37 protein-coding genes and 1 riboswitch (2 of these 38 cut by a window edge) are annotated in these 57,671 nt (G+C 65.5%); of the genes, 12 read left to right on the forward strand and 25 right to left on the reverse strand.

The window, feature by feature from the left end; all coding sequences use genetic code 11:
• Window positions 1-567, forward strand: partial view of a sigma-54 dependent transcriptional regulator gene (locus ASF61_RS03425; RefSeq protein ID WP_056151059.1) — the final stretch only. Its footprint begins 819 nt before the window's first position; 567 of the gene's 1,386 nt are visible here — the last part of the coding sequence; its start codon lies beyond the left edge, outside the window; it ends in the stop codon at window positions 565-567.
• 99 nt (window positions 568-666) lie between these two features.
• On the opposite strand, the gene ASF61_RS24510 is transcribed toward ASF61_RS03425, so the two are convergent.
• On the reverse strand, window positions 667-741 hold the full coding sequence (locus ASF61_RS24510) for a pentapeptide repeat-containing protein (protein WP_373994524.1): 75 nt from the start codon (window positions 739-741) through the stop codon (window positions 667-669).
• Between the two features lie 2 nt (window positions 742-743).
• On the opposite strand from ASF61_RS24510, the gene ASF61_RS23870 reads away from it, so the two are divergent.
• The 4 genes from ASF61_RS23870 (at window position 744) to ASF61_RS03445 (ending at window position 6,857) form a co-directional block, all read left to right on the forward strand.
• Window positions 744-2,468: an ATP-binding protein gene (locus tag ASF61_RS23870; protein WP_229205688.1), complete on the forward strand. Its 1,725-nt coding sequence runs from the start codon at window positions 744-746 to the stop codon at window positions 2,466-2,468.
• A gap of 248 nt (window positions 2,469-2,716) precedes the next feature.
• On the forward strand, window positions 2,717-3,247 hold the full coding sequence (locus tag ASF61_RS03435; RefSeq protein WP_056151062.1) for an FxDxF family PEP-CTERM protein: 531 nt from the start codon (window positions 2,717-2,719) through the stop codon (window positions 3,245-3,247).
• 77 nt (window positions 3,248-3,324) lie between these two features.
• Window positions 3,325-4,098, forward strand: coding sequence for a spermidine synthase (locus ASF61_RS03440; protein ID WP_056151065.1), 774 nt, complete (start codon window positions 3,325-3,327; stop codon window positions 4,096-4,098).
• 251 nt (window positions 4,099-4,349) lie between these two features.
• A complete protein-coding gene (locus tag ASF61_RS03445) occupies window positions 4,350-6,857 on the forward strand; it encodes a TonB-dependent siderophore receptor (RefSeq protein WP_229205689.1) in 2,508 nt (835 codons plus the stop codon).
• Window positions 6,858-6,943: 86 nt separating this feature from the next.
• Here ASF61_RS03445 and ASF61_RS03450 read toward each other — a convergent pair whose 3' ends face one another.
• Window positions 6,944-8,572: a PLP-dependent aminotransferase family protein gene (locus ASF61_RS03450; RefSeq protein ID WP_056151067.1), complete on the reverse strand. Its 1,629-nt coding sequence runs from the start codon at window positions 8,570-8,572 to the stop codon at window positions 6,944-6,946.
• An 88-nt stretch (window positions 8,573-8,660) separates the two neighbouring features.
• On the opposite strand from ASF61_RS03450, the gene ASF61_RS03455 reads away from it, so the two are divergent.
• Window positions 8,661-9,311 carry a pyridoxamine 5'-phosphate oxidase family protein gene (locus ASF61_RS03455; protein WP_056151070.1) on the forward strand — a complete coding sequence of 217 codons (651 nt, stop codon included), beginning with the start codon at window positions 8,661-8,663 and terminating at the stop codon, window positions 9,309-9,311.
• Between the two features lie 4 nt (window positions 9,312-9,315).
• Here the strand turns inward: ASF61_RS03455 and ASF61_RS23680 are convergent, their stop codons facing one another.
• The 10 genes from ASF61_RS23680 to ASF61_RS03505 are packed head-to-tail and all read right to left on the reverse strand — an operon-like array spanning window position 9,316 to window position 23,834.
• Window positions 9,316-11,700 carry a hypothetical protein gene (locus tag ASF61_RS23680; RefSeq protein ID WP_056151072.1) on the reverse strand — a complete coding sequence of 795 codons (2,385 nt, stop codon included), beginning with the start codon at window positions 11,698-11,700 and terminating at the stop codon, window positions 9,316-9,318.
• Window positions 11,697-14,099, reverse strand: a complete 2,403-nt coding sequence (locus tag ASF61_RS03465; RefSeq protein WP_229205690.1) for a DUF4175 domain-containing protein — start codon at window positions 14,097-14,099, stop codon at window positions 11,697-11,699. The genes ASF61_RS23680 and ASF61_RS03465 overlap by 4 nt, the downstream gene beginning before the upstream one ends.
• Window positions 14,083-15,261, reverse strand: coding sequence for a BatA domain-containing protein (locus tag ASF61_RS03470; RefSeq protein WP_056151074.1), 1,179 nt, complete (start codon window positions 15,259-15,261; stop codon window positions 14,083-14,085). Before ASF61_RS03470 ends, ASF61_RS03465 begins: the two co-directional genes overlap by 17 nt.
• Window positions 15,258-16,178, reverse strand: a complete 921-nt coding sequence (locus ASF61_RS03475) for a DUF58 domain-containing protein (RefSeq protein WP_056151076.1) — start codon at window positions 16,176-16,178, stop codon at window positions 15,258-15,260. The genes ASF61_RS03470 and ASF61_RS03475 overlap by 4 nt, the downstream gene beginning before the upstream one ends.
• A gap of 11 nt (window positions 16,179-16,189) precedes the next feature.
• Window positions 16,190-17,197: a MoxR family ATPase gene (locus ASF61_RS03480; protein WP_056151079.1), complete on the reverse strand. Its 1,008-nt coding sequence runs from the start codon at window positions 17,195-17,197 to the stop codon at window positions 16,190-16,192.
• The gene (locus tag ASF61_RS03485; RefSeq protein ID WP_056151081.1) at window positions 17,198-17,815 is read right to left on the reverse strand and encodes a DUF4159 domain-containing protein; all 618 of its coding nucleotides are present in this window, start codon (window positions 17,813-17,815) and stop codon (window positions 17,198-17,200) included.
• An 18-nt stretch (window positions 17,816-17,833) separates the two neighbouring features.
• Entirely contained in the window at window positions 17,834-19,171 is a 1,338-nt protein-coding gene (locus tag ASF61_RS03490) for a TldD/PmbA family protein (protein WP_056151082.1), read from the reverse strand.
• Window positions 19,172-19,173: 2 nt separating this feature from the next.
• The gene (locus tag ASF61_RS03495; RefSeq protein WP_056151084.1) at window positions 19,174-20,811 is read right to left on the reverse strand and encodes a TldD/PmbA family protein; all 1,638 of its coding nucleotides are present in this window, start codon (window positions 20,809-20,811) and stop codon (window positions 19,174-19,176) included.
• A gap of 31 nt (window positions 20,812-20,842) precedes the next feature.
• A complete protein-coding gene (locus tag ASF61_RS03500) occupies window positions 20,843-22,180 on the reverse strand; it encodes a TldD/PmbA family protein (RefSeq protein ID WP_056151086.1) in 1,338 nt (445 codons plus the stop codon).
• A 16-nt stretch (window positions 22,181-22,196) separates the two neighbouring features.
• A complete protein-coding gene (locus tag ASF61_RS03505) occupies window positions 22,197-23,834 on the reverse strand; it encodes a TldD/PmbA family protein (RefSeq protein ID WP_056151088.1) in 1,638 nt (545 codons plus the stop codon).
• Window positions 23,835-24,118: 284 nt separating this feature from the next.
• Here ASF61_RS03505 and ASF61_RS03510 point away from each other — a divergent pair, with 284 nt between their 5' ends.
• Window positions 24,119-24,937, forward strand: a complete 819-nt coding sequence (locus ASF61_RS03510) for a class I SAM-dependent methyltransferase (RefSeq protein ID WP_056151090.1) — start codon at window positions 24,119-24,121, stop codon at window positions 24,935-24,937.
• A 43-nt stretch (window positions 24,938-24,980) separates the two neighbouring features.
• Here the strand turns inward: ASF61_RS03510 and ASF61_RS03515 are convergent, their stop codons facing one another.
• Complete coding sequence (locus tag ASF61_RS03515) at window positions 24,981-26,087, reverse strand: chemotaxis response regulator protein-glutamate methylesterase (RefSeq protein WP_056151092.1); 1,107 nt, start codon at window positions 26,085-26,087, stop codon at window positions 24,981-24,983.
• Window positions 26,088-26,347: 260 nt separating this feature from the next.
• Between ASF61_RS03515 and ASF61_RS03520 the strand changes: the two genes are divergently transcribed.
• The gene (locus ASF61_RS03520) at window positions 26,348-26,896 is read left to right on the forward strand and encodes a Crp/Fnr family transcriptional regulator (protein WP_056151094.1); all 549 of its coding nucleotides are present in this window, start codon (window positions 26,348-26,350) and stop codon (window positions 26,894-26,896) included.
• Window positions 26,897-26,899: 3 nt separating this feature from the next.
• On the opposite strand, the gene ASF61_RS03525 is transcribed toward ASF61_RS03520, so the two are convergent.
• Together ASF61_RS03525 and ASF61_RS03530 are read right to left on the reverse strand one after the other, a co-directional pair.
• Window positions 26,900-28,525, reverse strand: a complete 1,626-nt coding sequence (locus tag ASF61_RS03525; RefSeq protein ID WP_056151097.1) for a serine hydrolase — start codon at window positions 28,523-28,525, stop codon at window positions 26,900-26,902.
• Window positions 28,526-28,529: 4 nt separating this feature from the next.
• Window positions 28,530-30,380, reverse strand: a complete 1,851-nt coding sequence (locus ASF61_RS03530; protein WP_056151098.1) for a M1 family metallopeptidase — start codon at window positions 30,378-30,380, stop codon at window positions 28,530-28,532.
• Between the two features lie 115 nt (window positions 30,381-30,495).
• Window positions 30,496-30,680: riboswitch (yybP-ykoY riboswitch) on the forward strand.
• Window positions 30,681-30,692: 12 nt separating this feature from the next.
• Between ASF61_RS03530 and ASF61_RS03535 the strand changes: the two genes are divergently transcribed.
• Window positions 30,693-31,268, forward strand: coding sequence for a TMEM165/GDT1 family protein (locus tag ASF61_RS03535; RefSeq protein ID WP_056151100.1), 576 nt, complete (start codon window positions 30,693-30,695; stop codon window positions 31,266-31,268).
• Window positions 31,269-31,320: 52 nt separating this feature from the next.
• Here ASF61_RS03535 and ASF61_RS03540 read toward each other — a convergent pair whose 3' ends face one another.
• Entirely contained in the window at window positions 31,321-40,176 is an 8,856-nt protein-coding gene (locus ASF61_RS03540; RefSeq protein ID WP_056151102.1) for a GH36-type glycosyl hydrolase domain-containing protein, read from the reverse strand.
• A gap of 213 nt (window positions 40,177-40,389) precedes the next feature.
• Window positions 40,390-42,462, reverse strand: a complete 2,073-nt coding sequence (locus ASF61_RS03545) for an aminotransferase class V-fold PLP-dependent enzyme (RefSeq protein ID WP_056151104.1) — start codon at window positions 42,460-42,462, stop codon at window positions 40,390-40,392.
• A 159-nt stretch (window positions 42,463-42,621) separates the two neighbouring features.
• On the opposite strand from ASF61_RS03545, the gene ASF61_RS03550 reads away from it, so the two are divergent.
• The 3 genes from ASF61_RS03550 to ASF61_RS03560 all read left to right on the forward strand — a co-directional run bounded on the left by ASF61_RS03550 (window position 42,622) and on the right by ASF61_RS03560 (window position 46,296).
• On the forward strand, window positions 42,622-43,092 hold the full coding sequence (locus ASF61_RS03550) for an Lrp/AsnC family transcriptional regulator (protein ID WP_056151106.1): 471 nt from the start codon (window positions 42,622-42,624) through the stop codon (window positions 43,090-43,092).
• A 79-nt stretch (window positions 43,093-43,171) separates the two neighbouring features.
• Window positions 43,172-44,338 (forward strand): HPP family protein, encoded by a 1,167-nt coding sequence (locus ASF61_RS03555; protein ID WP_056151108.1) that lies wholly within the window; start codon window positions 43,172-43,174, stop codon window positions 44,336-44,338.
• A 128-nt stretch (window positions 44,339-44,466) separates the two neighbouring features.
• Window positions 44,467-46,296, forward strand: a complete 1,830-nt coding sequence (locus tag ASF61_RS03560) for a DUF885 family protein (protein ID WP_056151110.1) — start codon at window positions 44,467-44,469, stop codon at window positions 46,294-46,296.
• A gap of 57 nt (window positions 46,297-46,353) precedes the next feature.
• On the opposite strand, the gene ASF61_RS24305 is transcribed toward ASF61_RS03560, so the two are convergent.
• From ASF61_RS24305 to rplA, 8 genes are all read right to left on the reverse strand, one after another.
• Entirely contained in the window at window positions 46,354-46,488 is a 135-nt protein-coding gene (locus ASF61_RS24305) for a hypothetical protein (protein WP_255354537.1), read from the reverse strand.
• A gap of 67 nt (window positions 46,489-46,555) precedes the next feature.
• The gene (locus tag ASF61_RS03565; RefSeq protein ID WP_056151112.1) at window positions 46,556-46,897 is read right to left on the reverse strand and encodes a hypothetical protein; all 342 of its coding nucleotides are present in this window, start codon (window positions 46,895-46,897) and stop codon (window positions 46,556-46,558) included.
• A gap of 52 nt (window positions 46,898-46,949) precedes the next feature.
• The gene (locus ASF61_RS03570) at window positions 46,950-47,558 is read right to left on the reverse strand and encodes a hypothetical protein (RefSeq protein WP_056151114.1); all 609 of its coding nucleotides are present in this window, start codon (window positions 47,556-47,558) and stop codon (window positions 46,950-46,952) included.
• A gap of 108 nt (window positions 47,559-47,666) precedes the next feature.
• Window positions 47,667-51,899, reverse strand: coding sequence for a DNA-directed RNA polymerase subunit beta' (rpoC, locus tag ASF61_RS03575; RefSeq protein WP_056151116.1), 4,233 nt, complete (start codon window positions 51,897-51,899; stop codon window positions 47,667-47,669).
• A 131-nt stretch (window positions 51,900-52,030) separates the two neighbouring features.
• A complete protein-coding gene (gene rpoB / locus ASF61_RS03580) occupies window positions 52,031-56,140 on the reverse strand; it encodes a DNA-directed RNA polymerase subunit beta (RefSeq protein ID WP_056151118.1) in 4,110 nt (1,369 codons plus the stop codon).
• A 270-nt stretch (window positions 56,141-56,410) separates the two neighbouring features.
• On the reverse strand, window positions 56,411-56,788 hold the full coding sequence (rplL, locus tag ASF61_RS03585; protein WP_056151120.1) for a 50S ribosomal protein L7/L12: 378 nt from the start codon (window positions 56,786-56,788) through the stop codon (window positions 56,411-56,413).
• An 89-nt stretch (window positions 56,789-56,877) separates the two neighbouring features.
• Window positions 56,878-57,411, reverse strand: coding sequence for a 50S ribosomal protein L10 (gene rplJ / locus ASF61_RS03590; protein WP_056151277.1), 534 nt, complete (start codon window positions 57,409-57,411; stop codon window positions 56,878-56,880).
• A gap of 254 nt (window positions 57,412-57,665) precedes the next feature.
• Window positions 57,666-57,671: the end of a 50S ribosomal protein L1 gene (gene rplA, locus ASF61_RS03595; protein ID WP_056151122.1), read on the reverse strand. The gene runs 690 nt beyond the window's last position; only the last 6 of its 696 coding nucleotides appear in the window; the start codon falls outside the window, past its right edge — the gene reads right to left on this strand; it ends in the stop codon at window positions 57,666-57,668.

The following is a 57,671-nucleotide window of genomic DNA, read 5'->3' on the forward strand; positions in this document are numbered from 1 at the left end:
CGCTTCGAGCGCCTCGGCGCCAACCGCGAGCGCCAGGTCAAGGTGCGCGTGATCAGCGCCACCAATGCCGACCTGCCGGCCATGATACGCGCCGGCACCTTCCGCGAAGACTTGTTCTACCGCCTCAACGTGATCGAACTGCGGGTGCCGCCGCTGGCCGCGCGCCCGGCCGACATCGTGCCGCTGGCACGTCACTTCCTCGGCGCCGGCAGGCAGCTGCACCCGGACGCCGAAGCCGCGCTGCGGGCCCACGGCTGGCCCGGCAATGTGCGCGAACTGAAAAACGTCATGCTGCGCGCAGGCCTGCTGGCGCGCGGCGACCTGATCATGACCGCCGACCTGGGTCTGCCTGCCCCCGCACCGATGGCGCCGCTGGCGCAGACGCCGGCGACGGCGCGGCCCGGTGCGACAGCGCCGGACGACGCCAGCCGCGAACCGGACCGCGACGCCATCGGCCTGGCGCTGGCGCGCGCCGGCGGCGTGGTGGCGCAGGCTGCGGCCGAACTGGGCCTGTCGCGCCAGGCGCTGTACCGGCGCATGGAACGTCTCGGCATCGTCCGCCCCTGATGTCCGCGCCAATGACGCCACCACCGGAGCCGTCCCCGGACGCGGTGCCGACCGGTGCTGAACCGGCCGCCACACCGCCGACCGGCGCCGGGCCGACAGTCACGCGCCCTGCAGGCATGCACCCGACAGGCTTGCACCCCACAGGCTTGCACCCCACAGGCTTGCGCCCGACAGGCTTGCGCCTGTCGCTCCTGACCCGCTGGACCGCGCTGGTCGCCACCCTGGTCACGGTCGGCATCGTGATCGCCCAGGGCTTGAGTTACCTGCTGCCAGGGCGGCTGGTGCTGGTGCTGGCGCTGTGCCTGCTGTGCGTGCTGCCGCTGGCCATCATCACCATCCGCGCCCAGCTCCAGCACATGTTGTCGCTGTTCCGCGCCCTGACCGGCACCGTCACCAGCTACCAGGACGGCGATTTTTCGTTTTCGCTGCACTGGCCGCAGAACGACGAGCTGAGCGACCTGGTCGCTGCCCACAATGCCCTGGGCGACGTGCTGCGCCAGCAACGCCTGGCGCTGGTGCAACGCGAGTTACTGCTCGACACCATGGTACAAAACACGCCGGTGGCGATGCTGCTGATCAGCCAGGCCCGCGCCGGCAGTGATCGCGATCATGGCCCAGCGAGCCCGGCCGGCGACAAGGCAGCGGGCGCCGATGCCAGCAGCAAAGGAACGGGCGCTGGCACCAGCGGCGAGGGAACGGGTGGCGATGCCCATGGCAAGGAAACGGGCGACGGTACCAGCGGTAAAGGAGCAGGCGCCGATACCAGCGGTAAGGGCGCGGGTGCCGGTACCAGCGGCGAGAGAGCACGTGCCGATGCCAGCGGCAAGGGAACAGGCGACGAAACCAGCGGCAAAGGCGCAGGCAACGATACCAGCGGTGGGGGAGCAGGCGCCGATACCAGCGGTGGGGAAGCAGGCGCCGATACCAGCGGTGGGGAAGCAGGCGCCGATACCAGCGGTGGGGAAGCAGGCGCCGATACCAGCGGTGGGGAAGCAGGCGCCGCCGCCAGCGGCGCGGTGGTGTACGCCAATGTGGCCGCCCGCCAGCTGCTGAACCAGGGCCGCAAGCTCGAAGGCCAGCGCCTCGATACCATCCTGGCGCGGGTGTCGCCGGCGCTGGCCGAAGCGCTGGCGCGCGGCGGCGACGGCCTGTTTACCACGGGAGCGGCCGGCGACGAGGAAGATGTGTACCACCTGGCGCGGCGCAGCTTCCAGCTCAACGGGCGCCGCCACGAACTGCTGCTGCTGCGCCAGCTGACCATGGAACTGCGGCGCCAGGAAGTGCAGACCTGGAAAAAAGTCATCCGCGTGATCAGCCACGAGCTGAACAATTCGCTGGCGCCGCTGACCTCGCTGGCCCACTCCGGGGCCGAGCTGGTACGGCGCGGCCAGACCGAGCGCCTGCCGCACATCCTCGCTACCATCGAAGAACGCACGCGTCATCTCGAGACCTTCATCCTCGGTTATGCGCGCTTTGCCAAGCTGCCCGCGCCGCGCCTTGCAATGCAGCATTGGGCGCCGTTTCTGGCAGCGCTGGGCGAGCAAATCGCGTTTCGCGTGCTGGCGCCGCTACCATCGGAACCGTGCGCTTTCGATCCGGCCCAGCTCGAACAAGCGCTGCTCAACCTGATCCGGAATGCCCATGAATCCGGTTCACCGGCGGACCAAGTGACGCTCGAAGTGCGGCGCCAGCAGAACGTGGTGCGCATCGACGTGCGCGACCGCGGCCCCGGCATGAGCGACACGGTGCTCACCAATGCGCTGGTGCCCTTCTATTCGACCAAGCGCAGCGGCACCGGACTGGGGCTGGCGCTGGCGCGCGAAATCATCGAAGCGCACGGCGGACGCATTACATTGAGCAATCGCGAGGGGGGTGGACTGATGGTTACCCTGATGCTCTAGTGTCTGTTACACGCAACATGGTAGAAACGAACCCAACAATAAAATTTTAAAATTTGCGCAACGGAAATTAATAAATAGTAATTTTTGTGCACTGCGCCCGGGACGATAAAAAAAAGCTATCAAAGTAAAGAAATGCATACTTAAATATAAAATTGACATGCAACAGAGCGCATCGTAAGTTGACGTGTAGTTTGCGTTTTCTTAAATTTTTCCTCGGGTCCTTACGACGTTACTAAGCGGAGTCATATATGAAATTAAAATTTATCGCCCTGGCAGCCATGCTGGCCGGTTCCATCGCGACTGGCGCCCACGCCGGTACGATTAACGGCGTCACCACGCCTGATATCGAGCTGAAGCAAAACAGCAGTAATCCAAACTACTGGACTGCCAGCTTCGGCAACGTGCCGGTCAACGGCGCCGAAGGCAACTTCAGCGACGTGTTCACCTTCACCCCTGTCCTGACCAGCCCATCGATGGCCAGCGGCGCATTCGTCAACTTCAAGCTGTTCGGCTTCGGCGACCTGAACTCGGTGACCGCCACGCTCAACGGCAAGTCGTTCACCGCTTCGGCCTCGCAGCCTTACCTGTTCACGCTCGATCCAGTCATGCTGGGCGCAGGTCCGCTGACGCTGACCATCAGCGGCATCGTGTCGTCGGCTGGCGGTTCGTACGGCGGCAACCTGAACGTGCTGGCTGTGCCGGAACCAGAAACCTACGGCATGATGCTCGGTGGCCTGGGTCTGCTGGGCTTCATGGCCCGTCGCCGCAAGAAAAACTAAGACTCCGCGCACCACACCCGAAAAGACGCTCCGGCGTCTTTTTTTTTGGCCGCCGCCTGCCGCCCGCTGCCGGTACAATGTCGGCCATGTCCTCTTCGCCCACCCGCTTCGACCTGCCCGGCCACCCGCCCGCCACCATCACCGAATACCAGGGCGTACGCAGCCTGCACCTGGGCACCTCGTGGGTGCAGGGCGCGATGCGCATCGCCAAGCCCGATAACATCGAGCTCGAGTACGTGCAGATGATGATGATGTGGCTGCTCTTCATCGACCAGCCGCGCCACATCGTGCAACTGGGGCTGGGCAGCGCTGCGCTGACCAAGTTCAGCTACCGGCGCTTTCCGAAGGCGCGCGTGACGGTGGCCGAACTGAACCCCAACGTGATCGCCATGTGCCGCGCACAGTTCGGCTTGCCGTCCAACGACGCGCGCCTCGACGTGCGCGAAATGAATGCGCTGGATTTCGTGCTCGATGCCGCCAACCACGGCACGGTCGATGTGCTGCAGGTGGACCTGTACGACGAGCAAGCGCGCGGACCGGTGCTGGACACGCCCGAGTTCTACCAGGGCTGTTACGACACGCTGGCCGACGGCGGCGTGATGACCACCAATGTGTTCGGCGACTTTTCGAACTACGACAAGAACCTGCAGGCCATGGAACTGGTGTTCGACGCGGTGGTCTGGCTGCCCGAAGTGCACGACGCCAATATCGTCGTGATCGCCTTCAAGCAGGCGCCGGTGATCGATTTTTCGGTGCTGTACGAGCGCGCGGGCCACATCAAAAAAACCCTGAACTTGCCGGCCAAGACCTGGGTCAACGGCTTGAAGGGCTGGATGCTGGACCAGCAGTAGCGTCCGCCAGCGATGCGGACACGCCACACTTCGCAGCGCCCGCCGCTGCACGCATGACTGGCGCCAGCCCAGCTTACGGCACATTGGGCGACTAGGCACGCAATATCGGCATGCCGAGGTGATAAGTATTTATTCTGCAACGTTGTCAGCCTTCTGCGTAGAAAGCCCGATTGCTGTCGGGCGTGCCTCCGACTAGTATTTTTCGACCGGCCGGCACCCTCGGTCCACGATAAAAATACTGGAAAGAGACCATGACAAGCGCACCCCAGTTCAACCGCTTCAGCCCCTGCAGCCCCCTCACCCCCTTCAACCACTTCAATAATCTGACGCGCCAGCGTTCTGCCCGATTCCTGCTCAAGGTCATCCCCGCCGCCCTCGCCCTGCTCGCTGCCGGCGCCGCCGGCGCCCAGTCGGCTGCCGAAGAGCAGGCCAACAAGGAACAAACCGTGGTCGTGCTGGGTTCGCGATCGGTGGCCAAGACCGCGCTCGACACCTCGTCCCCGGTCGGCCTGATCAGCCTGAAAGACATGCAGACCGCCGGCCCGCTGGAACTGGGCAAGCTGCTGCAGACGCTGGACCCGTCGTTCAACTTTTCCAGCACCTTCATCAGCGACGGCACCGACAGCATCCGTCCGGCCACCCTGCGCTCGCTGGGACCGGACCAGGTGCTGGTGCTGGTCAACGGCAAGCGCCGCCACCAGCAGGCGCTGGTCAACGTCCAGCAAAGCGTGGGGCGCGGTTCGGCCGGTACCGACATCAACGCCATTCCGCTGGCGGCCATCCACCACATCGAGGTGCTGCGCGACGGCGCTGCCGCCCAATACGGTTCCGATGCGATTGCCGGCGTGATCAACATCGTGCTCAAGTCGCAGGTCAAGGAGACCTCGCTGAGCGGCACCTACGGCACCACGTCCGAGGGCGACGGCGACCTGTACTCGGCCAGCGCCAACACCGGCGTGGCGCTGGGCCAGGACGGCGGTTACCTGAACCTGACGGCCGAAGCCCGCAAGCGCGGCGAGACCAACCGCGCCGGCGTGGACAGCCTGCGCGTCGATCCGCCGCGCGTCACGCAGCACATCGGCGACAGCAATACGCGCGACCTGTACTTCTGGTGGAATGCCGCGCTGCCGGTGGACAAGGTCAGCGAGTTCTATGCGTTCGGCGGCGTCTCCAAGCGCAAGGGCGATTCGTTCGGCTTCTTCCGCTCGGCCGGCGACGACCGCACCGTGCCGGCCGTGTCGCCGGACGGCTTCCTGCCCGCCATCCATACCGACATCAAGGACGCCTCGTTCGCCTTCGGCTACCGGCGCGAGCTGGGCAACGACTGGAAGGCCGACATCAGCATCAACCACGGCGCCAGCGAACTGGCCTTCCACGAATCGGACAGCATCAACACCAGCTATTGGTACGAACCGAAACCGGGCGGTGGCATCTATGCCGAATCGCCGCGCGAGGCCGACACCGGCACCCTGAAGTTCAACCAGACCACCTTCAACGCCGACATCAAGGGACCGCTCAGGCTGGGCGAGACCAGCGTGTTCGTGGCCACCGGCTTCGAGTACCGCCGCGACAACTACCAGATCATCGCCGGCGACCCGGTCTCGTACCAGTACGGCCGCACCAACAACCCGGCCATTCCCATCGTTGGCCAGAACGGCAACACGGCTGCCTCGGGCATCCAGGGCTTCCCCGGCTACACCCCGGCCACCGCGGTCGACGACGGCCGCCACAACATCGCGCTGTTCCTCGACGTCGAGCACAAGCCGGCCGACAACGTGACCCTGGCCGGCGCCGTGCGCTACGAAAAATACTCGGACTTCGGCAATACCGTGACCGGCAAGCTCAGTGCCCGCTGGGACCCGACCAGGACCGTCGGCATCCGCGGCAGCGTCTCGACCGGCTTCCGCGCGCCCAGCGTGCAGCAGGAGTTCTACAGCTCCGTCTCGACCAACCTCAATAACGGCGTGCTGACCGAAACCCTGACCGCGCGCCAGGGCAGCGCCGTGACCCGGGCCTTCGGCATCGCCCCGCTCAAGGAGGAAACCTCGCAAAACGCCAGCGCCGGCCTGGTGCTGCGGCCGGCGCCGAATATGTCGCTGACGGTGGACGCCTACCAGATCAAGATCAAGGACCGCATCGTGTTCTCGAGCGAGATCGCGCCGGAAGCGAACGGCGGCCCGATCGCCGACGTGCTGCGCCCGCTGGGCGTGGGCCAGGCGCAGTTCTTCACCAATGCGGTGGACACCCGCACCCGCGGTCTCGACATCGTGGCCGAGCACACGAGCAAGTTCGGCGCCTCGGCACTGGTGCTGTCGGGCCAGCTGGGTTTCAACAAGACCGCGGCCACCAAGCGCCATTCGACGTCGTCGGTGCTGAGCGGCGAAACCCTGTTCGACCAGGCGCAGGTGACCCTGCTCGAACGCGGCCAGCCACGCAAGCACCACGTGGTGGCGGCCGATTTCAGCAACGGCCCCTGGAACCTCAACGCCCGCGCCAACTACTACGGCGAAGTGCAGGCGCAAAGCTTCAGCCCCCTGCACACCTGGGACGCAAAATGGCTGGTCGATACGTCGGTGCGCTACGCGTTCAGCAAGCGCACTTTCCTCAGCCTGGGCGTCAACAACCTGTTCGACCAGCTGCCATCGGAATGGACCAACGGCGGCGACTTCCCGAAACTGGGCTTTACGCGCTGCTGGGAGACGTGCCCGTTCGGCGTCAACGGCCGGTCGATGTACGTGCGCGCCGATACGGCCTTCTAGGAAGTTTCGAGAAAGGCTACCGCGCGTCGCAGCCTGGCGCAGCGTACCGGCGTACGCATGCGCCAGGCGAGTCGATCCCGGTTGCGCTACGGTTTTCGGGCTTGCTGCGCTGCCTGGCGGCGGGCCGTGTAGGCCGCCAGGTGGATCACCGCCGCCAGCCGCCTGACCAGGTCGTCCATTTCCTGGGCCGGCACCTGTGCGTAGCCGAGCATCAGTCCCTTCCAGCCCGAGCTGCCATGCGTGTCATGGCGGCTCAGCGCATTGACCACCACGCCCTCGGCCAGCGCCTGGGCGCCGATGGCCGCATCGTCGAGCGCCTGGTCGCGCAGCCGCAGCGACAAATGCATGCCGGCCGACGCCCCGTGGACGGTCGCCACCGATCCCAGATGACGCGCCAGCGCCGCCACCAGCGCATCGCGCCGCTGCCGGTACAGCCGTCGCATGCGCCGCACATGCCGCGCAAACTGGCCGCTGCGCAGGAATTCGGCCAGCGCCAGCTGCTCGGCCGTGCGTCCGCCCGCATACGACTGCGCGCGCATGGCGGAAAACGCGGGCGCCAGGGCGTGCGGCACCACCACGAAGCCGATGCGCAGCCCGGGGAACATGGTCTTGCTGAACGTGCCCAGGTACACCACCGGCGCCTCCGGCGTCAGGCCCTGCATGGCCGACAGCGGTGCGCCGTCGTGGCGAAATTCGCTGTCGTAGTCGTCCTCGATGATCAACGCGCCGGCGCTGCGCGCAGCCTCGATCAGCGCCAGGCGCCGGCGCAAACTGAGCACGCTGCCCACCGGGTACTGGTGCGAGGGCGTGGTATAGACCAGGCGCGGAGGCAGCAGCAGCCAGTCGTCGGCCGTGGGGGCGATGCCGTCGTCATCGACGTCGATGCCGGAGACGACCAGACCGGCGCCGCGCGCGGCCGCCAGCGCGCCGCCATAGCCGGGATTCTCGAGCCAGATGGTGTCGCCGGCGTCGGCCAGCGCGCGCAGGCACAGGTCGAGGCCACTCTGGGCGCCATCGGTGATGAAGACCTGGCCGGCCTCGCACACCACGCCGCGCGCGGCGCGCAGGTGGTCGGCAATCGCCGCCCGCAGTTCCGCTGCGCCGCAAGGATCGCCGTAGTTGAGCTGCTGCGGCGTCAGCGTGCGCCACGCGCGATCCACCAGGCGCCGCCACAAGGCCAGCGGAAACTGGTCGAGCGCCGGCACGCCGGGCACGAAGGCGCCCATGCGCTGCGCGGCGCCGTTGAGTTGACGCAGGTTGCGGGCGCGCTGCGACAGGCTGGCGGCGGACTCCATGGCGGGCGACGGTGCGGCAGCCTGGCTGGCGCCGGAACTGCCAGTCGGGCTGGCGATGCCGCCTGCCATCGATGCGGGGCCGGTGCCGGAATCAGTGCCGGTGCCGCTGGCACCGGCCGCGACTGCGCCGGCGGCCGTGCGGGCAGCCGGCGCCGCTGCCATCAGCAGCGCCACCACCGTGCCGCGCCGGTCGCAGGTGACAAAGCCTTCGCTGGCCAGCTGCTCGTACGCGTACAGGACCGTATTGCGCGCCATGTTCAGTTCTTCCGCCAGCGTGCGCGACGCGGGCAGGCGCGTGCCGGCGGCCAGCGTACCGTCGCGGATGGCAGCGCGCAGGCTTTCGTGCAGCAGGCGCTGACGCGGCCAGGCGCAGCGCCCGGCCTGGGTTGCATACGTCGCGAGCAGCCGGGCAAGGTCCATCATGGCTCCAGAAAAAAACACTTATCTGGACCTTAGTTCAGGGCCAGCATCGCATTATAGTCGTCTCTCACCCTACCGGATGGAGAACATGAACGACCCGACCCACGTCCCTGGCGACCGCACCCGCGTGCGCCGTGTCGCCACCAACGCGCACTACGATACCGCCACCCTGCACGCCATCATCGATGCGGCCTACCTGTGCCACGTCGCCTTTGGCGACAGCCTCGGGGTGCACTGCATTCCGACCGCCTGCTGGCGCGCTGGCGACCACCTGTATATCCACGGCTCCAACGGCAGTCGCATGCTCAGGCGCCTGCAGGAAAGCGACGCCTGCGTCACCATCACCCACCTGGATGGCCTGGTGATGGCGCGCTCGGCCTTCAGCCACTCGATGAACTACCGCTCGGCGATGATCTACGGCCGCTTCGAAGTGGTCAGCGACGCAGCGGCGCAGCGCCAGGCGATGGAACAGTTCATGGGCCGGCTGCTGCCAGGGCGCCAGGCCGAAGTAAGACCCGGCTCTTACAAGGAATATGCGGCGACGACCGTCATGCGCATCGCGCTCGACGAAGCGGCCTGCAAGGTACGCAGCGGCGGGCCAAAAGACGACGAGGAAGACCTGTCCTGGCCGGCGTGGGCGGGCGTGCTGCCGCTGGTGCAGACGCGGCTGGCGCCGGTGGCCGATCCCGCCTGCACCGTCCACGCGCCAGCCCACATCGCGGGCTGGCAGCAGGCCTGAGGCCTTATGCGACCACCGGGTCGGCAGCCGACGGCGGTCGCGGGTGGGCGCGGTGGGCGCGCTGCTCGCGCCACCACAGCGCCAGCAGGCACAGCGCGCACAGCATGGCAAACGGCGCAGCCGGCAGCGAGCGACTGCCGGCCAGATGGCTGTCGTCGTTGCTGGCGTTGTTGATGGTGCCTTTGCTGGCTTTGTTGATGGCGCCTTCGCTGACCTCGTTGTTAGCGCCTTTGCTGGCATCGTTGTTAGCGCCTTTGTTAGCGTCGTTGTTGGCGCCTTTGTTAGCGTCGTTGTTGGCGTTATTGTTAGCGTCGTTGTTGGCGTTGTTGATGTTGCCCCTATTGGCGTATTTGCTGGCGACGTTGTTGATGTCGTTGTTGGCGCTGTTAATGGTACCGCGACTGGCGTCGTTGTTGGCGTAGGTAGCAGCTTTGCTGGCGCGCCGCGTCGTGCCTGTGCTGCGTGCCGCATAAATTGCCGTCGCCTCACGCCGTAAGCCGCGCTGCCATGCCGGCCAGTCGCCGGGCGCATAAATGTAGTGGCGCCCGGCAGGCAAGCCGTCGCTGCGGAACGTCAGCCAACCTGCCTGCGGCGCCCACACGGCGGCGCACACGGTGTCGGCCTTGTCGGTGCGCGCCAGCAGGCGGGCGTCGGCCAGCCCGTCGATGTGCAGCACGGCGCCCGGCCTGGCGCCTTGCGCGCAGATCTCGGTGCGCAAGCCGGGCAGCGGCATCGGGTCCGGCAGCACCCAGCCAGCCTTCGCCTCGCCGGCCAGCGCCATCGCATCGAGCGCCGCCTGCCACCACAGCGCAAGCGCGCGTGGCGCACTGATCGCGTAGCGGTGCCAGTCCGCCACGCCCAGCCACACCACGCGGCCCTGGCCCAGCGCACGCTGCCACGCCCAGGGACGCGCCTTGCTGTCGCGCGCCAGCGCGCTCCACGCGCCGCCTGGCGCATCGTCCGGATTGAGCGCCGCCGGCGCCAGGTCCAGTTCCGTGCCGGCCAGCGTGAAGCGACGCACATCCGCCGTCTCGGTGGCAGGCGACTGTGGCCTTACCGGCAGCGCCAGCTCGCGCTGCCACAGCGCGGCATCGGCCGCATTGCCGCCCAGGACCAGCAGCGGCACGCCACTGCGCACCTGCGCCAGCAGTGCAGCGCGTGCCGCCGGCGCCAGCCGTTCGACGTGGGCAGCATCGACCACCAGCGCGTTCGGCGCCGTGATCGGCGTGCGCGCGGTTTCGCTGCGGACCATGGACTTGCCCAGCGCGACCTGCCAGTCGAGCACCGCGCCGCCGTCGGTCAGCACCCGATTGAGCACGCTGGCGTCGAACGACGGCGCGTTGAAGCGGCCGATGATGTGCAGCGGTGCCGGCGCCGTCACCTGAACCGGTACCGGCCCTTCGGCAACGACCTTGCCGCCGGCGTCGAGCACGCGCGCGCGCAATACCATCGCTTCCACTACCGGCGGCAGCCACTGGACGGATTTTTGCGCCGGATTGCCGACGCCAGCACCTGCATCGGGGGAGTCGGCAGAAGCTGCATCGGCCGACCTGCCCGGCTTACTTGCGCTGGCGGTAGCGACCGGCCCGGTCACACTGGCCGCTCGCGCGGAGCTGACCGTTTCAATCGTGCCGGCTGCGCTGGCTGAGCTGACTGATTTGGTCGTGCCGGCTGCGCTGGCTGCGCTGACCGATTCGGTTGCGCTGGCTGCTTTGGCGCTGTGCCTCGGCCCGATCACGCTGGCCGCTTCGGTGGGGCCGACCATGTTGATCGGGCGGGCTGCGCTGGTTGTACTGGCCGGTCCGGTCATGCTGGCCGCCCTGCCGGGGCGGACGTCTTCCATGATGCCGGCCGCACCCGGTACCTGGACGATTTTTTCGGCGCCAGCGGCGGGCGCGGCACGACCTGGGCCGGCAGCACTGGCAGAATCGGCCAGCAGCTGGCCGTTTTCCGCCAGCAGTTGCAGCCGCCAGTCGCCAGCCGGCTGCGGTTGGCGGACGGTCACCGTCAACATGCGGCCCAGTGCGATGGTGCGCGGGAAGTCGAGCGCCAGGGTCGGCTGTCCGGTGGGCGTCCAGCGCAGCGGACGGGCCGGCACATCCTGCCACTGGGCGGCGCGCAGGCCGTCGCCGGCCAGGTCGATGGCAGCGGCATCGGCAATCGCCTGCAGCGGGTCGCCGGCAATCGTGCCGTGGTCGTCGGTGGCGATCGTCACTGCGGCTGCAGGGATCGCCAGCCGGGCATCGGCTAGGGTCGCGGCCAGCGCCAGTCCCGCCAGCAGCACCAGCGCAGCGTTCAGCCACTGGCGCCGCCCGCCGTACAGCGCGGCGCTGACCAGGCCGATTACCAGAGCCGCGCCAGCCGGCGCCAGGTGGGTGACCGTGATCATCGTGGCGACTCCGGCGTGGGTAACGGCTGCGGCAGCGCTGATTGCCGTGGCGATGTCCGAGGTGACGCGGCGGGTGGCTGTGCCGGTTTCGCTTGGACTGGTGGTTGCGCTTGCGCCGGTGGTTGCGCCTGGGCCGGTGGTTGCGCTTGCGCCGCCGCTTTCGCGCGCGACTGCGCATCCGACGGCGTCTGCGCTGGCAGTTGCGCTGGCAGTTGCGCGTCCGGCTGCGTGGCTCCCTGCGCTTTTTCGCTCCCACGCCAGGCTTGTGCGAACGGCGCCTGCACGACCGTGCTTGCCTGCACCAGCACCGGTGCATCGGCCAGCGTGCTGCGCAGCCAGGCGCGTAGCGGAGCGCGGCATGGTATGCAGCCGTCGCGCACATCCTGCAACGCGCGTTGCGCCGCCAGCTTTTGCTCGGGGTCGGCGATGCGCGCGGCGATGGTGTCATGGGCGGCCTTGCTCCACAGTGCCGGCAGTGCGCCGTCCTGCGCCAGCGCCTGCACCAGGTCGCGCACTTCGGCCGGCACCGTGTCGTCCGGCGCACCTTGTTCGCGCTTGTAGCTCATCGCACCCACCATGTCGCCGCTCATGCGCTTCTCCTCCTTGATCGCGGGTGGCACGAAGGCCGTCCGGTGCAGGTACACGCGCTCGGCCGCCTGCAGCTCCTTGATGGCGTCGAGCGCCTTGTACTCGGGACCTAACGCCGCCTTGGGCGAGACGGCGCGCAGCGCCTTTTCCGCATCCCACATGGCGGCCAGCGCGCGTTTTAAAATCGCCTTGGTTTGCGGATCGAAGATGGTGGCGTTGCCTTCCTGGTCGTGGACATGGCCGAAGCGCTGCATGGCATCCACCTCGCTGCTGGCCGACGGTTTGCCGTGCTGTCCGCCGCCATGACCGTGTCCGTGTTCATCTTCATGCCCGCCTGCTTCGTGCCCGTGCTCGTCGCCGAACAGGCTAGATTCCTCTCCCAGAAACTGGCCGTAGCGCAGCCGCAGCGCGGCCTGGTCGGTGGCGATCGCCTCGCTGCGCGCGCGCAGGTCCGCCAGCGCGGGACGCGCCCGCAGGTCGGCCACCAGCTGCTCGGTATCGATGATGACCTGGCGCTGGCTGCGCAGGCTTTCCGGTTTGACCATGGTCGGCAGCGCGGTGGCGTCCACGCCCGCCGTTTCCGGCGCCGGCAGGCGCAAGGTATAGGTGGGCGACTGCACGGTGTGGGGATGCTCGGGATCGTTGTCGGTGGCGCGCACGAAGAAATACAGTTCGTCGCCGGGCTCCATGCCCAGCTCCTGCAGCGTCCATTGCTTGTTCCAGCTGCGCTGCCTGGGATCGGCCGACTTGGGCAACGGTACTTCGCGGTCGGTGAAGCGCACGTTCTCGCCGCTGCCGCGCGCCAGCGTCATGTGCAGGCTGGCGCGCGCGATCGCGTAATCGTCACGCGCCGTGACAGCGATGCGGGCGCTGGTCGCGTCGCCTGCCAGCACGTGGACCGGTTCATTCGGTTCCGTGATGGCGACCTGCGGCGCCTGGTCGGGGATGACGCGGATGTTATAGCGCGTCGCGCCGCCGCTGCCCGCTTGTCGGGCACGCCAGAACAGCGGCTCTTGCACACCGCGCGTGGCGCAGTCCTCGGACTGGGACTTGTCCCCGCTTTCAGTGAGCACCAGCACGGCGCCGTCGCCCAGTTCCACCGCCTGACCGGGTGCAGGACGCGCAGCCATTGCCGTCGACTTGCGCACGCACCACTGCACCCGGGCGTACTGCGGCACCGCGATATCGCGCGCCGCCGTTTCAAAGGCTGCCACGCCGGTATAGGCAGGAGGCGTCACGCGCAGGTAGATCTCGCCGGCGACTGGCGCACTGTTGGCCGTCGCCACGATGCCTGCCGGCGCCACCCCGGGGGCGGATGCTGCCTCGTACCGCCAGGCGGCGCCCGCGAAGGCCAGCGCCAGCACCACCGGCACGACCAGGGACGGCGCAGCCAGCGGCACGCGGTGGCGCGCAATGGCGCGGTAATCCGCAGCCGTCAGCAGTGCGTCCGCACCGCCGTGCAAGCGGGCGTGCGCGCTGCCCGCCAGGCGTGCAAGCAGGCGTTGCTGCTGCAGCCGCGCCAGCGGCGTCTTTGCCTGCCCTGCCAGCAGCGCGCTGCTGTCCTCCAGCGCCGGTATGGCGGCGTCCAGCCATGTGCTCCAGCAGCGTGCGATGCGACGCCGCCAGCGCCAGCCATCGCCCAGCATCCCGAGCGCCCAGGCGACCATCGCTGCCAGCATCCAGGCGCGCCCTGACGGCAGCAGCGCGGCCGCCGCCACCAGCGGCACCAGGGCAGCAAGCCAGCATGGCGCACGACGGCGCAGCACGGCGGCCCACAGCCGCCGGCGCAGGACATCAGACGCGTCGGACATGGGTCATGATCCGTTCCAGTAAAAACAGGCCCATCACGAGCAGGGCAATCCAGTGGGTAGGACCGGCATCGGGCAGCACAGTGGCAACCGGGGCCGCGGCAAACCGGTGCGACGGCGCCGGATAGGCGGGCGCCGGCGCGGGGTCCAGCAGGCGCCAGGCCTCGAACAGCGCGCGCGCCGTGGCGGCATCCTGCGGCGGAAACGCGGGCGACGTCCACAGGCGGCCGCGCGGACTGTCGGCATATCGGAATGCGATGCCGTTGACGGTGATGGCGGCGGCATGCGCCATCTCCGGCCAGCGCTCATCGCTGCCGCCGCCGCTGAAGCCCGCCAGCCACCAGTGCGGCGCGCGCCAGGCGGCGGGCGGCGCCGGTGCCGATGCCGAATCTACCGACGCAGCGCGCGCATCGGGCGCGCTGGCGCCGTCCCAGACGATCAATGCCGTGTCGGGCCGGGGCGCATTGGCGAGCAGGTAGCGTCGCTTGCCGCCGCCGCCCTGGTCGAACGCGGTAAACAACGCGCGCCAGGCCGGTGCCCGCGCGGACGACGCCGCCAGCACGACCGGGTAGGTGGCAGGTATAGCGGTGGGCATAGCAACGGCGCCAGCCGATGCGGCAACGGCAGGATGGGCGGTAGCGGGTAGCGTACCGGCTGCAGGGGCTGCCGCAGCAGGTTCGGCATGTACCCGCAGTTCCACCGCGTGGTCGAACTGCGGCGCCCGCGCCGGCATGGCGATCCGGCCTTCGCGCGCCAAAATCAGCACGCGGGCATGGGCGCGCCAGTCACGTTCGTGGCGGCGCAGCCAGGCCAGTGCATCGGGCGGCAGCGCGATGCGGCGCGCGCCGGTCATGCCGGCATCGGCGATCTGGCGCGTGGTCCACGCCGGATCGGCGTCGGCATCGACCAGCACCGTATCGCCGCGCCACGGGAACACGACGGCAGCCAGCAACGCGATCAGCGCCACCAGCAGCAGGCAGCGCAGCAGCAGTAAGAGGCGGTCGCGCCACTGCCACACGCGCAGTTGTTCGGGCGCGGCAGCGGGCAGAAAGCGCGCGGTGGCCAGCGGCCGGGCATCGATGCGCTGACGTTTCTGACGGTGCCACCAGATCGGCAGCAACAGCACTGGCAGCGCCAGCCACCACCAGGGGTAGAGACTGGTCATCGTGCGCGCGCTCCGGCCCGTTGCAACTGAGGCTGCAGCCAGCGCCGCAGCACATCGGTCAGCGGCTGTTCGATGCAGGCTTCGTGGTGGACGATGTCGTGCTGGCGGCAACTGCCGGCGATCGCCGCGAAGTGCGCGCTGCTGCGCGCCAGGTAGGCCGCACGGTCGGCCTGACCGAAGCGGTGCAGGCCGGCCTGCTGTTCGGGATCGCGGTAGGCCGTGCCGGTGGCAAAGCTGGCCTCGGCCTCGGCATGGGTGCGTACCGTCAGCAGGCGCACGTCGTGGCGCAGCTTGCGCAAGCGCAGCAGCGCCTCGGGGAGCGGCGCCAGCCCGGAGGCTCCGTGCCAGTCCAGGCCATCGGTGACGGCCAGCACCAGCCCGGGCGCACGCGCGAAGTGCAGGCACGATTTGACGCTCTCTGCGCTCGGCAGTACGCCATCGGGGCGCGCCGCTGCCAGTTGCGCCAGCACGCGCTGCAAGTGACGCGGTCCGCGATCTGCCGGCGTCAACGCCACCTTGCCGCCGCTGAAAACGGCCAGGCCGAACGCATCGCCCTGGCGCTGGGCAATGGCGGCCATGCAGGCCAGCGCGGTGCGTGCGAACCACAATTTATCGACACCTTCGAGCTCGCGGCTCGGTTCCGCCATCGAGGCCGTGGCGTCGAGCCACAGCCAGGTGGCAACGTGGCTGTCGCGTTCGGCCTCGCGCACGAAGTAGCGGTCGGCGCGCGCCAGCAGCTTCCAGTCCACGCGCCGCCACTCGTCGCCGGGGGCATAGGCGCGGTACTCGGAAAACTCGACGCCGGCGCCGCGTTCGCGGCCCGCATGGATGCCGTGACCGAGACCGGCCAGCACGTGGCGGATCACCAGCGCGAGGTCGCGCGTGGCGGCCAGCATGGCATTGGGCGACTGATTCATCGAGTGCGCGGTCAGTCGGGACGGATATGCTCGCGCAGCGCCAGCAGGATGTCGGCAATCGCCACACCGTCGGCTTCGGCCTCGAAATTGCGGATCACGCGATGCGCCAGCACCGGCAGCAGCATGGCGCCGATGTCTTCGCGCGTGACGGCCAGCCGGTCGTGCATCAGCGCCCGCGCCTTGGCCGCCAGCACCAGGGCCTGGCCGGCACGCGGACCGGCGCCCCAGCCCACGTGCTGCTTCACGGCCGGCACCGTGGTCAGCGCCGGCCGGGTGGCGCGCACCAGCCGCGTGGCGTACGCCAGCAGGTGGTCGCCGATGTCGATGTCGCGCACCAGTTGCTGCAGGCGCAGCAGCGTGGCCACGTCCAGCACCGGCTCGGCGTCGTGCAGGCCGGCGTTGGTGGTGGCGGCCACCATGCGGATCTCTTCTTCCTCGGTCGGATAGACCACGTCGATGCGCAGCAGGAAGCGGTCGAGCTGCGCCTCGGGCAGCGGATAGGTGCCGGCCTGCTCGATCGGATTTTGCGTGGCCAGCACGAAGAAAGGCTTGGGCAGCGCATGGGTCTGGCCGGCGAAGGTGACGCTACGCTCCTGCATCGCTTCGAGCAGCGCCGACTGGGTTTTCGGCGGCGCACGGTTGATTTCGTCGGCCAGCAGCACCTGGGTGAACACGGGGCCCGGCTGGAAGCGGAACGAGCGCTGGCGCGTGGCCTGGTCTTCTTCGAGGATCTCGGTGCCGACGATATCGGACGGCATCAGGTCGGGCGTGAATTGCACGCGGTGGAACGCCATGTCGGTCGCCTGCGACAGCGACTTGACCAGCAGCGTCTTGCCCAGTCCCGGTACGCCTTCCACCAGCGCGTGGCCGCCGGCCAGCAGGCAGATGATGAGCGAGTCGATCACGTTTTCCTGGCCGATGATCACCTGCGACATGCTGCGCCTGAGCGCGGCCACCGCAGCGCTCAGGGCGCCGATTTCAGTCTCGTTCCAGGCGATAGCGCCTGCCGCATCCTTCATTTAAGCTCCCAACGCGTATTGAATGATATTGACCGCAAAGCGGGTGTTGTCGATGGCCAGAAAACGCTTGTTACGAAAGTCGTAGTCCCACTCGCAGCCGTAGTCCTTGTTGCTGTATAAAAGGCGCACCCGCCCGTTCACTTCCACCGCCTTCAGGTAGTCGTGCACCAGGTCGTCGCCCCAGCCATTGAGCTCGACGCCGGTGGTGGGCGGGCCCTCGAACTTGAAAAAGCTCGAATACAGCGCGTGGTTGTTCGGGATTTTCTGCAAGGCGCGCTTGCCGAAGATGGCGGCGATCTCGGATTCGAACGACTTGGCGAACAGGCCGTCGATGTCGTGGTTGCAGTCGTCCACGAAGACGAAGCCGCCGCCCCTGACATAGCGCTCGAGGTTCTTGCGCTCGGCCGGCGTGAACTGCACCAGCTTGTGACCGGCGAAATAGCAGAACGGCGCCTCCAGCATCTTGGGGTCGGACAGGGCCACGATGCGCTCCACCGGATCGACGCGCAGGGTCGTGTATTCGACCAGCGAATTGAGCACGTTGCTGGGCATGCGCACATCGACATCCCAGTCGCCCGACTCGTAGGTCAGGCGGGTGAAGTAGAAATCCCAGGCCACCCTGTCCGCCTCCCGCCGCTACACCGCGTCCGACAGCGACGTGAAGTTGAAGTCGCGCACCTTCATCGGCGGGATCATCATCTGGAAGCGCACCTCGTCGCCGCCGATCACCACCGGTTTGCCCAGTTCCTCGATATTGTTCAGCATCGATACCGGGCTCTCGTTGAAGCGGAAGTTCTTGATCGGGTGCTTGATCTTGCCGTTCTCGATGTAGAAGGTGCCGTCGCGCGTGAGGCCGGTGAGCAGCAGCGACTGCGGATCGACCATGCGGATGTACCAGGTGCGCGTGACCAGCACACCCTTCTTGGTCGAGGCGATCAGTTCCTCGGTGGACTTGCCGCCGCCGGCCATGATCATGTTGCCGTGGCGGCCGATGGCGCGCTTGCCCTGCTTCCCGGCCCAGTAAGGCGTGTAGTCGAGCGAGGCGATCCTGCCGCCCTTGATCACATCGGTGCGCTCGCGCGCCAGCATCGAGGCATTGTCCCAGCCCAGCACCGGCACATCCGGGTTCCAGGGATCGGCCCACAGGTTGACCTGTTTGTCGAACAGTTTTTCACCGAGGCGGTTGCCGCCGCCTTTTTTTGACAGGAAGCTGCGGCCTTCGTCGGCCTGGCGCGCGTCGAACGCGCCGAACATGCGGCCGATGATTTCGGAGGTGGCGGCCGGCTCCAGGATCACCGTGTAGCGGCCCGGCTCGATGGCCTTGGCATGGACCGAAGTGAGCGCCTTGTCGATGGCGATCTCGGACGCTTCACGCGCGTCGAAGCGGGCCGCGTCGTTGGCCGAGCGGGTCACCCAGCCCGAACCGAGGCCGTCCTCGGTGCGCGTGGTGACCGTAAAACCGAGATTGGTCAGGGTCTGGTAGCCGAACACGCCGTTCGAATTGGCTACCGTCTCGAAGCCGGTGGTGTCGCTGAAAAAGCCGGCGGCGATCAGCCCCTTCTTGCGCGCCAGCCCAATGCTGGTGGCGGCCACCTCGGCGCGGTACTCGGGGTCGATGGCGGCAGTCGCGGCGCTGTACGTGACCGACGCCTTGTATACCTGCCCCTTCACGGCCGGCACGAACTCGGGATTTTCCGGCGCCAGGCGCGCCACTTCCTCGGCGCGGCGCACGGCCTTTTCCAGCGATTTGTCATCGAACTCGTTGACCGACGCCGTTCCCTGGCGCTTGCCGAAGGCCACGCTCACGGTGAGCTGGGTGTTTTGCACCAGGCCGGCGGTGGACACGCTGTTGCGCGCGTAGCGCACGTTGCCGCGCTGGCTGCCGGAAATCTGCACCCGGCACTCGTCCGCTTTCGACAGCGCCATCACCTTGTCGCACACGTGTTTTGCTTCGTCCTGCGTGAGCATCTTCATGTTTATCCTATCTTGCGTGCGGTGTTGATCACATTGATACCGTTGAAGCGCGTGGTGGGCGAACCGTGCGACACCGCGCTGACCTGGCTCGGCTGACCCTTGCCATCGAAGAAGGAGCCGCCCATGCGCCAGTCGCGCGCATCACACAGCGCCGTGCAGGCATTCCAGAATTCCTGGGTATTGGACTGGTAGGCCACGTCCTCGAGCTGCTGGCCGATCTTGCCGTTCTTGATCTCGAAATACAGCTGGCCGCCGAACTGGAAGTTGTAGCGCTGCTGATCGATCGAGAACGAGCCGCGGCCGAGAATGTAGATGCCCTTCTTGACATCCTTGACCATCTCGTCGGGCGTGAGCTGCCTGGTACCGGCCTGCAGCGAGACATTGGGCATGCGCTGGAACTGCACGCTGCTCCAGCTATCCGCGTACGAGCAGCCCTGGGATGCCTTCTCGCCGATCACGTGGGCCTGGTCGCGCGTGGCTTGGTAGTTGACCAGGATGCCGTCCTTGATGATGTCCCAGCGCTTGGCCGGCACACCCTCGTCGTCGTAACCGACGCAGCCCAGCGATGCGGCCGTGGTGCGGTCGGCAACAAAATTGACGATGCTGGACCCGTAGTTGAATCGTTTGCTCTGCCACTTGTCGAGCGTGGCAAAGCTGGTACCGGCGTAGTTGGCCTCGTAGCCGAGCACGCGGTCCAGTTCCGTGGCGTGGCCCACCGACTCGTGGATGGTCAAAAACAGGTGCTCGGGCGAGAGCACCAGGTCGTATTTGCCCGGCTCCACCGACTTGGCGCCGAGTTTTTCGCGCGCCTGGCGGCCCGCAGCGCGGGCGTCCTCGATCAGGTCGTAGGCGCCGTGGTACAAGGTGGTCACGCCGCCGGCCGCCCTGACCTTGTGCTCGGGGCGCGCGTCGAAGAACTCATAGCCCATGGCGACCGGCGACGACAGGCCGTCACGGGTACGGAAGCGGTTGCTGGCCTTGTCCACGGCAGTGGCGGTAAACGGCGACCACAGGCGGTGCATGTCCTGGTCGATGTAGGCGCCGTCGGTGGAGGCAAAATATTTTTGCTGGTTGACCTGGAACAGGTTGGCCTGCATGAAGTTGGCGCCGGCATCGAGCCCGGCCTTGTTGGCGGCAATCAGCAGTTCGGCCTTTTCCCGGATCGGCACGGCGCGCCAGTCCTTTTTGAACGGCGTGGCCCACGCCACCTCGCCCACGCCTTTGACCGGCGCCAGCTCCACCGGCGCCGTTTGCAGTTTGCCGTTGGCGCGGGCGATCGCCACCGCCTGCCGCGCCGCCTCGGCCACCGCATCGGGCGTCATCACATTGGTCGAGCAAAAGCCGTAGGCGCCGCCGGCGATCACGCGCACCCCGACGCCGGACGACTCGGTGTTGACGATGTCTTCGACGTTGAGGTCGCGCGTGGTGATGAACTGGTTCAGGTAACGGCCGATGCGCACGTCGCAGTAACTGGCGCCGGCCCTGGTGGCCGCATCGAGCGCGATATCGGCCAGCGATTTCTTGAACTGCACCGCCATCGGGTTGAGCAGCTCGTCGGCTGCGATCGCGTGTCCGAACACGGGAATCAGCAAGCTGCCGCCGGCGGCAGCGCCTACCTTTAAGAATGAACGTCGTTCCACTGATACTCCGATAAGCTGACGGTCGCCCGCCCTACACCGCGTCCGACAGGGACGTGAAATTGAAGTCGCGCACGCGCATGGCCGGCACCAGCAGCTGGTATGTCGATTCGTCGCCCGACAGGATCTCCGGCCGGCCCAGTTCATCGATATTGTTCAACATCGTCACCGGGCTTTCGTTGAAGCGGAAGTTCTTGATCGGATGCTTGATCTTGCCGTTCTCGATGTAGAAGGTGCCGTCGCGCGTGAGGCCGGTGAGCAGCACCGACTGCGGATCGACCATGCGGATATACCAGGTGCGCGTGACCAGCACGCCCTTCTTGGTATTGGCGATCAGCTCCTGGGTGGACTTGTCGGTACCGGCCATGATGATGTTGCCGGGCGCACCTACGGCGCGCTTGCCCTGCTTCCTGGCCCAGTACTGCGAATAATTGAGCGCGTCGATACGGCCGTTCTTGATCAGGTCCTGGCGCTCCCGCGCCAGCAGCGAACCGCCGTCCCACGGCAGCACGGCCACCTTGGCGTCCCACGGATCGCTCCACACATTGACCTGTTCATCGAACAGCTTTTCGCCGTGACGATTGCCGCCGCCCTTTTTCGACAGGAAGCTGCGGCCCTCGTCGGCCTCGCGTGCGCCGAAGGCGTTGAACATATAGGCCAGGATGTCGGACGTGGCGGCCGGCTCCAGCACCACCGTGTAGCGCCCCGGTTCCAGCGCCTTGGCCTCCACCGAGCGCAACGCCTTTTCGATGGCGACGTCGGACGCTTCGCGCGCATCGAACCTGGCCGCATCGCCCACGCTGCGCTTGGCCCAGCCGGAGCCGCGCCCGTCTTCGGTGCGCACCGTGAGGGTGAAGTCCAGGCCCGTGTCGCGCTGGTAGCCGAAGATGCCGTTGGAGTTGGCCACGGCCGAGAAGCTGGCGCTGTCGGTAAAGAAGCCGGCAGCCACCAGCTTGTTCTTGCGGCTGTTCTCGATGCTGTAGGCCGCCACCTGGGCGCGGAATTCGGGGTCGATGTCGGCGGTCTTCTGGAAGAAGGTCTCGCTGGCCTTGTACTGCTGCTTCGATGGCGTGGGCATGAATTCCGGGTTGTCCGGCGCCAGCCGCGCCAGCTCCTCGGCGCGCCGCACGGCACGCTCGATGGCCTTGTCGTCGAGTTCATTGACGGTGGCGACGCCCTGCTTCTTGCCAAAGGCAACCGAGATCGCCAGCTCGGTGTTTTCCACCAGCCCTGCGGTGGACACGGCATTGCGGGCGTACCGGATATTGCCATAGCGGCCGCCGTTCAGGTTCACTTCGCACTGGTCGGCGCTGGTCAACGACAGCACTTTGTCGCAGATGCGCTTGGCGTCGTCCTGGTTCAGGTTTTTCATCGATCAGTCTCCAGGCTCAGGATATTTTGCGGGCGGTGTTGATGACGTTGATGCCGTTAAAGCGCGTGGTGCTGGCGCCGTGCGACACCACCGACACCTGCGAGGGCTGGCCTTTGCCGTCGAAGAAGGAGCCGCCCATGCGCCAGTCACGCTCGTCGCACATGGCGGTGCAGGCATTCCAGAATTCCTGGGTATTGGACTGGTACGCCACGTCTTCGAGCATCTGGCCGATCTTGCCGTTCTTGATCTCGTAGAACAGCTGGCCGCCGAACTGGAAGTTGTAGCGCTGCTGGTCGATCGAGAACGAGCCGTCGCCGACGATGTAGATGCCCTTCTTGACATCCTTGACCATCTCGTCCGGGGTGAGCTGCTTTTTACCTGCCTGCAGCGAGACATTGGGCATGCGCTGGAACTGCACGCTGCTCCAGTTATCGGCGTACGAACAGCCGTGCGATGCCTTCTCGCCGATGATGGCCGCCTGGTCGCGCGTGGCCTGGTAGTTGACCAGGATGCCGTCCTTGATGATGTCCCAGCGCTTGCACGGCACCCCCTCGTCGTCGTAGCCGACATTGGCCAGCGAGCCGGGCGTGGTCTTGTCGGCAACGATGTTGACCAGGTCGGAGCCGTACTTGAATTGTTTGGTCTTCCATTTGTCGAGCGTGGCGAAGCTGGTGCCGGCGTAATTGGCTTCGTAGCCGAGCACGCGATCGAGCTCGGTCGGGTGGCCCACCGATTCGTGGATGGTCAGCCACAGGTGCTCGGGCGAGAGCACCAGGTCGTATTTACCCGGCTCCACCGACTTGGCGGCCAGCTTTTGCCTGGCCTGTTTGCCGGCCGCGCGCGCATCTTCGATCAGGTCATAGGACTTGGTGTACAGCGTGGTCACGCCGCCGGCCGCCTTGACCTTGTGCTCGGGGCGCGCGTCCAGGTACTCGTAGCCCATGCCCACCGGCGCCGACAGGCCCTGGCGCGTGCGGAACTTGTTGCTCTTCTGGTCCACGGCAGTGGCGTACACGGGCATCCACAGGCGGTGGATGTCCTGGTCGATGTACGAGCCGTCGGTGGAGGCGAAGTATTTTTGCTGGTTCACCTGGAACAGCATCGACTGCATGAAGCTGGCGCCGCCGTCCATGCCGGCCTTGTTGGCGGTGATCAGCAGCTCGGCCTTTTCCTTGATCGGCACCGTGCGCCAGTCCTTGACGATCGGCGTGGCCCAGGCCACCTCGCCCAGGCTTTTCACCGGCGCCAGCACCACCGGCTCGGTCTGCAGCTTGGCGTTGGCGCGGGCGATCGCCACGGCCTGGCGCGCAGCACCTGCCACGCCGTCGGGCGTCATGTCGCTGGTGGCGGCAAAGCCGTAGGCGCCGCCGGCGATCACGCGCACGCCCACGCCGGCCGATTCGGTGTTGACCACGTTGTCCACATTGAGGTCGCGGGTGGTGATGAACTGGTTCAGGTAGCGGCCCACGCGCACGTCGCAGTAACTGGCGCCGGCCTGGGTGGCCGCCGTCATCGCGGTATCGGCCAGCATTTTCTTGAACTGCAGGGCGACCGGATTGAGCAGCTCTTCGGCCGCGATGGCGCGGCCGAAGGCGGGCAGCAACATCGTGCCCAGCGCCAGACTACCGATATTAAGGAATGCACGTCGTTCCATCATCTCTCCAGATAAGGCGGGAACGTCGAAAACCTGCCGCGCGTGTCGCCGCGGTCTCCGATGTCCCCGGTGATTCGGGCCAGCCGCCTGGGCAGCAGAAAGACAATATTAGCGCCTGCTTAACAATCGGGATAGCAATATGTATTCCCGCTACCACAGCGATACACTGCGTTACACACCAATAGTAGACAGCGGCGATTCACTTGACCTGCGCGCTGTCCTCGCCCATGATCGCGCAGGGCGGCCGTACGGCGTCGCCATCGCAAACCCTCAGGAGACCGAGTATGAAGAAATACCTCGTGGCCGCTCTGGCCTGCACCACGCTGTTCGCCGCCGGCGGTGTCTCGGCGCAGACGGAAGACGCGAAACTCAAGGCTGCCATCGGCGCCAGTTCGCGCACGCCCGCCAACGTGCAGCGCGACGCCAGCCGCCATCCTTACGAGACGCTGACCTTCTTCGGCATCCGCCCGAACATGACGGTGGTGGAGCTGGCGCCCGGCGCCGGCTGGTACACCGAGATCCTGGCGCCGTACCTGCGCGACAACGGCAAGCTGATCGCCGCCGGCAACGACCTGGCCTCGCCCAACGAGCGCGAACGCAAGGCTGCCGAGCGTTTCATGGAACGCCTCAACGCCAATCCGGCCGTCTACAACAAGGTGGCGCTGGGCGTGTTTTCGCCGCCGCGCAAATACGAATTCGCACCGAATAACAGCGTCGACATGGTGCTCACCTTCCGCAACATCCACAACTGGATACCGACCGGCCCGGACAACCTCAAGCTGCTGTTCGCCAGCGTGTACGACAGCCTGAAACCGGGCGGCGTGTTCGGCGTGGTCGAGCACCGCCTGCCGGCCGCCAAGACCCAGGATGCCACCGCCAGCACCGGCTACATGCACGAGCAGTACGTGATCAAGCTGGCCGAAGCAGCAGGCTTCAAGCTGGCCGCCAAGTCCGAGATCAACGCCAATCCGAAGGACACGGCCGACCACAAGGGCGGCGTGTGGGCGCTGCCGCCGACCTACGCCAACAAGGACGAGGGCCGGGCCAAGTACCAGGCCATCGGCGAGAGCGACCGCATGACGCTCAAGTTCGTCAAGCCGTAAGTTTTAAACCGCCTTCGGCGGAGAGTGACGCGACAAGCCCGGCTCAGCCGGGCTGCTGCATGATCTCGCGATGAATCGCTGTCAGCGGCACTGATTTCTCCACCGCCCCGCGCTTGACCGCCTCCTTCGGCATGCCGTAGACCACGCACGAGGCTTCGTCCTGCGCCAGCGTGCGGGCGCCGGCGTTGAGCATTTCCAGCAACCCCGCCGCGCCATCGTCGCCCATCCCGGTCATGATCACGCCCAGCGCATTGGCGCCGGCTGCACGCGCGGCAGAGCGGAACAGCACGTCCACCGACGGCCGGTGGCGATTGACCAGCGGGCCATCGACCACCTCGACAAAGTACTGCACGCCGGTGCGGCGCAGCAGCAGGTGTTTGTCGCCGGGCGCGATCAGCACCTGGCCCCGTACCACGCGGTCATTGTGGACCGCTTCCTTCACGCGCACCTGGCACACGCTGTCGAGACGCGCGGCAAAGGCGGCGGTGAATTTTTCGGGCATGTGCTGCACCACCACGATGCCGGGCGCCGTGTCCGGCAACGCGACCAGGACTTCTTCCAGCGCCTGGGTGCCGCCGGTGGAGGCACCGATCGCCACCACGCGTTCGGTGGTGGCGGTCACCGGCCGCAGGTCGCCCAGCGACAGCACGGCGTCGGCGCTGAGTTTTTCCGGCACCGGCGCCAGTCCGGCAGCCGGCGCCGCCGCTGCGGCCGGCGCGCGCGGCGCGTGATACGCGGGTTTGACCACGTGGGCGCCAGCAGCGGCGCGCACGGCCGCCACCAGTTCGTCATCGCTGTCCTGCGGCAGCTGCCTGAGATCCGCGCGCGGCTTGGTGACCACCGCCACGGCGCCGGCGGTGAGCGCCTCCATCGACGTCTGTGCGCCCCGGTCGGTGAGCGTGGCGCAGACCACGACCGGCGTGGGCCGCTCGGCCATGATACGGCGCAGGAAGGCCAGGCCGTCCATCCTCGGCATGTCCACATCGAGCACGATGACGTCCGGCCACTGCATCTTCATGCGTTCGCTGGCCAGCAGCGGGTTGGCGACCGCATAGGTGACGGTGATGCCGGACGCAGCGTTGAGCAGACCGCTCAGCACCTGCCGCACCACGGCCGAATCGTCCACGATCATGACCTTGATGGGATCCATGGCGTTTTATCCTTGTGATTGAGCGACAGCGCCGGCGGGCGCGCCTGCATGTGGTGAAATTGTACCGCCTCGGCGCACTGTGCGGACAGCTGTCGATCTATGCCTGGACGCAACAAAATTTACCTTTTCGACTCGAAAACCGTATACACTTGGGACAAGTTTTTCAGCCATCCACTCACTGGAATATGAACCAGGCATTCCTCGCCCACCGGGCAAAATACCGGCAAGTCCTTTCCGAGCGATTTCGCGTTTCCCCTGACATGTACGACGAAGTCTCGCACCTGATGGCGCCGCAGGCCAGGCATGTCAGCGTGCGCAAGGGGGAGTACCTGCAGCGCAGCGGCGAGCTGGCGCAATACATCCACTGGCTGCACAGCGGCGTGGCGCGGGTCGGTTACGCGCCCGGCAACGGCAGCGAAGTCACGCTGTACTTCCGCACCGACGGCCAGATGGCCGTCTCGCACGACGACATCCTGCGCGCCCAGAGCCAGGAACCGGCGCACAACTTCGTGGTGGCGGAAACAGCGGTGCAGACCTACCGCTTCGAGCTGCAGGCGCTGTGGGCGCTGACCGCGCAGCACGCCGTGCTGCGCGACTACTACATCAAGGTGTCCGAGCGCGGCATCATGGACCAGAGCCGGCGCCTGTACCTGAGCGTCTGCCCGGCGCAGAGCCGGCTCGAAGCATTCCGCATCGATTACCCGGGCCTCGAACAGCGCATTTCGCAAAAGGTGGTGGCGTCGTTCCTCGGCATCACGCCGCAATACATGTCGCAGCTGCTGAAGCAGGACGCCGCCCTGCCCCGCTAGCGCTTACTTCTTCGCTTTCGGCACGAACAGCAAATCCTGGAAGTCGTAGCTGAAATCGGTCTCGGTCGATATCGGCGCCATCTTCATGCGCTCGATGCTGCCGTCCGGGTTCAGCGAGAACGTCACGTAGGCGTCGGCATTGAAGTTGCGCTCCTTCCAGCGCACGATGAAGGTGTCATGCTGGAAGTGCTCGAGCTCTCCCGTCAGGTCCGGCGTGCGCGAGAAGCGCATGATGCGTTTGCCGTTTTCCTCGCCGATGCTCGCCACGCCATACCACGCATCCTCGTACTCGCCGTCGTAGGCTGCCAGCGGCAGCGACGGCTGCGACTGCGCCGCACGGGCCGTCGTCGCCTTGGCCTGGCGCTGTGCTTCCTCCTGGTGCGACGCCGCTTCCTGGTCCGCATACAGCTTGATCCAGTCGCTGGCCGGCACGTTCAGGTACTGATCCAGGATGCGCCAGTACAGCGCCGCCATGACCGGGCCGTTTTCAGCGTTGGTCAGGATCGCGATGCCGAGTTTTTCCTCGGGCACCATCATCACCGTGGAATAAAAGCCCTGCAGCGCACCGCCGTGCATCACCAGCTTGCGGCCCTTGTAGTCGCGCAGCGAGAAGCCGAGACCATAGGCGGCGAAGTTGGGCTTGGTGGCCGCCAGCGCCGGTTTGGGGTCGCGGATACGCATCGGCGTCTGCTCGCTCCACAGCTCGGCGATCTGCTTGGCGCTGACCAGCTGCTTGCCGTCCGGGCTCCGGCCGTCGTTCATCAACGTGTTCATCCAGCGCGCCAGGTCTTCGGCATTGGTGTCGATGCCCACCGCCCCCACCGCGTTCGGCACCGGCATCGGTTTCACCACGGCCGCCTTGCCGTCGATCTTGCTGTGCGGCGCGGCGTGGTTGTCGGTCGCCAGCATCGCTTCCACGCTGGTCCTGGTGCCGGTCATGCCCAGCGGCGCCAGGATGCGGTCATGGATCGACTGGCCCCAGGTCTTGCCGTCCTTTTCGGCGATGATCTTGCCGGCCACGATGTAGAGCAGGTTGTCGTAGGCGTAGCTGTTGCGGAAGCTGGTGGCGGGCTTGATGTAACGGAGCTTGGCAATGATCTCGTCGGTCGAGAAGGCGGTGCTGGGCCACCACAGCAGGTCGCCCGCGCCCAGCCCCAGGCCGCTGCGGTGCGTGAGCAGGTCGCGGATGGTCATCACGCCGGTCACGTAGGAGTCGTACATCTGGAACCCTGGCAGGTGCATGCTGACCGGGTCATCCCATTTGAGCTTGCCCTCGTCCACCAGCATGGCCAGCGCAGCGGCCGTAAAGCCCTTGGAGTTGGACGCCACCTCGAACAGCGTCTTGCCGTCCACCGGTGCCGGGTCGCCCAGCTTGCGCACGCCATACCCCCTGGTGGTCACCACCTTGCCATCCTTGACGATGGCGATCGCGATGCCGGGCACGTCGAAGGTCTTCAGGGCCAGCCTGACGTCGGCGTCGAGGTTGTAGGCAGGGACCGGCGCAGCGGCGGTGGCAGCAGTGGTGGCAATGGTGGCAGCGGCGACGGCGGGGACGGCCTGGGCGCCGGCGCCGAGCGGTACCAGCGCCAGCGCGATGGCGCTGGCGGTCAACAGACGGGCAATGTTCATGGGCTTATTTCTTGAATTGTTTATCGACCGATGCCTGCGTCACCGGATGGTAATGGTCGCGCGCCTTGGCATACACGCTGCGCGCCCATGCGGCTTGCGCCGGCTGCTTCAACAGCGCCGTGTACAGCGGCACCACGAACTTCTGGCGTCCCACGCTCATCAGGAATTTCTCGAGCGGCGCGCGCACGTCGTAGCCGGCGTTGATCGACGCCAGGTAGAAACGGAAGGCGATTTCGTTGTTGCCGCTGGTCGCCAGGCCGAAGGTCTGGTCGAGATCCTTCAGCTGGGCGGCGGTGGCCTTGCCGTTGATGTCGTTCAGGAAGTGCATCCACTCGAGCGCGACCCAGCTCTTGCCGTTCAGATCAGCGGTGGGCAGTTCGCCGTGCAGCCACTTGGTGCGCTGTTCGTCCAGCGCGGCCAGGCGCGGCGAAGCGGCGCGCACGGCATTGGCCGGAATGCCGGCGCCGTACAGCCATTCGTCGAGCTCCACCTGCGCCATGTATTCGGGATGGGCGTCGAGCAGGTTCTTTTTCAGGTAGTCCACGAATTCGTCGGTGGTGGCCGACTTGAACGCGTGCGAGTCGAACCAGCCGCGCAGGAAGGTGTCGAACGCTTCGCGTCCGGCGCGCTGCTCGAGCGTGCGCAGGAACCAGGCGCCTTTCGGGTAGATCAGGCCGAGGTCCGAGTAGGCCGACGGATCGACGTCCGGACCGCGCGTGGCCAGCGCCTGCCGGGCGGGCGGGATGGCGGGCAGCGACGCCAGCGCCTCTTCCTGCTCCACTTGCAGGTTCATCTCGGCGATCTCGGGACCGTAGATCTTCTCGACGATGCGGGTGGTGACGTAGGTGGTAAAGCCCTCGTTGAGCCACATATACTTCCACGAGGCGTTGGTCACCAGGTTGCCGGACCACGAGTGCGCCAGTTCGTGCGCGATCAGATCGACCAGGCTCTTGTCGCCGGCGATCATGGTCGGGGTGACGAAGGTCAGGCGCGGATTTTCCATGCCGCCGATCGGAAACGACGGCGGCAGCACCAGCATGTCGTAACGCTCCCACCGGTACGGACCGTACAGGCTCTCGGCCGCCTCGATCATCTTCTCGGTATCTTCCAGTTCGCGCGCCGCCGCGTCGATGCGGGCCGGTTCGGCATACACGGCCGAGCGCGGGCCGACCTTGCGCACATCGATCTCGCCGATCGCAATGGCCAGCAGATACGACGGAATCGGCTGCGGCATCCTGAATTTCCAGCCGCCCTTGCCGGTGGCGTTGAGGTCATTGTCGGCGCTCATCACAACGCGCAGGCCGGCCGGCGCATCGATGCGGGCGCTGTACGTGAAGCGCACCGCAGGCGTATCCTGCACCGGCGCCCACGAACGGGCATTGATGTCCTGCGACTGGCTGAACATGAAAGGCCGCTTGCCCGACATGGTCTGCGCCGGCGACATCCATTGCAGCGCGGCGGCCGACGGCGCGGTGCGGTAATACACGCGCACCTTCTGCGGCTGGAACGGCAGCGCGATGCGCAGGGCGCGGCCCTTTTGCAGATCGAACTTGTCGAGCATGTAGGAGGCCGACGTCCAGCGGCCGTTCGGATTGAGGATCTGCACGCGCGAGATATTGAGCTCTTTGGTGTCGAGCACCAGGGTGCGCGAGGTCTTGTCGATCCAGTTCAGCGTCAGTTCGGCATAGCCGGACAGGGTCTTGCGGCCGAAGTCGGCCTTCAGGTCCAGATACAGGTCGCTGGTGCGCACCTGGTCGTAGCGGGCATAGCTCAGGGGATCGGCGTGGGCAGCGCTCACGCCCAGCGACATCAGTGCAGACAGCACGAACGCGGACAAGGTCTTCTTGATTTGCATGGTGATCTTTTCAAAGTAAGGGGCCTGTTGGCATCAAGCGCGGAGCAGAATAGCATAGCCATGTATCGCCAATGTGTACAGCGACGGTTTCCGCTGCAACGGCTGTGCTATGATGTCGGCCGTAAGTGGGGAGTAGTCGGCTTGCGCCGCCCTGGCGCAGGAATTTGCATCAACATCATCGGTCCGCAGACCGTGGTGCAAATGGTTGAAAAACTTGACGAGACCATGATCGAAGCGCGGCCATCGTGGGCCGGGGACGCGCTTTGGATCATAGGTTCTTATCGGCCGGCCCGCGCATCTCACTGTTCATCAATGGAAGCATTCCTCATCTCCACAGGCATTGTCGCGCTGGCAGAAATCGGCGACAAAACCCAGCTGCTCGCTTTCGTCCTGGCCGCAAAATTCCGCCGTCCCGTTCCCATCGTCGCCGCCATCTTCGTCGCCACCCTGGCCAACCATGCGTTTGCCGCCGCCATCGGCACCTGGATCACCAGCCTGCTCGGGCCCGACGTGCTGCGCTGGGTGCTGGGCGCATCGTTCATCGCGATGGCCGTCTGGACGCTCGTGCCCGACAAGCTCGACGAGGAGGACACCAAGTTCGCGCGCTACGGCGTCTTCATGACCACCCTGATCGCCTTTTTCATGGCAGAGATGGGCGACAAGACGCAGGTCGCCACCGTGGCCCTGGCCGCGCGCTACCACAGCCTGCTGGCGGTCGTCGCCGGTACCACGCTGGGCATGATGCTGGCCAATGTACCGGCCGTGTACCTGGGCGACCGCATCGCCCACCGCATCTCGCTCAAGCTGGTGCACGGTGTGGCGGCGGTGATCTTTGCGGTACTCGGTGTGGCCACCTTGCTCGGCGCGGGAGCGGGCCTGACGCGATAAGTAGGTGCTGCCAGCCTGCCGCGCGCTGCGGCAGGCTGGCGCCGCGGACGTCTTACGACGCGGCGGCCGGCGCTTCCACTGCCGCCGCCGCAGCCGGCAAGGCCGGCAGCAGCAGCTGCACCTGGTGCGTCTGGCCAGTGTCGTCCAGCGCCAGGACATTGCCTTCGCGCGTGACGCCATCGACGGTGAGCGTGGCCGCCTGCCCCGGTGCGGCGCGCGCCACGCGGATCACGTAGGTACTGCTGGCATGGCGGTAGGTCAGCGTGAACCCGTTCCACTCGGCCGGCATGCGTGGCGCCAGCGTCAGTTCGTGCGCGCCGCGCGTGACGCCCAGCAGCGACTCCACGATCAGGCGGTACATCCAGCCCGACGAGCCGGTGTACCAGCTCCAGCCGCCGCGCCCCACGTGCGGCGCCACCGCGTACACGTCGGCCGTCACCACGTAAGGCTCCACCTTGTAGGTCGAGACGTTCTCGGCGTCCGCGCCGTGCATGACCGGGTTGATCATGCGCGCCAGTTCCCAGGCGCGCTCGGTGTTGCCGAGGCGCGCAAAGGCCATCGCGGTCCAGATGGCGGCGTGGGTGTACTGGCCGCCGTTTTCGCGCACGCCCGGCACGTAGCCGCGGATATAACCGGGATTCGGGCCGGCCTTGTCGAATGGCGGATCGAGCAGCTGGATGATGCCGGAATCCCTGCGCACCAGCCGCTGATTGACCTGTTCCATGGCGCCGCGCACCCGTACCGGGTTGGCCACGCCGGACAGCACGCCCCAGCTCTGCGAAATCGAATCGATCTGGCATTCCTCGTTGCTGTGCGAGCCGAGCGGCGTGCCGTCGTCGAAGTAGGCGCGGCGATACCATTCGCCGTCCCACGCATGCTGTTCGACGTTGGCGGCCAGCTTGACCGACTGCTCGCGGCATTCCTGCGCAAAGGCGTCGTCGTCCTTCATCTCCGCCACCTCGGCAAAGCGCTGCAGCACCTCGCACAGGAAGAAGGCCAGCCACACGCTTTCGCCCTTGCCATGCTCGCCCACCTTGTCCATGCCGTCGTTCCAGTCGCAGGAGCCGATCAGCGGCAGGCCGTGCTCCCCGAAGCGCAGGCCGTGGCGGATGGCCCGCACACAGTGTTCATACAGGGTGCCGCTCTGGCCGGAGCGCCCCGGCAGGTCGTAATAGGATTCCTCTTCCGGCTTGAGCAGGCGCCCTTCGATGAACGGCAGATTCTCTTCCAGGATGCTCAGGTCGCCCGTGCTCGACACGTAGCGCCACACGCCCAGCGGCAGCCACAGATAGTCGTCCGAGCACTTGGTGCGCACGCCGCGGTCGGACGGCGGGTGCCACCAGTGCTGCACGTCGCCTTCCACGAACTGGTGGGCGGCGCACAGCATCAGCTGGTCGCGCAGCAGCTGCGGCCTGGTGTGGATGGTGGCCATCGCATCCTGCAGCTGGTCGCGGAAGCCGAAGGCGCCGCCGGACTGGTAATAACCGCTGCGCGCCCAGATGCGGCAGGCGATGGTCTGGTACATCAGCCAGCCGTTGGCGATGACGTCGAGCGCCGGTTCCGGCGTCTCGATGTGCACCGCGCCCAGCGTCTGTTCCCAGTGCGCGTGCACGGCGGCCAGCGCCTCGTGCGCAGCGTCGACGCTGCGGTGCCTCTGCACCATGCTACTGGCGTCGGCATTGCGGCGGCCTGCCACGCCAAGCACGAACACGATCTCGCGTTCCTGGCCCGGCAGCAGTTCGAGCGGCGCCTGGATGGCGGCGCAGGCGTCCAGCCCCGCCCCCACCTTGCCGGACAGGCGCGCGCGGCGCATGGCCACGGGCGCCGCCAGCGAGCCGTTACGGCCCAGGAACTCGGTGCGGTCGGCGGTGACCGTGCGCAGCGCGGCGTCGCAGTTGAAGAACGCCAGGCGGCCGGTGAAGTCGGTGTTGTACTGGTTGCGGGCGAACAGCGCGCCGCTCACCGGATCGAGCTCGGTCAGGATGTGCATGCCGGACTTGGAGCGCATGTCGCCCAGCACCCATTCCACGTAGCCGGTCACGGACAGCTTGCGCTCCACCGGCGAATCGTTGCGCACCTTGATGACGGTGTACTTGATCGGCGCATCGGTGGCGACGAACGTGGTCATCTCGGTGGCGATGCCCGATTCGGTGTGCTCGAACACGCTGTAGCCGAAGCCGTGGCGCGTGGTGTAGTCGCCGGTGCCGCGCGCCGGCAGCGCCGACGGCGACCAGAATTCACCGGTGCTGTCGTCGCGCAGGTAGAACGCTTCGCCGCTGGCGTCGCTGACCGGGTCGTTATGCCACGGCGTGAGACGGAACTCGTGCGCATTCTCGTGCCAGGTGTAGGCCTGGCCGCTTTCCGAAATCACGGTGCCGAAGCCGGCGTTGGCCAGCACGTTGGACCATGGCGCCGGCGTGCGCTGGTCTTCGCCGGTGGTGATCACGTATTCGCGGCCATCTTCCGAGAAGCCGCCGATGCCGTTTTCCAGCTGCAGCACGCGCTTGGCGCGCGGCGCTGCCACTACGTCGCTGCCGGCGGCGTCGTCGCTGCGGTCCTCGCTGCGTGCATCATTGCGATGGTCGGTTGCCAGCGGCGGCATGCGCAGCAGCGGCGGACCGGGACGCTTGATCTGTTCGGCCAGCGTGCCGCGGCTGTCGCTGATGATCACGCGCGCCACCGTTTGCAGCAGGATGCGGTCCTCGGTGGCGATCTGGTCGCCCATGCGTACGAAGATGCCGCCCGGACGGTCGATGGCCTGGGCGTCGATGCCCGAAGCGATCAGGCCCATGATCTGGTCGTGCAGCAGCTGGCGGTAACCGGACTGGTCTTCGTGCCAGATCACCAGGTCCACCACCAGGCCTTTCAGGCGCCAGTAGGCGTGCGCCTGCACCATCTGGCGCACCAGTTCGATGTTGGACGAGTCCTTGATCTGCAACAGCACGATCGGCAGGTCGCCCGAGATTGCATAGGCCCACAGGCCGGACTGGCCGCGGTGGTTTTTCACCAGCGTGGTGGCGTCGGCGCGCAGCGCGGCGTTCGGGTAGATCACCGAGCCGGCCAGGCGGCCGTAGAGCTGGGCGTCGGCTTCGGTGGCGTTGAGCTGGCGCAGCACGACCTGGCTGTGGGTCCACGCCAGTTCGAACACCCGGTCGGCCAGATGACGGTCGTGGTACTTGTCGATCAGTTGCAGCGCGGCGTCGCGCTGCTCGGTCATGCCGGTCACCATGTCCACGGTGGCGGTCTGGTCGGGCTTCAAGGTGATGGTGCAACGGATCGCCACCACCGGATCGAGTACCGAGCCCTGGCTGCCGGACAGCAGGCCGTCGGCCAGCAGCGCCTGCGGCGCGGCAGCGGTATTGCCCCGGCCGATGAAGCGCGAGCGGTCGGTCTCGTACGACATGCTGCCCACAGCCGCGTCGTGCACGGCCATCGTGTGCATCATGTACGGCATCGCTTCGTTGCCGCCGCGCGGACGGCGCGTGCACAGGATCGCGTGTTCAGCGGACAGGATTTCAGTCTGCACGAACAGCTTGCTGAACGCCGGATGGGCGGCATCGGCGGCCGCCGGCGCCATCACCACTTCGGCAAAGCTGGTCACCTCGATGGTGCGGGTGCGATCCGAGTTGTTGGTGATGCGGGTGCGGCGCAGTTCGATATCGTCCTCGGGCGAGACCACGATTTCCGTGTACAGGTCGATGCCGTTGTCGGCGCGGCGGAATTCGGCGCGGCCTTCCGAGAAGATCACCTCGTGGTGGCGCGGCTCCACCAGCGTGGGCTGGTACGTGGTGGACCAGAACTCGCCGTCGTCCACGTCGCGCACGTAGCAGAACATGCCCCAGTTGTCGCGCGTGCTGTCTTCGCGCCAGCGGGTCACCGACTGGTCCTTCCAGCGGCTGTAGCTGCCGCCGGCATTGGTCACCATCACGTGGTAGCGGCCATTGGAGAGCAGCTGGGTCTCGGGCACCGGGGTGCTGTGGGCCGTCATCACGCGCAGCGGCATGCCGGCGTCCGGCGCCGTGGTGCGGATCGCCGCCGATTCCACCGAGGTGGAATGGAAGGCGCCCATCTGCGGGCTGCGCTCCTGCAGCACCAGCAGCGTCGATTGCAGCAGCGGGTCGGATTCGAAGCGGCGCTGCATCGGGCGATCGTGCAGCAGGTAGCTGAGGGCCAGGAAGCCCATGCCCTGGTGGTGGACCATGAACGAGCGCACCACGGCGTGGCTGACGCCGCGCGGCAGACGCGTCGGCGTGTAATCGACCGCCTCGAAGAAGCCGTAGCGGCCCATGAAGCCCAGGCCGGCCATTTTCTGCAGATTCTGGCACGACGCTTCCGGCTGGACCATCAGGCCCATCATGCTGGCATACGGCGCGATCACGAGGTCGTCGCCGAGGCCGCGCTTGAGGCCCAGGCCCGGCACGCCGAACGCGCGGTACTGGTAATTGAGGTTGGCGTCGGTGGTGTTGTAGCCCGACTCCGAAATCCCCCACGGGACGTTATGCTGCTTGCCGTACGCGATCTGGGCGTCGATCACCGAGTGATAGGTCTGGTCGAGCAGCGTGCTCTCGTACGTGGGCATGACCAGCAGCGGCATCAGGTATTCGAACATCGAGCCGCTCCAGGACAGCAGCACCGGCTTGCCGCCGACGATGCACAGCTGGCGACCGAGCGCGAACCAGTGGTCCTGCGGCAGCTGGCCCTGGGCAATCGCGACGAAGCTAGCCAGGCGCACTTCGGAAGCGAGCAGGTCGTAGTAACTGGCGTCGAGACGGCGCTCGCTGACGTTGTAGCCGATCGCCAGCAGGTTGGTGGTCGGGTTGTACAGGAAGCCGTATTCCATCTGCGCGAATGCATTGCTGCGCTGGGCCAGTTCGGCCAGCTGGCGCATGCGCTCGTGGGCCGCAGCGCCGCCCTGCTCCAGGAACGGCGCCATCTGCTGGCGGCGCTCCACTTCGGCCGGGGCCAGGTCGGTGACGGGAATCGCGGCGCCGGCATTGGCCAGCGCTGCCAGTTCGCGCAGCGTCGGTACGCGCAGCAGCTTGGTATCGAGCACGGTGTCGGCAGGCAGCTTGACCCACGGCGTGAACAGGGTCAGCTCTTCGAGTGCGGCGTGCGCCTGCTGCGCCAGCGCGGCACTCCACATCACGACATCGGGATCGACATGGCGGGCGGCCAGGGCCTGCAGCGCGTCGGCAGCCTGCACCACGCGCGTGAGCCATGCGTACAGCTGCTGCAGGTGGCTGGCGTCGGGCCGCGCCGCCAGCACTTCCTGGACCGCCAGCAGTTCCGGCGCGCCGGCGACGGCCACGGGTACAGCGTCGGCCGCATCGGCTGCCGCAGCATCGGCTGCCGCAGCATCGGTCGTCGCGGCGGTAGCAGCAGTTGCTGCAGTTGCTGCAGTAGTTGCGGCAGCAGCGGCGGCAGCGCCGCTGTCTCCTGCTTCCAGCGTTTCTTCCAGCACGCGCAAGGTCGTCAGCAGGCCATCGACGTATTGCGGACCGACCACCGGCTGGTCGTACATGCCGGTCAGGCCAGGTTGCAGCGTGAGCAGGTGGCCGGCCAGGTTGCCGCTGTCCACGGTGGAGATGTACACCGGATGCAAAGGCCGCAGCGACTGCGTGTCGTACCAGTTGTAGAAGTGGCCGAGGTGGCGTTCCAGCTGGTCCATCGTGTCGAGCGTGGCGCCGGTACGGGCCACCAGCTGGGCGCCCGTAATGAAGCCGAAATCGTGGGCGGTCAGGTTGGCCAGCAGCGCCATGCCGATATTGGTCGGCGAGGTGCGGTGGGCGATGACCTGGTTCGGATGCTCCTGCACGTTATCGGGCGGCAGCCAGTTGTCTTCCGGTCCCACGAAGCGGTCGAAATAGGCCCAGGTGCGGCGCGCCAGCTTGTTCAGGAATACCTGCTGATCGGTCGCCAGGTCCGCATTGCGGCGCTTGATCGGGCGGCTGATCCAGTCGGCCACCGCCGGCGCCACCAGCCACGCCAGCAGGAACAGCGCGGCCGGCGCCAGGCTGGCGGGACGCCAGGCCAGCAGCATGGCGCCGACCAGCAGTGCGGTCACGGGTGCCGCCCACATGGTGATCCAGGTGCTGGTGGTGGAACGGGCCAGCGCGGACGCGCGCCATTGCAGTAGGTGGCGGCGCGAGACATACATGCGGAACAGGCTGCGCACGATGGCGTCGAGATTGAAGTACGCCTCGTACGGCAGGAACGTCAGAGTCAGCAGCGCGTGACTGAGCTGGATGCCGACGCTGTTGCCGGTCGTGCGCAGGTGCTGGTCCCACAGCGTGTCTTTCGGACGGTGCAGCAGGTCGTGCAGCGCGTTCACCAGCGGCGGCAGGAAGATCACCGTGAGCACGGCGCCGGTCCACAGCCACGGCGCCGGCAGCCAGCGCCAGGCCACGACCAGCGCGATCACCAGCGCCGGCGCCACCAGCGAGCGGCGCAGGTTGTCGAACAGCTTCCAGCGCGACAGTAGCGACAGCGGATTCTTCTCGCGGCGGCGTCCCGGGCCCGGCACGCGCGGCAGCAGCCAGCCGAGCAGCTGCCAGTCGCCACGGATCCAGCGGTGGCGGCGGGCGACGTCGTCGCTGTAGCGGCTCGGATACTCTTCGTACAGCTGGGCGTCGCTCATCAGGCCGGCGCGCACGTACGCGCCTTCGAGCAGATCGTGACTGAGCACCTGGTTGTCGGGCAGACGGTGGCCGAGTACCTGCTCGAACACGTCCACGTCGTAAATGCCCTTGCCCACGAACGAGCCTTCCAGGAACACGTCCTGGTACACGTCGGAGACGGTGCGGGTGTACGGATCGATGCCCGGCTCGCCGCCGCACAGCTTTTCGTAGCGCGAGGCGCTCTTGCTGGGCAGGCTGACGGCCACGCGCGGTTGCAAAATGCCGTAGCCATCGACCACGCGGCCCAGCGCCTGGTCCACGCGCGGGCGGTTCAGCGGGTGCATCATGGTCGAGATGAAATCGCGCGCCGCGTCGCGGGGCAGCTGGGTGTCGGTATCGAGCGTGATCACGTACCGGATGCTTTCCAGGTCGGTGGTGTCGCCGACCACCAGCGAAAACTTGTCGCGCGCGCCGCCGCGCAGGTAGCGGTTCATGTCCTGCAGCTTGCCGCGCTTGCGCTCAAAGCCCATCCATACCCCTTCCTGCGGATTCCACAGGCGGGGCCGGTGCAGCAGCAGGAACGGCGTGGCCGGATCGCCATTGAGGTGCAGCGCGTACTTGCGGTTCAACTGCTCGACCGACGCGCGCAGATGCTCGGTCAGCGCGGTGTCGCCAGGCAGGGTTTCGGTCGGCGCATCGGCAAAGTCGGTGAGCAGGCAGAAACGCAGGTTCGGATCGCGGTTGGCCAGGAAGCGCACTTCCATCTGCTGGCACAGGTCGTCGATGTTTTCGTGGCTGTAGACCAGCGTGGGCACCACCACCAGCGCGCGCGCATCGGCCGGAATGCCGTCCTCGAAGTCCATGCGCGGCAGCGGCTTGGGCTGGGTGACCTTGGTGGTGATCCAGTTGACCAGGTTGAGGGCCAGCTGGCTGCTGCCGATCAGCGCCAGCACGCCCATGGCGAACAGCAGTGCGCCGTGCACGCCGTGGAAGGCCGAGCGTTCCAGCAGCAGCGCGGTGGCGATCACCGACAGCACCACAATGGCGCCCAGGTACGACGTCAGCGGCGAGGCGCTGCTGGTGCGCTGTAACGATTCGATCCACGGACGGCGCATGCCGGCCTGCTTTTCCAGCGCCGCCTGGCCGCCGCCGATCAGGTAGAACCCGACATGGCTGTGCCGCGGGTTGTCGCTGGCGGCATGCGCCTGCGCCAGCTGCAAGGCTTGCTGCGCCACTTCGAGCTCGGTGTGGTCGGAACGCTTGGCGATATTTTCGATCACGTGGCGGTAATGGTCGCGGGTGGCGAATTCCATGCGGCCGTACACGCCGGCCGGGTCCTGGCGCAGCGTCTGTTCGACCATGCTCATGGTCTCGACGAACTCCTGCCAGTCCATGGTGCCCAGGTAGCGCAGGCTGCCGATGCTGTTGGCGATCGACACCTGGTCTGCAGCCTGCTGCTGGATCTCGACCTGGATCTGCTGCTCGATGGTCTGGCCGCTGTCGGCCAGGCGGCTGGTGATCCACGACAGCGCCATGGTCAGCGCCGGGCTTTGTCCCTGCAGGCGGCGCGACAGTTCGGCCACGAAAGCGCTGGTGATCGGCGGATTGGAACGGGCCATGTCCGCCACCTTGAGAATCAAACCACTGGGGTTCTTTTCGGCTTCCTCGCTCAGCTGGTCGGCCCAGCTGTTGGCCAGGTCGCGCTCGGCGCGGTTGTCCGCCACCCGGGCAGCCACGCGGCGCAGGTTTTCGATCAGCGCCAGGCGCAGCATGATCGGAATCGCCCACAGCTCGCCCAGCTTGAGCGGCGCCACTTCCTGGTACGCGGCCACGAAGCGCGACAGCGATTCCGGATCGACGCGGCCGTCGCCGTGCGAAATGACTTCGAGCGCCAGCTTGTACACGCGCGGGCAACCTGCCGGCGCGCCCCGGGCCAGGCGCGGCAGCTCCTTGCTGTAGTCCTTGGGCAGGTGGCGGCGCGCGATCCGGATCTGCTCCTCGATCAGGTACAGGTTATCGAGCAGCCACTCGGAGGCCGGCGTGATCTGGCGACCGTCCTTGATGGCGGCCGTCAGCTCGTCGCAGGTGGTGCCGATCACGGCGGCGTTCTCGGTCAGGCGCGCCAGCAGCTGGTCGCCGCCGCCGCGCTGGCTCAGTTCATGGTGCGCTGCGAGCGAACGGCCGTGGGCGGCCATCTGCGCCGCGCTGAACAGCTCGGCCCGTAAGGGTAAATCCTCGTCTTGTTCGGAGACCATCGAGGCCGTGTTCGATTCGCGAAAGCCGAGCGACATCTCGGGCAGCAGGGGACTGGACTTGTTCAACTTAAACCTCGCTTGGACGTGCGCGACAAAACCGCGCTCTATGCTGCCGGCGCGGTGCTTAATAGGATGTGTGCCAAGCAAGGATATGCTTTGTAACAATTTGCTACTGTGCGCTTGCGTACATAAACGACAAGGGCCGCTCGCGGCGGCCCTGTTTTTCTCCCTAGCGCTCCCAGGGAGCGATCAGGCGGCGAGCGCCAGTCCCCCGGCCAGGCTGTAACTGCCCGGATGACCGAGCCGGCGCAGGCACTGCGCCGCCTTCATGCTGCGGTTGCCGCTGCGGCAGACGAACACCAGCGGCTGATGGGTATTGCCCCGCAGCCACAAACTGGCATGCTCGACCAGGCGGCTCAGCGGCACGCTCTGCACGGCGCGGTTGCCGGTCGCCACGCCTGCCAGCGCCGGGGGAACGGTTGCAGCAAACTCGTAAGGCTCGCGCACATCGATCAGTACTGCATCGGGATGGCTGTCGAGGAAGGCGGCCAGCGTGCTGCTGTCGAGTTGCAGGTCGGCGGCGACGGCTGCCAGCGGGCCTGCACACAGCAGGTTGCGGGCATCGCGCGTGGGGCACAGCAGGGTCTGCCCGGTGGTGAGCGCCGGCAGGGCCAGGTCGCCGTGGGCGGTGAATGCAAACCGCACCATGTCGGCCGGCAGGCTGGCGCCGTCCTTGATACCGAGCAGGTAGGCGCGCGCCCCCTCGCCGGCGGTCACCTGCGCCAGGACCTGGCTGCCGATGGCAATCGCGGCAACTTCGGCGCCGTTGCCCAGCACCAGGCGGTGGGCGGTCAGCGCCGGCCAGCCGTAGCCGTCGGTCGGCGCGGCGGCGTCGAAGTGCGCGCCCAGCGCGTGCGCCAGCGCGCCGTGATCGGCGTGGGCAGTGGTCGCGACGATGGCCTGCACCCGGTAATTGTGGCCGCGCACGATGGCCGTGATGCGCGCGGTCTGCGCCGGCAGCGGGTCGATGACGATGCAGCTGCGGCTGGCCGCGTCCAGCACCAGCCAGCTGCACTCGCCTTCTGTGCCCAGCTGCCGCAGGCCGTCGTCCGGTTCGGCGCTGGGCTGGTCGGCGATCATGCCGGCAGCGCGCAGCGCGGCGCCGCAATGGGCGATGCGCTCGCACGCGGTGGCGATGGTGGCGTCGTCCACCATGGCGCCGAACGACATGCGGATGGCGCCGGCGCTGCGCCACAGCGGCAAGCCCATGGCGTCGAGCACGTAACTCGGGGCGGCCTTGCTGGCCGAGCAGGCGCTGCCCGCGCTGACCCGCACGCGCGCCGCGTCGAACACGTCCATCAGTTCGCGGCTCGAGACGCCCGGCACCGCGAAATTGAGGGTGGTGGGCAGCGACTTGTCGAACGCGTTGTTGAACACCGTACCGGGCAGCGCCGCGCGCAGGGCGTCGGCCAGGCGCGCGCGGTAGCCGTGCAGCTGGGCGTGGGACGGGAAGGTGTCGCCCCGCTCCAGCGCGGCCAGCACCACGCCCAGCGCGGCGATGCCGGCCATGTTCTCGGTGCCCGAGCGCTGGCCCGTCTCCTGACCGCCGCCCATGACCAGCGGCGTGAACGGCGCCCCGGCCCGCACATACAACATGCCGATCCCCTTGGGCGCGTGCAGCTTGTGGCCGGAGAATGGCGCGTAATCGATGCGGGTGGCGGCCAGGTTCAGTTCCAGCTTGCCCAGCGCCTGCACGCAATCGACCATCCACAATGCGCCCGTGCCGCTGGCGGCGAGGACGCCAGCAATGCCGTCGAGGTCACTGATCACGCCGGTCTCGTTGTTGGCGGCCATGGTGCAGACCATGGCGGCATCCGGCGCCAGCGTGCGCAAGGCCGCCAGGTCGTGCCGGCCGTCCGCATCGACCGGCAGCGCGGTCAGGGTCAGGCCGGCGCCGAGCAGGCGGTTCCAGTGCGCCAGCGCTTCCGGTACGGCCTTGTGCTCGGTGGCGCCGTACACCAGCAACTTGCCGACCGGCTCGCCACGGGCCTGGCGCTCGCGCACCGCCACCAGCGCCGACAGCACGGCCGTCTGGATGCCCTCGGTGGCGCCGCTGTTGAACATCAGTCGCCCGTCCCCGACGCCCAGCAGGCGCACCGCGCACTGGCGCGCCTGGTCGAGCACGACCTTGGCGCGCAAGCCGGTGCCGTGGGCACTGCTGGGATTGCCGTAGCGCTGGCCCATGATGTCGGCGGCCGCCAGCGCCGCAGCGGGCAGGACGCAGGTGGTGGCATTGCCATCGAGGTAGATGTCGTTATTCATGTAAAAAGGTGCGGGACGGTCGATATGGACTAAACAGTTTATCGAAATTTCCCGAAGAAAATATGCCAAAACTCCTGCATAATCACCATCAAAAAGCATATTTATGCTACCTGATAAATGGGGGTAGAATGAATCTCCTTTCAGACGGCGGTTAACCCCATGCACTCTCTCGACAAATACGATTGCGCCATCCTGGCCGCCCTGCAGATCGACGGCACCCTGTCGGTCGCCGCGCTCAGCGAGAAGGTAGGTCTGTCCAGCACGCCTTGCTGGAAACGCATCAAGCGCCTCGAGGACGAGGGCTATATCGAGCGCCGGGTCGCCATCGTCAACCGCCGCAAGGTGGGCTTGCCGGTGACGGTCTACGTCAGCGTGCGCACCGGTCAGCACGACGCCAAGTGGCTCGACCGCTTTGCCGCCGCTGTCATGGCGCTGCCCGAAGTACAGGAGTTCCACCGCATGAGCGGCGATGTCGATTACCTGCTCAAGGTGGTCACCACCGATATCGACGGCTACGACGCCTTTTACAAGCGGCTGATCAAGGTGGGGCAGCTGACGGGCGTGTCGTCGGCGTTCTCGATGGAGCAGATCAAATTTACCACCGCCTTGCCACTCGACTTGCTCCAGTAGCGTGGGTCCCGGTCCACGCGTGGCGAGCTGAACATATCATGCCGTGAGATAATGCTGCTTTTAAATATCTGATGGCACCATGCGCGCACTATTGAGCTGGCTTCCCGGTCCGAGCAACGTCGGTCTTCCCGAACAACTGCGCGCGGCCGTCGGCGCCCTGTGCGGCTTGCTGATCACCGCCCTGTACGCCCGCTATCTGCTGGCGCCGACCGGTGCGTCGATCTTCATGGTGGCGCCGATGGGGGCGTCGGCCGTCCTGCTGTTTGCGGTACCGGCCAGTCCGCTGGCGCAACCGTGGTCTGTGTTCGGAGGCAACGTGGTCAGCGGCCTGGTGGGCGCGGCGTGCGTGCGCTGGCTCGGCGACAGCCTGCCGCTGCCGTTGCTTGGCGGTCTGGCGGCCGGACTGGCGATCGCCGCCATGTTCTCGCTGCGCTGCCTGCATCCACCGGGCGGCGCGGTGGCGCTGACCACGGTGCTCGGCGGCCCGGTGGTGCACGCGGCAGGTTTTGCCTTCGTGCTGCACACGGTGGCCCTCGACACTGCCCTGCTGGTCGCCACTGCCGTGGTCTACAACAAGCTGACCGGGCGACGCTACCCGCACCTGCACAGCGCACCCGTCAATGTGCATGGCACCAGCGATGCCGCCCCCACCGTGCGGCTCGGTTTCAAGACGGAAGACCTCGACGCCGTCCTCAAGCAGTACAACCAGGTGCTCGACATCAGCCGCGACGACCTGGCTGCGCTGTTCATGCAAACCGAGCAGCGCGCCTACCAGCGCCGCTTCGGCGTGATCACCTGCGCCGACATCATGTCGCGCGACATCGTCAGCGCCGAATTCGGCACCGAGCTGGAGCCGGCCTGGCAGCTGATGCGCCAGCATCGCGTGGCCGCCCTGCCCGTGCTGAACCGGGCGCGGCGCGTGATCGGCATCGTCACCCAGACCGACTTCCTCGAGCACGGCGGCCTGGACAGCTACAGCGGCATGCGCCGCCAGCTGCAGCGCTTCCTGCGCAAGAGCGGCGTCACCCATACCGACAAGGCCGAAGTGGTGGGTCAGATCATGAGTGCGCGCCCGACCACGGCGCGCACCGATACGCCGATCGTCGACCTGGTGCCGCTGATGGCCAACTCGGGCTTCCACCACATTCCGATCGTCGATGCGGAAGACCGCTTTGCCGGCATCGTCACCCAGTCCGACCTGGTGGCCGCGCTGTACCAGACGCGCCTCGCGGAAGCTGCGGCATAAGCCGTGGACTGGCGATCCCGGTTGATACAATTTGTTGCGCGGTACTGTCCAGCATGGCTTATGCTAGGCGGCGCTCCGCACGTCCGCCGTGCGCACTTGCTTGTATTCACCTGGATCAGGAAACACCTATGAAGCGACTCACCAGCCACGCCCGCCTGTCCACCATTGCCGCCACCCTGGCCCTGGTGTGTATTCCCCTCAGCAATACTTTCGCCCTGCCACTGGCCGATGCCGACAACCGCCCCGTGCCGCGCGTCAGCGCCACGGCCGCGCACGCCGCGCTGCAGGCGATTGCCGACCAATACTACGATGCGGTCGCCCGCTTCGAGCCGATCAACGCCACCGAGAACGGCGACAACCGCTACGACGACCAGCTGGGCCTGAGCATCTCGCCCGGCAAACGCGCCCTGCAGTTCAAGATGTACCGCGACTTCGCCCAGCGCCTGAAGGCCATCAAGCGCGAAGTGCTCAATGCCGAGGACCGGCTCAACTACGACATCCTGCGCTACGAGCTGCGCGGCCTGATCGCGATGGAACGCTTCCCCGAGCACCTGCTCCCGTTGAACCAGATGGACAGCGTGCCGGTGACGCTGGCCAATTACGCGGGCGGCCAGGCGTCGCAGCCGATCGCCACCGTCGCGCAATACGATGCCTACCTGAGCCGCATCAGCCAGATGCCGGCCTGGATCGACCAGGCCATCAGCAACATGCGCGACGGCATCAAGAAGGGCATCACCCAGCCCAGGGCGATCATGATCTCGGCCCTGCCGCAGTACAAGAAGCTGCTGAGCGACACGCCCGAGCATAGCATCTATTACACGCCGATCAAGAACCTGCCGGCCAGCTTCAGCGCGGCCGACAAGGCGCGCCTGACCGACGCCTATCGCCATCAGATCGCCACGCAGATCATGCCGGCGCTGGGACGCCTGGCCGCGTTCGTGGAAAAAGACTACATTCCGGCCTGCCGCACCACCACCGGCCTGGGCGCCCTGCCCGACGGCGCCGCCTGGTACCAGGCGCGCGTGGCCAATGCCACCACCACCACGCTGAAGCCGGACCAGATCCACGCGATCGGCCTGCGCGAAGTGGCGCGCATCCAGTCGCAGTTCGAGGTGCTCGGTCCCAAGCTCGGCTACAACGGCCCGGCCGCCGGCCTGCCGGTGTGGGTGGCAGCGCAGCCGAAGTTCCGGCCGTTCAAGAGCGAGGATGAGGTGCAGGCCGTGTACCGCAAGCTCAACGACGTGCTCGACACCAAGCTGCCGATGATGTTTACGCTGGTGCCCAAGGCCAAGCTCGATCTGCGCCTGGAACCGGAACTGAGCCGCGACACGGCCTCCGACCATTACACGGCGCCTGCCATCGACGGCTCGCGCCCGGGCGTGTTCTGGTCGGTGGTCACCGACCCGACCAAGTACGGCAGCACCGGCATGACCACGCTGTTCCTGCACGAAGGCAAGCCCGGTCACCATTTCCACATCGCCCTGATGCAGGAACTGAAGCTGCCCGACTTCCGCAAATTCGGCGGCAACAACGCCTTCACCGAAGGCTGGGCCCTGTACGCGGAAACGCTGGGCAAGGAAATGGGTTTATATGACGATCCGGCCCAGTACTTCGGCCACCTGAACGACGAACTGCTGCGCGCCACGCGCCTGGTGGTGGACACCGGCATGCACGCCAAGGGCTGGACCCGCGAACAGAGCATCAAGTACATGCGCGACACGCTCGGCTACGACGAAGTGGCCAGGAGCGAAACCGAGCGCTACATGGCCTGGCCGGGCCAGGCGCTCGGCTACAAGATCGGCGCGCTGAAAATCCTCGAACTGCGCCACCGCGCAGAAGAAGCACTGGGCGAGCGCTTCAGCCTGCCGAAGTTCCACGAAGTGGTGCTCAGCGACGGCACCTTGCCGCTGGCGCTGCTGGAGGAGAAGGTGGATCGGTGGATTGCTGCGCAGCAGTGACAGCCGTGACGACGGCGCCAGGTGTAGATGGCGCCCTGATGTGAAGCGCGACGCGCTTCACATTCCCCACGAAATATAGCCGACCATGATCACCGCGGCGCAGGACACCACGACCATGACGCCGGAAACGATCTTTCCGGCGCGTACCCGCAAGGCGGGATCGGTTTCCAGTTTGGCGATCAATTGACTCATTTTATTCCCCTTAAACAGTTCCTTGCGACGCTGCTGGCGTCGTCGAGACACTGCACGATGCGCTCCATTAGGGCTTGCCGCTCGGTTGCCGCCCTTTTTGCTCCTGATCGGCCAGCGTGGCGTGCGCCGCAGAGTAGGTCACGGTCACCAGCAGCATCGACACGATCGACCCGACAAAGATCCGCATGTCCGGAATATGCGGGTAGGAAAAGACATAGCCGGTTGGCAGATCAAGCGAGTTGATTCCGACCATCACTACCGACACGACGATCAGCAAGATATGCAAACCGAACGCGGTCCATATCGGCGTCGACCACTGTTTGACAGCCTGAACCTCCTGCAGCGACACAAGCTCATAGCAGGTCGCAGCATCTTCCGCGCACCGGGCAAAGCGGTCAAGCAAGCTCAACTTAGCCAGTGGCAGTCAGTTCTCCCGGAGATGCGTGTCCTGGCCCACCGCGTCAACCACCTGCCGCCACCTCGGCAACAATTCTCTCCAGATCCGCCTCATCCCCGAGCACATAAATCTTCTGCTCGCGCAGCACCTGCAAAATAAACCCCTGCTGCTCGCGCAGGCGACGCTTGAAGTCGGGCGCCGTGTACAGGTTGGGGTTGATCTTGCGGCGCAGCAGGCGCTCGGCTACCGGCAGCCGCGACAGCAGCTCGCCGTAGCTGGTGTTTTCGCCGATCAGCAGCAGCTCCACCGGCGTGTTCATGCCCTCCTGTTCCTTGGCCGTGGCGCCGTAGACGAACGCCACGTTGAGCGAGCGCTGTAGCGGCGCCAGGGCCGAGTTCAGCACGCTGACCAGGCCGAAAGTCTTTTTGACCACACTGGTCAGTTCCTCGTAGACGATGCAGTCACGGTTCGGCTTGAAGCGGCGCACGTTGCCGATGCGCTCGGAGACGATCACGCCGGCGTCGTGCAGCCGCTTCAGTTCGCGCTGGGCCGAGGCGCTGCCCAGGCCTGTGAGACGCATGATCTCGTTGAGGTGGTAGCCGTCCGAGGTACGGATAAAAAGCAAACCCAGCAGTTTTTGCTGGGCGGGGGTGAACAGGGCTTGGGCGATCATGAGCCAGATCTTAGCATGCGCAAACCAGGTTCTGGCAATGCGGTCTGCAATCTCCGGCCATAAAAAAACGGCGCCCGCAGGCGCCGTTTTGGACAGAGCGAAAGCCGATTACGCTTCGTCGCCGTGCGGGGTAACCGATTCGGTCACTTCCACATCGCCGCCGGACATGGCAGCTTTTTCTGCTTGCAGCAGCGCTTGACGCTCTTCCACTTCCCACAATTCCTTCTCTTTGCGGGCGCGGTGGAACGCCAGACCGGTACCGCCAGGGATCAGGCGGCCGACGATCACGTTTTCTTTCAGGCCGCGCAGACCATCGCGCTTGCCCATGATCGCCGCTTCGGTCAGCACGCGGGTGGTTTCCTGGAACGATGCGGCCGAGATGAACGAGTCGGTCGACAGCGATGCCTTGGTAATACCCAGCAGAACGTTCTCGTAGGTCGCCGGCAGTTTGCCTTCGGCCGTCACGCGGTCGTTCTCGTCCAGCAGTTCCGAACGCTCGACCTGCTCGCCAACGATGTAGTTGGTGTCGCCGGCGTTGACGATCTGAACGCGACGCAGCATCTGGCGCACGATCACTTCGATGTGCTTGTCGTTGATCTTCACGCCTTGCAGACGGTACACGTCCTGCACTTCGTCGACGATGTAACGGGCCAGCGCTTCGATACCGAGCAGGCGCAGGATGTCTTGCGGATCGGCCGGGCCGTCCACGATCATCTCGCCCTTGTTCACCACCTGGCCGTCGTGCACCAGCACTTGCTTGTCCTTGGTAATCAGGAACTCGTGCTTGTTGCCGTCCATGTCCGTGATTTCCAGACGCTGCTTGCCCTTGGTTTCTTTACCGAAGGCCACGGTACCGGTGACTTCGGCCAGCATGCCCGCGTCTTTCGGCGAACGTGCTTCGAACAGCTCGGCAACGCGTGGCAGACCACCGGTAATGTCACGGGTTTTCTGCGATTCGGTCGGGATACGTGCCAGCACTTCACCCACCGACACTTGCTGGCCGTCTTTCACCATGATCAGTGCGCCGACCTGGAAGCCGATCGCCACGGCGTGTTCGGTGCCGGCGATCTTCACTTCGTGGCCGTCGTCGTTCAGCAATTTCACCTGCGGACGCATGGTCTTGGTCAGCGAACCGCGACGCTTGGCGTCGATCACCACCAGCGTGGCCAGACCGGTCACTTCGTCCACCTGACGGGCTACGGTCACGCCTTCTTCGACGTTCTCGAAACGCACGGTACCGGCGTACTCGGTGATGATCGGACGGGTCAGCGGATCCCAGGTGGCCAGGGCGGTGCCGGCCTTGATGACCATGCCGTCCTTGACGATCAGGGTGGCGCCGTACGGCACCTTGTGACGCTCGCGCTCACGGCCGTGGTCGTCGGTGATCAGCACTTCGCCCGAACGGGAAATGACGATCTGCGCGCCCTTGCCGTTGGTGACGTAACGCATGGTCGAGGTGAAACGGATGGTACCGTTCGACTTCGCTTCCACCGACGAGGCCACTGCTGCACGCGATGCCGCACCACCGATGTGGAAGGTACGCATGGTCAGCTGGGTACCAGGTTCACCGATCGACTGCGCTGCCACCACACCGACGGCTTCGCCGGAGTTGACCAGCATGCCGCGGCCCAGGTCACGGCCGTAGCACTTGGCGCACAGGCCGAAGCGCGTGTCGCAGGTCAGCGGCGTGCGGACCTTGACTTCGTCGATCGACAGACGCTCGATCTCTTCGACCATGTCTTCGTCCATCAGGGTACCGGCTTCGTACAGCGTGGCCTGGTTTTCCGGATTGACGACGTCGTTGACCACCACGCGGCCGAGGATACGGTCGCGCAGCGCTTCGATCACTTCACCACCTTCGACCATCGCCTTCATGACGGTGCCGTTGGACGTGCCGCAATCGTCTTCGATCACGACCAGATCCTGGGTCACGTCGACCAGGCGACGGGTCAGGTAACCGGAGTTCGCGGTCTTCAGCGCCGTATCGGCCAGACCTTTACGCGCACCGTGGGTCGAAATGAAGTACTGCAACACGTTCAGGCCTTCGCGGAAGTTCGCGGTAATCGGCGTTTCGATAATCGAACCGTCCGGTTTGGCCATCAGACCGCGCATACCGGCCAGCTGGCGGATCTGCGCTGCCGAACCACGGGCGCCCGAGTCGGCCATCATGTAAATCGCGTTGAACGATTCCTGGGTCGACTTGGTGCCGTCGCGCTTGACGACGTCTTCCACTTTCAGCTGGTCCATCATGGCCTTGCCGACTTCGTCCGAGGTCTTGCCCCAGATGTCGACCACCTTGTTGTAGCGCTCGCCAGCGGTCACCAGACCCGAAGCGTACTGCTGCTCGATCTGCTTGACTTCGGACTCTGCAGCCGAAATCAGCGTGACTTTTTGTGGCGGTACCAGCATGTCGTCCACGCAGATCGAAATACCGGCGCGGGTTGCCAGACGGAAGCCCGACTGCATCAGCTGGTCGGCAAACACGACCGTCGCGCGCAGACCGCACTTGCGGAACGAAGTGTTGATCAGCTTGGAAATTTCCTTCTTCTTCAGCGCGCGGTTCAGCACCGAGAAAGGCAGGCCTTTCGGCAGGATTTCCGACAGGATGGCGCGGCCGACCGTGGTTTCGTAACGCGTCAGCGTACGGACGAACTCGCCCGTCGCCGGATCCTTGGGATTCTCGACGATACGCACCGTGATGCGGGTGGTCAGTTCCACTTCCTTGTTGTCGTAGGCACGGATGACTTCCGACACGTCCGGGAACAGCATGCCTTCGTTTTTCGCATTGATCGCTTCGCGGGTCGCGTAGTACAGACCGAGCACGATATCCTGCGAAGGAACGATCGACGGTTCGCCGTTCGACGGGAACAGGATGTTGTTCGACGCCAGCATCAGCGTACGCGCTTCCATCTGCGCTTCGATCGACAGCGGCACGTGCACCGCCATCTGGTCACCGTCGAAGTCGGCGTTGAAGGCCGCGCAAACGAGTGGGTGCAGCTGGATCGCTTTACCTTCGATCAGGACCGGCTCGAACGCCTGGATACCGAGGCGGTGCAGCGTTGGTGCACGGTTGAGCATGATCGGGTGTTCGCGGATCACGTCTTCCAGGATGTCCCACACCACCGGTTCCTGGATTTCCACCAGCTTTTTCGCAGCCTTGATGGTCGTAGCCAGACCCATCAGTTCCAGCTTGTTGAAGATGAACGGCTTGAACAGTTCCAGGGCCATCAGCTTCGGCAGGCCGCACTGGTGCAGTTTCAGCTGCGGACCCACCACGATGACCGAACGGCCCGAGTAGTCGACGCGCTTACCGAGCAAGTTCTGACGGAAGCGGCCGCCCTTACCCTTGATCATTTCTGCCAGCGATTTCAGCGGACGCTTGTTGGCGCCGGTCATCGCTTTGCCGCGACGGCCGTTGTCCAGCAGCGAATCGACTGCTTCCTGCAGCATGCGCTTTTCGTTGCGCGTGATGATCTCTGGCGCGCGCAGCTCCATCAGGCGTTTCAGACGGTTGTTACGGTTGATCACGCGGCGATACAGGTCGTTCAGGTCCGAGGTCGCGAAACGGCCGCCGTCCAGTGGCACCAGCGGGCGCAGTTCCGGTGGCAGCACCGGCAGCACTTCCATGATCATCCACTCGGGCTTGATGCCCGAACGCTGGAACGCTTCCAGCACTTTCAGACGCTTGGCGTATTTCTTGATCTTCGCTTCGGACTTCGATTCCTTCAGTTCCACGCGCAGGGTCTCGGCATCGCGGTGGATGTCGATCGAGCGCAGCAGTTCACGGATACCTTCGGCGCCCATGAAGGCGGTGAAGTCGTCGCCGTACTCTTCGTACTTGGCGGCGTAGTCGTCTTCCGACATGATCTGGCATTTCTTCAGCGGGGTCATGCCGGGATCGGTCACGACATATGCTTCGAAGTACAGCACGCGTTCGATATCGCGCAGCGTCATGTCGAGCACCATGCCCAGGCGCGACGGCAGCGACTTCAGGAACCAGATGTGGGCCGTTGGCGACGCCAGTTCGATGTGGCCCATGCGCTCGCGGCGCACCTTGGCCAGCGTGACTTCGACGCCGCATTTTTCGCAGATCACGCCGCGGTGTTTCAGGCGCTTGTATTTACCGCACAGGCACTCGTAGTCCTTGATCGGGCCAAAGATCTTGGCGCAGAACAGGCCGTCGCGCTCGGGCTTGAAGGTACGGTAGTTGATGGTTTCCGGCTTTTTGACTTCGCCGTAGGACCACGAACGGATTTTTTCAGGCGAGGCGAGACCGATCTTGATCGCGTCAAAGGTCTCGTTCGTCTGTACTTGCTTGAATAGATCGAGCAGTGCTTTCATGTATCACTCCAGAGGTGATTAAATTCTCAAATGCGTCGTTCCCGCGAAGGCGGGAACCCAGTTTTGGCAGGCTGCTGGCAGCTCATGCGCAACTTGGGTTCCCGCCTACGCGGGAACGACGGGCCAGCGATTTAGTTACGTTCCAGGTCGATATCGATACCCAGGGAACGAATCTCTTTCACCAGCACGTTGAACGATTCCGGCATGCCGGCATCGATCACGTGGTCGCCCTTGACGAGGTTTTCGTACACTTTGGTACGGCCATTCACGTCATCGGACTTCACGGTCAACATCTCTTGCAGCACGTACGATGCGCCGTACGCTTCCAGTGCCCACACCTCCATCTCACCGAAGCGCTGGCCACCGAACTGGGCTTTACCGCCCAGCGGCTGCTGCGTCACCAGCGAGTACGGACCGGTCGAACGCGCGTGCATCTTGTCGTCGACCAGGTGGTGCAGTTTCAGCATGTGCATCACGCCAACGGTGACCTTGCGCTCGAACGCTTCGCCGGTGCGGCCGTCGTACATGGTGACCTGGTTCTTCGACGCGGTCATGCCCAGTTTTTGGGCGATCTCGTCAGGATACGCCAGATCCAGCATGCGGCGGATTTCCGACTCGTGCGCGCCGTCGAACACCGGGGTGGCGAACGGCACGCCTTTTTTCAGGTTGTGCGCCAGCTTCATGATCTCTTCGTCGTCGAAGTTGTCCAGATCTTCCGGACGACCCGATTCGTTGTAGACCGTGGTCAGGTACTTGCGCATCTCTTCGACCTTGATCTGCGCTTGCAGCATTTCGCCGATGCGGATGCCCAGGCCCTTCGCTGCCCAGCCCAGGTGGGTCTCGAGAATCTGACCCACGTTCATGCGCGATGGCACACCCAGCGGGTTCAGCACCACGTCGGCCGGCGTACCGTCGGCCATGTACGGCATGTCTTCCACCGGCACGATGCGCGATACCACACCCTTGTTACCGTGGCGACCTGCCATCTTGTCGCCCGACTGCAGGCGGCGTTTCACGGCCAGGTACACCTTGACCATTTTCTGCACGCCAGGCTGCAGCTCGTCGCCCTGGGTCAGCTTCTTGCGCTTCTCTTCGAAGGCCAGGTCGAACTGGTGACGCTTCTCGGCGATCGATTCCTTGATCGCTTCGAGCGCGGTGGCCGCGGCGTCGTCGGCCGGACGGATGTCGAACCAGTGGTACTTGTCCAGATCGTCCAGGTAGTCCTTGGCGATCTTGGCGCCCTTGGCCAGCTTTTTCGGGCCGCCGTTGACCACTTGGCCGATCAGCATTTTTTCCAGACGCTGGAAGGCGTCGCCTTCGACGATACGCATCTGGTCGTTCAGGTCCAGGCGGAAGCGTTTCAGTTCATCGTCGATGATCTGTTGCGCGCGCTTGTCGCGGACGATGCCTTCACGGGTGAACACCTGCACGTCGATCACGGTGCCGACCATGCCCGAAGGCACGCGCAGCGAGGTGTCCTTGACGTCCGAAGCCTTCTCGCCGAAGATCGCGCGCAGCAGCTTTTCTTCCGGGGTCAGCTGGGTTTCGCCTTTTGGCGTCACTTTACCGACCAGGGTGTCGCCGGCGGTCACTTCCGCGCCGATGTAGACGATGCCCGATTCGTCCAGGCGGGCCAGCTGGTTTTCGGCCAGGTTCGAGATATCACGGGTGATTTCTTCGGCGCCCAGCTTGGTGTCACGTGCGACCACGCTCAGTTCTTCGATGTGGATCGAGGTGTAACGGTCGTCCTTGACGACGTTTTCCGAGATCAGGATCGAATCCTCGAAGTTCAGACCATTCCATGGCATGAAGGCCACGGTCATGTTCTGGCCCAGTGCCAGTTCGCCCAGGTCGGTCGAAGCGCCGTCGGCGATGACGTCGCCACGGGCCACGCGGTCGCCAACCTTGACGATCGGACGCTGGTTGATGTTGGTGTTCTGGTTCGAACGGGTGTACTTGATCAGGTTGTAGATGTCGACGCCGACTTCGCCTGCTTGCGCTTCTTCGTCGTTGACGCGAATCACCACGCGGCCCGCATCGATGTAGTCGACCACGCCGCCACGCAGCGCTTGTACGGTGGTGCCCGAGTCGACTGCCACGGTGCGTTCGATACCGGTACCGACCAGCGCCTTTTCAGGACGCAGGCAAGGCACGGCCTGGCGCTGCATGTTGGCGCCCATCAGTGCACGGTTCGCATCATCGTGTTCGAGGAACGGAATCAGCGACGCTGCGACGGAAACGATCTGGCCGGGGGCCACGTCCATGTACTGCACGCGCTCTGGCGAGACCAGGATGGTTTCGCCCGCTTCGCGCGACGATACCAGTTCGTCCACCAGGGTACCGCTTTCATCGACCTTGGCATTGGCCTGGGCGATGATGTAGCGGCCTTCTTCGATCGCCGACAGGTAATCGATCTGGTCGGTGACCTTGGAACCTTCGACCTTGCGGTACGGGGTTTCCAGGAAGCCGTATTCGTTCAGGCGGGCATACAGTGCCAGCGAGTTGATCAGGCCGATGTTCGGGCCTTCAGGCGTTTCGATCGGGCATACGCGGCCGTAGTGGGTCGGGTGCACGTCGCGCACCTCGAAGCCGGCGCGTTCGCGCGTCAGACCGCCAGGTCCCAGGGCCGAAACACGGCGTTTGTGCGTGATTTCCGACAGCGGGTTGGTCTGGTCCATGAACTGCGACAGCTGCGACGAACCGAAGAATTCGCGGATCGCGGCCGAGATCGGCTTGCTGTTGATCAGGTCGTGCGGCATCAGGTTGTCCGCTTCGGCCTGGCCCAGGCGTTCCTTGACAGCGCGCTCGACGCGCACCAGGCCAGCGCGGAACTGGTTTTCCGCCAGTTCGCCGACGCAGCGTACGCGACGGTTACCGAGGTGATCGATATCGTCGACTTCGCCGCGACCGTTGCGCAGCTCGACCAAGATCTTGATCACGGCCAGCACGTCTTCGTTCGACAGCGTCATGGCGCCGGTCAGTTCGTCGCGGCCGATGCGGCGGTTGAACTTCATGCGGCCGACGGCCGACAGGTCGTAGCGCTCAGGGCTGTAGAACAGGCCGTTGAACAGCGCTTCGACCGAATCTTCGGTCGGCGGTTCGCCAGGACGCATCATGCGGTAGATCGCCACGCGTGCGGCGGTCTGGTCTGCGGTGTCATCCATGCGCAGGGTTTGCGAGATGTAGCCGCCCTGGTCCAGATCGTTGGTGTACAGGGTCTGGATGTCGGTGATGCTGGCGTCGCGCAGACGGTTCAGCACGTCTTCGGTCAGTTCTTCGTTGGCGGACGCGACGACTTCGCCGGTCTCCGGATCAACGATGTTCTTGGCCAGCACGCGGCCCAGCAGGTAATCTTCCGGCACCGAGATGTGCTTGAGACCGGCGGCGTCGATGTCGCGCACATGCTTGGCATTGATGCGCTTGTCTTTCATGACGATGGTCTTGGCCGACTTTGGATCGACGATGTCGAAGCGCGCGACTTCGCCGCGCAGGCGTTCGGCCACGAATTCCATTTCCGCGCCTTCCGAGCGCAGGTGGAAGTTGTCGAAGACAAAGAAGTTGGCCAGGATCTGTTCCGGCGTCATGCCGATGGCCTTGAGCAGGATCGACACCGGCATCTTGCGGCGGCGGTCGACGCGGAAGTACAGGATATCTTTCGGGTCGAACTCGAAGTCCAGCCACGAGCCGCGGTAAGGAATGATGCGGGCCGAGAACAGCAGTTTGCCGGACGAGTGGGTCTTGCCACGGTCGTGTTCGAAGAACACACCCGGGGAGCGATGCAGCTGCGAAACGATGACACGCTCGGTACCATTGATCACGAACGAACCGGTGGTCGTCATCAGGGGCAGTTCGCCCATGTAGACTTCCTGTTCCTTCATTTCCTTGACGACTGGCTTGGTCGGCGATTCCTTGTCCAGGATCACCAGACGCACCTTGGCGCGCAGCGGCGACGCGAACGTCAGGCCACGCAGTTGGCATTCCTTGACGTCGAAGGCAGGATCGCCGAGGACGTACGACAGGAATTCGAGACGCGCAAAGCCATTGTGCGAAACGATAGGGAAAATCGAGGTAAAGGCCGACTGCAGGCCGTCGTTCTTGCGCGCCGATGGGCTAACATCTTCTTGCAAGAAACTGTGGTAGGACTCGAGCTGGGTAGCCAGCAGGAACGGAACGTTGTGAACGTTGGCGCGCTTCGCGAATGATTTGCGAATGCGTTTCTTCTCAGTAAATGAGTAGTGCATGGACACTCCGTGAGTGACAGAAAGGAAAAAATTCAGGTTTTGCCAGTGCACTGCGAGCCACTTCAGCAACAATCTCGGCTGCGTGTCACACAGACGAAACCTGAAATTTCTACCATTTCCAGCGGATCAATTGGAACTGCAACGTCTTGACAACGTTACAAATACGACACAGACGACAAAGGAGCCAAAGCCGGGATTTCCTCCCGTAAAAGAGGAAATCCCGCAGCTTTGGCTCGTGGCGCTAAGTGGTAGCCGCCGGTACAGCTTGAATTACTTCAGTTCGGCCTTGGCGCCAGCTTCTTCCAGCTTCTTCTTAGCGGCTTCAGCGTCAGCTTTCGACAGGGCTTCTTTCACGGTCTTCGGTGCGCCGTCAACCACGTCTTTGGCTTCTTTCAGGCCCAGACCGGTGATTTCGCGAACGGCTTTAATCACGCCAACTTTGTTCGCGCCGATTTCGGTCAGAACCAGGTTGAACTCGGTTTGCTCTTCAGCAGCAGCTGCGCCGCCGGCTGCGCCGCCAGCAGCTGGGGCAGCCATTGCAGCAGCCGAAACGCCGAATTTTTCTTCGAAAGCCTTGACCAGTTCGTTCAGGTCCATTACGGACATTTCGCTCACTGCGTTCAGGATGTCGTCTTTGCTAATTGCCATTTGAAACTCCAATAATTTTTGATTCGTTAATACATCAGATAGCTACTTGATAAAAACCCGCGCCGCCTTACGCGGCGCACCACAGCGTATTACGCTGCGGGGGCTTCTTCTGCTGCGACTTCTGCAGCAGGAGCGCCTTCGGATTTTTTCGCTGCCAGAGCAGCCAGACCACGTGCGAAGCCCGACACCGGAGCCAGCATAACGCCCAACAGCTGCGAGATGAGGACTTCACGGCTAGGAATGCTCGCCAACGCGGCAACAGCGGTTTTATCCAGCTGCTTGCCTGCGTAGTTACCGGCAGTGATGACCAGCTTGTCGTTGGTTTTAGCGAAGTCGTTGATGACTTTAGCTGCTGCAACGGCGTCGTCCGAGATCGAATAGATCAGCGGACCGGTCATGCTGTCTGCCAGCAAGGCGAACTGCGTGCCTTCGACAGCGCGACGTGCGAGGGTGTTTTTCAACACTCGCAGGTACACGCCTTGAGCACGCGCCTTGGCACGGAGTTGCGTCAAGTGAGCAACCTGGATGCCACGATACTCGGCCACGACGATGGTTTGCGCAGTTGCTACTTTTGCGGAAACTTCGGCGACTACGGCCTTTTTGTCATTCAGATTGAGACCCACGGTCAATCTCCTTAAATGATGACGGGCGTAATTGCCTGTCATCGGTTCGAACAACGGCGTCCGAGGTTAGGAGTCCAATGGACTGCAAAACTTGGTCGGGAACACCATCTGCGTTGGGTGAAACAACTCAATTAACCGGATGCCTGCCTGCTGCACCTGGCCCAACGGTCTTTGATTGCGACTGTCACTTGCGTGGCAGCCATCCCAAAGAACTGCCCTGCGCGGTCAAGCGCAGGGACTTAATACTTGAAAACTTAGGC

The organism is Duganella sp. Leaf126, from assembly GCF_001423125.1.
Lineage (GTDB): Bacteria > Pseudomonadota > Gammaproteobacteria > Burkholderiales > Burkholderiaceae_D > Rugamonas.

Bases quoted from the DNA above. Each gene is read 5' to 3' on its own strand.
- ASF61_RS03435 (WP_056151062.1), top strand. From the start codon at position 2,717: ATGAAATTAAAATTTATCGCCCTGGCAGCCATGCTGGCCGGTTCCATC.
- ASF61_RS03440 (WP_056151065.1), top strand. From the start codon at position 3,325: ATGTCGGCCATGTCCTCTTCGCCCACCCGCTTCGACCTGCCCGGCCAC.
- ASF61_RS03445 (WP_229205689.1), top strand. From the start codon at position 4,350: ATGACAAGCGCACCCCAGTTCAACCGCTTCAGCCCCTGCAGCCCCCTC.
- ASF61_RS03450 (WP_056151067.1), bottom strand. From the start codon at position 8,572: ATGGACCTTGCCCGGCTGCTCGCGACGTATGCAACCCAGGCCGGGCGC.
- ASF61_RS03455 (WP_056151070.1), top strand. From the start codon at position 8,661: ATGAACGACCCGACCCACGTCCCTGGCGACCGCACCCGCGTGCGCCGT.
- ASF61_RS23680 (WP_056151072.1), bottom strand. From the start codon at position 11,700: ATGATCACGGTCACCCACCTGGCGCCGGCTGGCGCGGCTCTGGTAATC.
- ASF61_RS03465 (WP_229205690.1), bottom strand. From the start codon at position 14,099: ATGTCCGACGCGTCTGATGTCCTGCGCCGGCGGCTGTGGGCCGCCGTG.
- ASF61_RS03470 (WP_056151074.1), bottom strand. From the start codon at position 15,261: ATGACCAGTCTCTACCCCTGGTGGTGGCTGGCGCTGCCAGTGCTGTTG.
- ASF61_RS03475 (WP_056151076.1), bottom strand. From the start codon at position 16,178: ATGAATCAGTCGCCCAATGCCATGCTGGCCGCCACGCGCGACCTCGCG.
- ASF61_RS03480 (WP_056151079.1), bottom strand. From the start codon at position 17,197: ATGAAGGATGCGGCAGGCGCTATCGCCTGGAACGAGACTGAAATCGGC.
- ASF61_RS03490 (WP_056151082.1), bottom strand. From the start codon at position 19,171: ATGAAGATGCTCACGCAGGACGAAGCAAAACACGTGTGCGACAAGGTG.
- ASF61_RS03500 (WP_056151086.1), bottom strand. From the start codon at position 22,180: ATGAAAAACCTGAACCAGGACGACGCCAAGCGCATCTGCGACAAAGTG.
- ASF61_RS03505 (WP_056151088.1), bottom strand. From the start codon at position 23,834: ATGGAACGACGTGCATTCCTTAATATCGGTAGTCTGGCGCTGGGCACG.
- ASF61_RS03510 (WP_056151090.1), top strand. From the start codon at position 24,119: ATGAAGAAATACCTCGTGGCCGCTCTGGCCTGCACCACGCTGTTCGCC.
- ASF61_RS03515 (WP_056151092.1), bottom strand. From the start codon at position 26,087: ATGGATCCCATCAAGGTCATGATCGTGGACGATTCGGCCGTGGTGCGG.
- ASF61_RS03520 (WP_056151094.1), top strand. From the start codon at position 26,348: ATGTACGACGAAGTCTCGCACCTGATGGCGCCGCAGGCCAGGCATGTC.
- ASF61_RS03525 (WP_056151097.1), bottom strand. From the start codon at position 28,525: ATGAACATTGCCCGTCTGTTGACCGCCAGCGCCATCGCGCTGGCGCTG.
- ASF61_RS03530 (WP_056151098.1), bottom strand. From the start codon at position 30,380: ATGCAAATCAAGAAGACCTTGTCCGCGTTCGTGCTGTCTGCACTGATG.
- ASF61_RS03535 (WP_056151100.1), top strand. From the start codon at position 30,693: ATGGAAGCATTCCTCATCTCCACAGGCATTGTCGCGCTGGCAGAAATC.
- ASF61_RS03540 (WP_056151102.1), bottom strand. From the start codon at position 40,176: ATGTCGCTCGGCTTTCGCGAATCGAACACGGCCTCGATGGTCTCCGAA.
- ASF61_RS03545 (WP_056151104.1), bottom strand. From the start codon at position 42,462: ATGAATAACGACATCTACCTCGATGGCAATGCCACCACCTGCGTCCTG.
- ASF61_RS03550 (WP_056151106.1), top strand. From the start codon at position 42,622: ATGCACTCTCTCGACAAATACGATTGCGCCATCCTGGCCGCCCTGCAG.
- ASF61_RS03555 (WP_056151108.1), top strand. From the start codon at position 43,172: ATGCGCGCACTATTGAGCTGGCTTCCCGGTCCGAGCAACGTCGGTCTT.
- ASF61_RS03560 (WP_056151110.1), top strand. From the start codon at position 44,467: ATGAAGCGACTCACCAGCCACGCCCGCCTGTCCACCATTGCCGCCACC.
- ASF61_RS24305 (WP_255354537.1), bottom strand. From the start codon at position 46,488: ATGAGTCAATTGATCGCCAAACTGGAAACCGATCCCGCCTTGCGGGTA.
- ASF61_RS03570 (WP_056151114.1), bottom strand. From the start codon at position 47,558: ATGATCGCCCAAGCCCTGTTCACCCCCGCCCAGCAAAAACTGCTGGGT.
- rpoC (WP_056151116.1), bottom strand. From the start codon at position 51,899: ATGAAAGCACTGCTCGATCTATTCAAGCAAGTACAGACGAACGAGACC.
- rpoB (WP_056151118.1), bottom strand. From the start codon at position 56,140: ATGCACTACTCATTTACTGAGAAGAAACGCATTCGCAAATCATTCGCG.
- rplL (WP_056151120.1), bottom strand. From the start codon at position 56,788: ATGGCAATTAGCAAAGACGACATCCTGAACGCAGTGAGCGAAATGTCC.